Raw genomic sequence first — 57,671 nt, forward strand, 5'->3', positions numbered from 1 at the left:
CTAGTTTAAGAGCTTGTGGTAAAATTACTAATAAATGAAGTCTCCAGTACCCCATACCTAAAGATTTTGCTGCATCATACTGTCCTCTAGGTAGTGCTTGTAAACCACCTCTAATAACCTCAGCTGTATAAGCAGCTTCAAATAAAGTAATAGCGACAATAACTCTAATTAATTTATCAACATATGTTCCGTCAGGTAAAAACATAGGAAACATCACTGCAGACATAAATAATACTGTAATTAACGGTACACCTCTCCAAAACTCAATAAATGAAAGCGACGAATACTTAACAACAGTTAAATCAGATCTTCTTCCAAGTGCCAACATCATCCCTATGGGGAAACAGAAGATTAATGAAAAGAAAGAAACAATAAATGTTAAGGATAAACCACCCCACGCACCTGTTTCTACCCATTCTAAACCAAATTCACCACCTGAAATTAAATAGTAAATTAAAAGAAATGAGATTATTGGTAAAAAGATAACATAATAAAATGTTAAATATTTTTTAAATTTTAATGGAAAAAAATATCCAGCTCCCATTAACCCTAAAACAATAATAAATGTTGCATTAACTCTCCATTGCTCAGCATTAGGATACATTCCATACATAAATCTATTAAACCAAGTTTTTATATAAACCCAACATGCACCACCTCCTGTACAAGCTTCTTTGCTATCACCAACAAATGTAGCATCAAGAACAAACCAATTGAGTAATGGAGCAACACTGAAAATTATCAATATGATTATACTTATACTTAAAGCTGCATTAAAATTACTAGTGTTAATATTTTTGTTAAGCTCATCTAGGATTTTAATGCCAGAAAATTCTATTCTTATTAAATGTAATCCAATCATTCCAAATATTAGAGGAGTAAAAAAACTGACAAAAGTAGGTAAAAATCCAGTAATGTTAGTCTCATAAAAATTATTTAGACAAAAATCAATTAACCCTAGTGCAAAAAATAAAGAACCTAAGATTAAAAATAAATTTAAATTTTTTCTATTGGGTTTTAAAAAATTTATATTACTCATTACTATTTTTCCTGTATCGCAATTCTTTTATTATACCAGTTCATAAATAGTGAGATTACTAAACTGATTGTTAAATAAGTAGCCATTGTAATTCCCACAATTTCAATAGCTCTACCTGTTTGCATCATCGCAGTACCTGCAAAAACTAATACTAAATCTGGGTAAGCAATAGCTGCAGCCAAAGATGAATTTTTTGTTAAGTTTAAATATTGGTTTGTAGTAGGTGGTATTATAATTCTTAATGCCTGAGGTAAAATTACTAATTTTAAAACTTGGCTAGGTGTTAAACCAATCGATGCAGCTGCTTCTTTTTGACCTTTCCCTATACCTTGTATTCCGGCTCTTACATTTTCGGCAATAAAAGTTGCTGTATATAAAGTTAAAGCTAATGTCAGCGCTATAAGTTCAGGAGGTATTCCAACACCACCTTCATACGTGAAAGAAGTTTGAGCTAGTTGTTTCAATACTGGAAAGCTCCAAGAAAGATCAACACCGCCTATTATAAAAGTTAATGCTGGTAATATAATAAAAATTCCTAGTGAAATTAAAAATTTAGGATACTGTTTTCCCTCTTCTTCTTGTTTTCTTTTTGCAAATTTATTGAAAGAATAAATTGCCACCATTGCAACAATCAAAGCAATCATAAATACATCAAAATTGTTCCAAATTGGAGCTGGTGTATATAGCCCCTTGATAGTCATAAAAGAAGATCCAAAAATTAATGGGGCATCCTCTGGCATTGGTAGTGCTCTTAAAGCTGCAAAATACCAAAAAAAGATCTGTAACAACAAAGGTATGTTTCTAAAGAATTCAACATAAAAACTGGCTGTTTTATTAATTAGATAGTTAGGTGACAATCTGGCAACACCAATCACAGCACCTAATAGAGTACTTAAAATAATACCAATGAATGAAACTAACAATGTATTTAATAGTCCAACTAGATAAGCACGTCCATATGACATGGAGCCATCATAATCAATTAACGAAAATTGAATATCAAATGAAGCTTCTTTTGATAAAAAACCAAAACCAAACTCGATACCTCGAGTATCCATGTTCTCTTGGGCATTCATTGTAAAGAAACCAAAGATTAAAACTATAAATAATAGAGTTAAAAATTGAGGTAAGATTTTTTTAAATTTCATTTGATAAGATACTATAAAAAAAGGGCTAGATAAATCTAGCCCTTTTTATCAATTTATTACTTTTAATTATCTTGATGGTGGAACGTATAAAATACCACCTTTAGTCCATAATTCATTTGGACCTCTGTCTGGTAAGATACCAGTGTCAGCTATATTTCTCTTATAACTTTCACCATAGTTTCCAACTTGTTTGATAATTCTCAAGTTCCACTCGTTATCTAAACCGAATGCAGCACCCATTTCACCTTCAGCACCAACTAATCTTTTGATTTGTGGGTTTTCTGAAGTTTTCATTGAGTCAGCATTAGCAGAAGTAACACCGTACTCCTCAGCTTCGATCATAGTATTTAAAGACCATCTTACGATATCTTCCCATACTGCATCACCTTGTCTAACAACAGGGCCTAATGGCTCTTTTGAAATAGTTTCAGGTAATACGATGTGATCATCAGGGTTTGACATTTTAGTTCTTTGAGCAGCAAGACCTGATTTGTCAGTAGTGTAAGTATCACATCTACCAGCATCATAAGCAGCTACAACTTCGTCAGCTTTTTCAAAAGCAACTGGAGTATAAGAAATTCCTTTAGAGTTAAAGAAATCTCTCATGTTTAACTCAGTTGTTGTACCAATGTTAGTACAAGCTGAGATTCCATTTTTGAATTGGCTTGTTGAAGTAATTCCAGAGTTTTTTCTAACCATGAAACCTTGACCATCGTAGAAGTTTACTCCAACGAAAGTTAGTCCAATGTCAGCATCTCTAGAAAGAGTCCAAGTTGTGTTTCTTGATAAGATATCAATCTCACCAGAAGTTAAAGCTGTAAATCTTTCTTTAGCACTTAATGGTGTGAACTTAACTTTGTTCGCATCACCTAGTACTGCAGCAGCTACCGCTCTACATACATCAACGTCAACACCAGTCCAATTTCCTGCAGCGTCAGCATTAGAAAATCCTGGTAGACCTTGAGATACTCCACATCTTACAAAACCCTTCTTCTGAGTGTTTTTAAGTGTCTTAGATTTTTTAGCAGCGAAAGTTTCAGTTGTAAAAGTAAACAACACAGCAACCATTGCTACTAAAGAAGTTAATTGTTTTACGTATTTAAACATTATTCTTCCTTTTAGTTATTTTTATTTGTTAACAAATAATTCAAAATAAATTTGAATTAGGTTATTCTTTTATCATTATCTAAAGTTGATCAAAGTAAATTGATTAATTTAGAATGCTTTTAACTATATGTTGTGTGGGCAAAAGTAAAGAGGATATATATTGATAATGGTGCGCCCTGCACGACTCGAACGTGCGACCCTCGGTTTAGAAAACCGATGCTCTATCCAGCTGAGCTAAGGGCGCAATAAATAAATACAGATACATATATAATACTTAATTAGTATTTAAAAAGAAATTTTTTAGCTATTAAAAGTAAAGATAAAAGCTCAACTCTACCTATAATCATAAAAAAAATCAGAAAGTATTTAGTTAAAAAATGAAGATTATTAAAGTCAAAATCACTTAGACCATAAGCAGATGAATTGGCTGTATTCATTAAAGTCAAAATTGCTAATTTAAATGAACTTTCAAAGCTAATATTACTTAAACTTAATAAAGAAGTTAAAATAAATAATGAAATAATAAAGATTATTATTGTTAAAAAATATTTATTAATTTCTTTGACTTCGAAATTTATTTTAGAAAACATTAATTTATTCATAAAAACATTTTTAGGTTTACTAAAAGATAAAATTTGATTTAACGAATATTTAGTTAATGAATATATTTTTAGAAACCTTAAACCAGAACTTGTGGAAAAAAAAGATCCACCAATTATTACTAAAATTAAATAAATAAAACTCAATTTTGATTGGTCATATTCTAGTGAGATACCAATATTGGATATACTACTAACAAGAGATAAGAAACTATAAGTAAAATTATTATCAAAACTAAAGAAAATAAAAAAAATTGTAACAGCAAATAAAAGATACAAAAATAAATGAATATCCTCATAAAAAAAATTAAGATTTTTATCTCTTAAAAAAATCAAATTATAAATGCAAAAAATACTAAAAAAGGAAACTAACATTAATAATGAAAAAATAACTATTTGAGACTGGTTAATTAAAATTGACGAAAGATTATTGGATGGCAAAAAACCACCTGATGAAATTATAGTCATTGATAAATTAAGAGAATTAAAAGATCTAATATCAAAAAAATTTAAGATTAAAAAAATAGATAAAGTTATACTTGAATATAAAATAAAAATTTTAATTGTTTGCTTTAATACTTCGGCACTATTAAATGATAAAAAGTTTGTAAGTGATTTTTTTAAACTATCATCATAAATATCTATTAAAAAAATAATTGAAAAAAGAAAATATAAACCCCCTATCCATTGTATAGAGGATCTCCATAAAATTAAACCTTGATCAATGTGTTTTATATTATCAAAAATTGTGAACCCGGTAGAGGTAAATCCAGAAACAGACTCGAATATTGAGTTTAAAAAAGTCAGGTTATAAATACTGAAGTAAAAAGGTAGTGACAATATAATCGGTAATAAAATATAGCCTAAAAAGACAGTCAAAATCTTTTCAAATATTGATGGTTTTCTATTAGCCTCTTTCATCTTATAGAATAATAAACCAACAATTAATGAAGAAAATAAACTAAAATAGTATGTATTAAGATTTAAATATAAATTGAAGTAATAAGAATAGATAATATTTAAAAAAGAAAAGACTGACACTAAGATTAAAAAAAAACTTAGATATTTTACCCTAAATAGAGACATTTATAATTATATAGAACTTATTCTAAATATATTTTCTACTACTGAAATTGAGTCTTTTTTAGCCAAAAATACAACTCTATCATCTTTTTGAAATATAAAATTTGATCTAGGAATGACCACCTTATCATCACGCAAAACAGCGCCTATTCTTATCTCTTCAGGTAAGTTTGAATTTTTTAATTCTTTGTTAATTAATTCTGAAGTTTCAATAATTTCAGCTTCAATAACTTCATATTCACCATTAAGAATAGTGTAGGCTGTTTCGATTGTACCCTTGTGGATATGTTTTAAAATACTGGAAACTGTATTCATCCTAGGATCAATTAAATCATCTATCTTCAAAGAGTTTTGTAATAATGAATAATTTGGCTTGTTTATTAGGGCCATTGTTCTCTTATCATCAATTTTCTTGTCATCTTTTGCAAATTTTTCAACAAGAACACTCACCATTAAATTATCTTCATCATCATTTGTAAGTGCAAGCACCGTCTCTACTTCCTCTAAATTTGCTTCAATTAAAACCTCTTCATCAAGAGCATCCCCATTTATAATAATAGTATTATTTAATTCGTTTGCTAAGAATTCTGAACGATCTTTATCTTTTTCAACAATCTTTACCCTTGCTGAATCTAAGCTTTCTTCAAGATTTTTTGCAAGATTAAATCCAATGTTTCCACCACCTACAATCAATATCTTTTTTGATACCTTTTCATTATGTCCGAAAGCTTCAAGCGTTTGAGACATTTGGGTAGAGTTGATAATGACATAAATTTTATCATCTTTTTGAATATCATCATTCTTTTTAGGGATTAAAAATTTATCCCCCCTAATAATACCAATTATATTTGCATCAAGGTTTGGATGTTTTTTTGTTAGCTCATTAAGTTTAATATTAATTAAATTACAATTTTCATTTATCAAAATTTCTAATAATCTGATTCTATTATCAGCAAAAGGTACACTGTCCAAAGCGCCAGGTGCTTCCAACTTTCTTTGAATTGATTTTGCTATTTCTAATTCAGGTGAAATAATTACATCAATTGGTAAATTCTCCTTATTATAAACAGTTGTAAATTTAGGATTTAAATAATCTTGCGATCTAATTCTTGCAATTTTTTTTGGGATATTAAAGATAGAAAAAGCTATTTGACAAATAACCATATTAATTTCATCGTTACGTGTAACTGCAATAATCATGTCAGCTTCAGAAGCGTTTGCTTTCTCTAAAATAGTTGGATACGTGGCTTTTCCAACTATAGCTTTAACATCCAAGGAGTCATCTATCTTTTGGATATCCTCGCTGGACTGATCTATAACAGTTATAGAATGACCTTGTTCACTTAGCTGTTTGGCTATAGTAAAGCCTACTCTACCTGCACCACATATGATTATATTCATTTTAATTAAATTCTTTTATTCCTAAACCTTTTAATTTTCTATGTAAGGCACTTCTCTCCATTCCAACAAAATTTGCAGTTTTTGAAATATTGCCATTAAATTTTTTTAGTTGGATAGTTAAATACTCTTTTTCAAACTTTTCTCTAGCTTCTTTTAATGGCACAGATAGGCTATTTTCTTCAATTTGATGATTAAAATTTTCTTTTTTTAGTGACTCTTTAATTATATTTGAAATTTTTTCTTTTGTATCTGGCTGTAAGATTGCAATTCTTTCAATTAAATTTCTTAATTCTCTAACATTACCTTTCCAATTGTGATTTAAAATATAGCTATTATTCTCATCAATTTCTAATTCTTTAATATTGTAATTTTCTGATATCTTTTTGGAGAAATATTTAATTAATAAAGGAATATCTGAAATTCTTTGGCTTAATGGTTCAATATTAATTTCAAATACATTTATTCTATGAAATAAATCTTCTCTAAAGTTTCCTATTTGAATTTCTTTTTTTAAATCTTTGCTTGAAGAACAAATTAATCTAACATCTACACTTACATCACTATTTCCATTAACTCTCTTAAATTTTTGATCAATTAATACTCTTAAGATTTTTGACTGAATATCCAATGGTATTTCTGAAATTTGGTCAATAAGTAAGGTTCCCCTGTTTGCTTTTTCTAGTGAACCATATGATATTGATCCATTTTCCTTCTCCTCACCAAACAATTCAAGTTCATATTTATTTGAGTCTAATAATGCACCATTTAAAACAATGAATGGATTTTTACTTCTTAAAGAATTTTTATGTATCTTTCTTGCAACTAATTCTTTACCTGAACCTGACGGTCCATGTATAAAAATTCTACTTTCTGTTAAAGAAATTTTTTTTATTTGATCAATTATATTAATTGTGTTCTTGCTGTCTCCAATTAAATCATATGATGAAAATAATTTACTTTCATATTCTTTATTCTGTTTTTTTAGATTGAAATTTTCAACTGCACGACTTACAAAATTTAGTAATCTTTCTTGATCAAATGGTTTTTCAATAAATTCGAAGGCTCCATGATGCAAAGATTTGATAGCCATTTCAATATTAGCATGACCAGAAATTATGATTACAGGAACATCCTTGTTCTTAGTTTTAATGTGAGATAAAAGTTCGATACCATCATTATCCCCTTTATCTAATTTTACATCAAGTATGGCAACATCAGGTAATTTTTTATCTATTTCTGCTAAAGCTTGATTGTAATTAGCTGCAATTCTTGTTTTATAGCCAGCATCTATTATTAGCTCATTAATAATATTTCTTATATCGGCATTATCATCAACTATTAAAATTTCAGCACTCATTATTTTATAAAAGTAATTTTTATTGTGGCCCCATCATCTTTTGATTTAAATTCAATGTTACCGTTGTGATCATTAATTATTTTATTTACAATAGATAGACCAAGTCCTGTTCCTTGTTTTTTGGTTGTAAAGTATGGATTTAAGATTTCTTTAATGTCTTTATTCAAACTTTTAAAACCGATTCCATTATCATCAATTATTAAACTTATATGATCATCAAAATCATTTAATTCAATAGTGATGTTTTTATTAAAATTACCCATATTTTCTGTTTTTTGCTCAATACTTTCAATCGAATTCTTAATTAAGTTAAGAAAAACTCTACTTAATTGCTCTTTATCACTATTAAAAATTATTCTTTTTATATTATGATCAAAATTAATCTTTATTGAATCGTCTAATTCTTGGAGCAATTTAATATTATCCGCCATTAAGATAACTAAATCATTATTTTGAAATATGGGTTTAGGCATTCTAGCAAAATCAGAAAATTCATTTACCAATTTTTCAATTTGTTTAATTTGATTGTTAATAATCTTAAGATTTTCTTTAAAATCATTCGTATTTTTTTCAGTTAACTCTGAAGAATATTTATTTTTTAATCTATCAATAGTTAATTGAATTGGTGTTAGAGGATTTTTAATTTCATGAGCTAGCTTTCTAGCTAAACTACCCCAAGCTTCATGTCTTTCATTTATAACCAATTTATTTTGTTGATCTTTTAATCTTTCAATCATTTGATTAAAATTTTTATTTAATGTTTCTAGATCTTTATCAGTTTTTACTTCGGGAACTTTGATATCTAAATTTCCATTACCAATTGAAGTTGAGGCTAAAATTAAATTATTAATTGACCTAAAAAATCTTGAAGAAAATCTAATAGCTATAGATATAGATACAAACAATAAAAGTGAAACGACAACAATATAAATTATTGCAAACGAAACTTTTATACCTGTGCTTTTTTCTTCGACTGTATAATAAAAGTTAATAGCCTCTTCTGTCTCTGTTAAATATTTGGAAATATCTTTGTCAAGATATTTAACAACATAAATAAATCTATCTTTAAAATTTTGTAATCGCATAATAGCTGATGATCTGTTTTCAAATGCATTTATAATTTTTAAAGGACGATCGTCGTCCAAAACTAGATTTAAAGCTTTATCAACGGGTGGTATATAAGGATCATTATCTTCAATAGTTGAAAATAATAATTTTTTTTCTAAATTTATTATATGTATTTCATCAACACCACGAATTAATTTTTGTGTTTGCAAAAACCTTTTGTATTCTTTTTCACTATCATTTAAAAATTTTTTACTTTTGTTTACATCAAAAGCAATAAGAACTATTTCTGATTGAATTTTATTTCTAACTTCGTCAACATAATCTCTGGCTAGTTCATAAGAATTATTGACAACTGTCGTTACTTTTTTGTCAAAATATTTTTCAAGTGCAAAAGAAAAAAGAAATAAAGAAAAAACAGATATCAGTAATGAAGGTATAAAAGTAAAAAGTGCAAAATATGTTATGTATTTTTTGTTTGATTTTAAACCATCTTTATCAATGTCATTTTTAATTGCTTTTTTTATTTCTAAAAAAATAAAAACAAAAAGAAGTCCAAGCAAAAAGAAATTTAGTATTAGTAAAAATTGTAAATTTTGACTTGATAGTTCTATGAGACTTTTATCAATAAAAGTTAAAAAGGTTAAAAAACCAACAAATAATGTGATAATAAATAGGAATATTAAATATATGTTTTTTTTGATAAAATCGTACATTCTTAAAAAATAATCACTATAAATGATGAACAATTATTTTATAATACTTGCCTCAGGACAAAGCAAAAGATTTAATTCGAATAAACCAAAGCAATATATTACTTATAGAAATAAAGCTCTTTTTGAACATTCTTTGGATAAAGCCATAGAATCAAAACTTTTTAAAAAAATTATTTTAGTTGTTAACAATAAAAAACAAATCAAAAAAAAATACTCTAAAGATATTGCAATTATTAAAGGTGGCAAAGAAAGATCGGACTCCTCTCTAATTGCCTTAAAATATATTAAAAAATTTAGTCCTAATAATGTTTTAATTCATGATGCAGCAAGACCCAATTTTACTATTGGCCTTTTAAATAAATTAATTAATTCTCTAAAAAAGAATAAAGCATCTGTTCCTGTTATTTTTTCTAAAGACTCAATCAAATATAAAGTTAAAAATCAATTGTTTAATCTTAATAGAAAAAATTCTTATTTAACGCAAACTCCTCAAGCATTTAAATTCAAAGACATTTATGATTTGTCTATAAAACAAAAAAATATAATTCAAGATGAGGCAACACTATTTATCGATAATAATTTGAAAATTAATTTTATTAAGGGTGAAGCTTTAAATAATAAGATTACTTTTAAAGAAGATATCATTAATACAAAAACTTATTTTGGTATTGGATTTGATATTCATAGATTGATAAAAGATAAAAAACTTTATTTAGGTGGGGTTAAAATCCCCTTTCATTCAGGTTTAAAAGGTCATTCAGATGGAGATGTAATTTTACATTCAATAATTGATGCACTATTGGGTGCGATGAGAAAAAAAGATATAGGAACTTTTTTTCCAGATAATAAAAATAAATTTAAAGATATTAGATCGCCAAAAATGCTAAAACCTATTGTTGATATCTTAAATAGAAGTAATTTCTATATTAATAATTTAGATATCAATTTGATATGTGAGCAACCTAAAGTTTCCAAATATAGAAATAAAATAATCAGCTCTTTATCAAATCTATTAAATTTAGATAAAGATTTAATTAATTTAAAAGGTAAAACAGTTGAAAAATTAGGATTAATTGGAAAGGAAAAAGCAATAGCTTGTGAAGTTATTTGCTCAATATCACAATGAAAAAAATCAATGTGCTAATATCAACTTTTTTTGGTTATGGCTATTTAACCAAAATACCAGGAACTGTTACATCGTTAGTTACGACTTTATTTATTTATATTGCATATGAATATCTTGGATACACAGATCTTAAATTTTCAATTATTTTTTTTACTCTTTTATTTTTCTATTCTTTTTATGCGGTTAAAGATGCAGAAAGTGAGTTTAAGAATAAAGATCCTAGACAAATAGTTATTGATGAAGTTTTAGGTCAAGCTATGCCTTTAATATTGTTGTTATATTTAAACCAAACTAATCAACTAAATATGCAAATTGAAATATATTATGTTTTGTCATTCGTATTCTTTAGGTTTTTTGATATTTTGAAACCATTTCCAGTAAGTTATTTTGATAAAAATTTTAAAAATTACTTTGGAATAATCATGGACGATATTATGGCTGGATTGTATTCAATGTTATTAATTTACCTAATAAGTCTTAAATTTTAATGAGCATACAATTACTTCACAAAAAACTGTTAAAAAAGAAATTATCTATATCTGTTGCAGAGTCTTGTACTGGTGGTTTATTGGCTCATAATTTAACTAAATTAGCCAACTCATCAAAATATTTTCAAATGGGGCTAACCACCTACTCCAATCTAGCTAAAATTAAAATTTTAAAAGTAAATAAAAATATAATTAAAAAATATGGAGCTGTAAGTAAAGAGTGCTGTAAATCTATGGTCCAGAATTTATCTAAAATTTCAAAAAGTAAAATAAACGTTTCTATTACTGGAATAGCAGGACCTGGTGGAGCTTCAAAGAATAAACCAATAGGTTTGGTTTATATTGGTATTAAAAAAGGTAAAACCTTAATTGTTAAAGAAAATAGATTTAAATCAAATAACCGTAATTCTATTCAAAAATTAACAGTTAGAGAAGTAATTAAGATAGTTTTAAATTTAATTTAATTACTTTTCTATTGGTCTATAAAGATCTTCTGCTCTTTTTTGAAAAGCATCTGCTATCTTATTCAAACCAAACTCGAAAGACTTAGACATCAAAACATTTAAGAATTTATTCTCGATTTCAAAATCAATATCAAAAGAAATTTCGGTGCCCCCTTTTGTTTCATTAAAATTCCAATTATTTTCTAAGTGATTTAATGGGCCGCCAATATTGGTTACATTTATAGTACTGTTCTCTTTGTCAAATTTTACATCACTTTTGTATGTATCTTTAAATGGTCCTTTACCAATGGTAAGATCAGCAATAATTAAAATTTGATTACCTTCTTTATTTCTTTCATAAACATGTGAGTCCAAACAAAAAGGAACAAACTCTGGATATTTTTCAATATCAAGAACTAAATCAACAAGTTGATTTTTTTTACATTCAATTAATCTCTTAACTGATGCTTTAGGCATTAATGTTTGTTTAATCTATTTTGCTGAAGTTGAGCAAAATCTTCATCAGCATGATACGAAGATCTTGTTAATGGTGATGAAGAAACTAGTAAAAATCCTTTTGCTTTAGCTATTGTTCCTAAATCATCAAATTCTTTTGGAGTATAATATCTATCAAGTGGATGGTGTTTTGTTGATGGCTGAAGATATTGACCAATAGTTAAAAAATCTACATCTGCAGCTTTCAAGTCATCCATAACTTGTAAGATTTCATCTCTACTTTCACCTAGTCCAACCATAATTCCAGATTTGGTAAAAACATTTTTATTAACTTGTTTGGCATTTTTTAAAAGTTCTAAAGATGAAAAGTATCTTGAGCCAGGTCTTACTTTTAAATAAAGACTTGGTACAGTTTCGATATTATGATTAAAAACATCTGGGTTTGCATCTAAAACTCTTTTATAAGAGTCTCCTTTTCTCAAAAAATCAGGTGTTAATACTTCAATTGTAGTATTTGGATTTTGTTTTCTTGTTTGATTTATTGTTTCAAAAAAATGTTCTGAACCACCATCATCTAGATCATCTCTATCAACAGATGTTATCACAACATGTTTTAAATTTAATTTTTTAACAGCTTCTGCAATTTTAATTGGCTCTAATTGATCTAGTTTTCGAGGTAAACCAGTTTTAACATCACAAAATGCACATGCTCTAGTACAAGTATCTCCCATTATCATAAATGTTGCATGTCTTTTACTCCAACACTCGGTAATGTTTGGGCAATTAGCTTCCTGGCAAACAGTTACTAAATTATTATTATTTACAATTGTTTTTGTTAAGAAAAACTCTTTACTATTTACAAGCTTAGACCTTATCCAATCTGGTTTTTTCTTGATCGGATTAATCGGTTTGTTTTGTTTTTCTGGATGTCTAGTTTTCATCGTTTTTAATTATATAAATCGTCTCTCCTTCTTTTCCAAACAAAAATCTTTCTCTTATTAATGTTTCAATATAATCAAGATCTAAATTGGTGCTTAGTAAAGTATTTTTATGATCTAAATCATTTATTTTATTAACTAAGGATAATTCTTCACTTTTCAAGTTGGACAAAAGTTCTTTTTTTTCAATAAATGAAAAAAGACCCCTTTCACCTGATACAAGATTAAAAGCAAAGTAAAAGATTAAAAAAATAGATACTAATAAAAAATAATTCCTTTTTATTAATCTTAGCATTAATTGATTTTATTCATCCTCGCCTTTTTTCCAAGTTCTTCTTCAATACGAATTAATTGATTATATTTAGCTACTCTCTCGGATCTTGCTAATGATCCAGTTTTAATTTGATTAGAGTTTGTCCCAACTGCCAAATCTGCAATAAATGTGTCCTCACTCTCTCCTGATCGATGAGATATGATTGTTTTATATCCTATAGTTTGAGCAAATTTTATCACATCTAAGGTTTCAGATACTGTGCCAATTTGATTGAGTTTAATTAAAATTGAATTTGATGAAATATTTAAAAAACCTTTTTTAAGTCTTTCAAGGTTTGTTACATACAAATCATCTCCAACGATTTGAACATCTTTTACTGATTTCATTAATTTATTCCAAGCCAGCCAATCATTTTCTGCAAAAGGGTCTTCGATTGATTTTATCTTATATTTGTTAATAATTTTTTGATATTCTTTGATCGATTTTTCAACTGAAATATAACTTTTAGAATGAATGGAGTATTTATTCTTTTTAAATAATTCATTGGCTGCAACATCAAGACATATGGAAACATCTTTGCCGTTTTTAAAACCTGCTTTTTTAATTGCAGAAACAATTAAATCTAGTACCTGATTATTACTACTGATCATTGGAGCAAAACCACCTTCATCACCAACAGATGTCGATAACCCATTATCTTTAATTAGCTTACTTAGACTTTTAATAACTAAAAAACAAACTCTCATTGCTTCAGAGAAACTTTTTGCACGATCAGGTCTGATCATAAATTCTTGAATTCTAAGACCGTTGTTAGCGTGTGCCCCACCATTAATTATATTCATTAAAGGATATGGTAATTGAAAATTTTTCTTTACTGAAAATGTTTTATATAAAGGTAATTTTTTAACTTTAGCTGAAAGTTTTTTAACAGCCATAGAAACAGCCAACATTGCATTTGCCCCAAGATTTGTTTTTTGTCTTGTGCCATCAAGGTTAATTAAAAGGGTGTCAATTCGTTCTTGGTTATGAATATTTTGACCTTTTAATTTTTTTGAAATTTTTGTATTAACTAAATTTACAACACTAAAAACACTTTTTCCTAAATATCTTTTATTGTTTTTGTCTCTTTTTTCATAAGCCTCATAACTTCCAGTAGATGCGCCAGAGGGACAGATGGCTGATGCGCTATTATTCTTTACATGCACTTCAGCTTCAACAGTTGGATTACCTCTACTATCAAAAACTTGTCTTGCTTTTACTTTTAAGATTTTGCTCACTACTTTTTAATTAAGTTATCAATATCAGTTAATTGTTTAAGTAAGTTTTCTAACTTATCTAAAGGAACCATGTTTGGGCCATCTGAAGGAGCATTATCAGGATCTTGATGAGTTTCAATAAACACTCCTGCAACTCCTACTGCAACTGCAGCTCTTGCTAAATATTCAACAAACTCTCTTTGCCCACCAGAAGATTCACCCTGACCACCTGGTTGTTGTACTGAATGTGTTGCATCAAAAATTACTGGATAACCATTCTTTGCCATGATCGGTAATGATCTCATATCTGATACTAAAGTATTGTATCCAAAGCTAGCTCCTCTTTCTGTAACTAAAATATTTTCATTTCCAGAGTCTGCTATTTTTTTAGTAACATTAACCATGTCCCATGGAGCTAAAAACTGTCCCTTTTTAACATTTATAATTTTATTAGTTTTTGCAGCAGCAATTAGAAGATCTGTCTGTCTGCATAAAAATGCTGGTATTTGTAAAATATCAACATAATCTTTTAATAACGAACATTGCTCTGCGTTATGAATGTCGGTTAAAATTGGAACATTCAATTCTTTTTTAATTTTATCAAACACTGGAAGGGATGCTTCTAAACCAGCTCCTCTTTGACCTTTAAGACTAGTTCTATTAGCTTTATCGAAAGAAGTTTTATAAATAAATCCAAGATCAAATTTTTTTGTAATTTCTTGAATTTTACCTGCCATGTCCATTGCATGCTGTTCTGTTTCAAGCTGACATGGTCCGGCAATAATACAAATTTTATTATTATTTGAAATTTCTATATTTCCACAATTTACTTTTTTATTACTCATTTATGATTTTTTGCTGCCTTGATAAATGATGAGAATAAAGGATGAGGGGCTAAAGGTCTAGATTTAAATTCTGGGTGAAATTGAACTCCTATAAACCATGGGTGATTTTTTAACTCTATAATCTCAGGTAACTTATTATCAGGCGATAAACCAGAAAAAATCATCCCTTTTTTTTCAAACTTATCTTTATAAGCAATGTTCACTTCATATCTATGTCTGTGTCTCTCTTTAATCAATTTTGATTTATAAATTTTTCTGATTTGTGAATTATCCCTAAGCTTGGCATCGTAGGAACCTAATCTCATTGTCCCACCTAAATCTTTATCAGTTCCTTTAATCATCTTTCCATCTTTGGTCCATTCATTAATTAATCCAATTATAGGTAAGCCTTTTTTATCAAATTCACTTGATGTAGCATTTTTTAAATTTAATTGATTCCTTGCAAATTCAATAATTGCCATTTGCATTCCATAACAAATACCTAAGAAAGGTATCTTATTTAATCTAGCATATTTGATTGCTTCAATTTTTCCATCAGTTCCTCTTTTTCCAAATCCACCAGGAATTAATATTCCTGAAATATTTTTGAGTTTTTTCTTAATTTCTGAAACTTTTAATTTTTCAGAGTCTATTCTAACTAGATTGACCTTTACTTTATTATCTATTCCGCCATGAGTTAATGCTTCATCCAATGATTTATAAGCATCTTTCAGCTCCACATATTTTCCTATAATTGCAATGTTTACTTGCTTTTTATTTTGTAAAATTATTTTAGTAATTTTTTTCCAAGGATTTAGGTTTGCAGGTTTTTTAGATTTTAATTTAAAATAATTCAATACTTGAAGATCTAATTTTTCTCTAAAAAAACTCATTGGAGCTTCATAAATAGTTCTTACATCCACAGTCTCAATCACATTCTTAATATCAACATTACAAAATAACGAGATTTTTTTTCTATGATCTAAAGGGATTGGTCTTTCAGATCTACAAATTATTATATCAGGCTGAATACCTATGCTTCTTAATTCTTTTACAGAGTGTTGAGTAGGCTTTGTTTTTATTTCATCGGAAGCTTTTAAATATGGAACTAATGTTAAGTGAATAAATAATGCATTTTTTTTTCCAACATCATTTGCAAATTGTCTAATAGCTTCAACAAAAGGTAAGCTTTCGATATCCCCTACTATTCCTCCGATTTCACAAATTACAAAATCTTCTTTTGATGAATCGTGCTTGATAAATTGTTTAATACGATCTGTGATATGGGGAATTACCTGAACAGTTTTACCAAGATACTCTCCTTTTCTTTCTTTTCTTAAAACATCACTATAAATTTTACCTGTTGTTATATTGTCTGATTTTTTCGCAGATACTCCAGAAAACCTCTCATAATGTCCAAGATCTAAATCTGTTTCAGCTCCATCATCTGTTACATAAACCTCTCCATGCTGAAACGGACTCATTGTTCCTGGATCTACATTCAAATATGGATCTAATTTTCTAATTCTGACTTTGTAACCTCTTGATTGAAGTAAGTAAGCTAAAGAAGCTGAAGAAAGACCTTTTCCTAAGGAAGAAACCACACCGCCAGTGACAAATATATATCGCGCCATGGAACTATCTTATAGCGAATAAAAAATGAATTGAAAAGTAATAATTATTTATCTTCAGGAATTGAAGGAGTGTCCTCAGTTTTTTCCTCAATAGTATCTAAAACTGAATTTGTAGGGGTTAATTCCGCTCTTGAAATAATTGTAAGCGCCAGACTGCACACAATAAACAAAGTTGCAATCACAGCAGTTGCTTTGGTCATGAAGCCACCAGCAGATCTTGAAAGCATGAAGTTTTCTTGAGAAACACCAATACCAAGAGCCCCACCTTCAGATTTCTGCAAAAGTATTAATGACACCAAAATTAATGCAAGAATGATGTTAATGACTAACAATATATTTTCCATGCGGACTAATTAAAGGTTTTTTTGATTATATCAATAAATTTTTTTGAGCTTTGAGAGGCTCCACCAATTAAAAAACCGTCTATAACGTTAATATTTTTTAATTGAGCAATGTTATTGCTGTTAACTGAACCGCCATACAAAATTTTTGGAGATTTTTTACTAAATCTATTTTTAATAAACGAGACAGATTTTAGTAAATCTTCAGATGCAGGTATCAATCCTGTTCCAATTGACCAGACAGGCTCATACGCTACAATTATATTAGATTTGTTTTTAATAGATTTTAAACCGTTGTTAATTTGTTTTGCTAATACTTGATTGGTTTTTTTGTTTTTTCTTTCTTTATAAGTTTCACCAATACAAAATATAATTTTTAAACCAGCTTTAATTGCACTTTTAATTTTTAAGTTGATTAACTGATCAGTTTCACCAGATTGTCTATTTTCTGAATGCCCCAATATTATATATTTAGCCCCAACATTTTTTAACATTTTTGCATTTACGTTACCTGTGAAAGCACCAAAGTTTTCACTTTCATGACAATTCTGTGCACCAACCTCTAACTTGGTTTGTTTTAATCTTTTTGACAATGGTCTGATAAGTGTATTTGGAGGGCAATAAACTATTTTAAATTTATTTTTCTTATTAGTATTTGAAAATTTTATAACACTATCAAGGGAATTTAATGTTCTTAAATCACCAAACATTTTCCAATTAGCCACAAAATACATATATTTATTTGTCATTATTGAATTTTTAATCTATAGATTTGTTTTTTGCAGATCAATATATTTATAGCTTAATGATAAAAACTTTGAAAAATTTTGGTGGAAAAAAATTGGGTGGTGTAATCCTAATTGCAGTAATTGTAATAGCGTTTGGATTTGGAGGTTTTGGTGGTGGATTTAGCACCAACAACCAGAATAATATTGCAAAAATAAACAAGACCAATGTAACGACACAAGATTTTATGGACTATCTAAATGGTAGTAACATTTCACAACAAGCAATTAGAGAAAACCTTGATCAAAATATAATTGAAGAATTATTGTCAGGACTGATTTCAACTACTTTAATTGATTTAGAGGTTGAAGATTTTGATCTTTCAATAACAGAATTGACTGTTTTAAAAAAAATAAAAGAAAATAAAAATTTTCAAGATGAAAACGATGTATTTCAAAGAATTAAATATGAAAAATTTCTTCTTTCAAACAATATGTCGGCTCCGATGTTTGAACTTCAATTAAAAAATCGTGAACTTCAAAAACATTTATTTGATCTAATTGGAGCTGGAACAATAACGCCAGATTTTTTAATTAAAAAAAAATTTGAGGAACAAAATAAAACTCTAGATATTGAATATTTAGCAATGTCTAAGCAATATAGAGAAAAAGATAGCTACACTAGTGAAGAGATTAAGAAATTTGTTGAGGAAAATAAAGATCAATTAAAAAGAGAATATATTGACTTTAAATATGCAGTTTTAAATCCTAAAAATTTAATTGGATTAGAAGAGTTTAATCAGGATTTTTTTGACGAAATAGATAAAATTGAAAACAAAATTTCTCAAGGGGGTACGTTTGAAACAATACTCGAAAATATTAAAGTAGATGTAATAGAAATTAGCAAATACACAACTTCTTCCACTAAAAAGATTAATGAAGACAGAATTTATTCTAAAAGATCTTCAAATTTAGATATTATTGAAAATGGAGATAATTTTTTATTATTTTCAATAGTTGACAAATATGATCTTGGGCCTGACTTAGGAGATCTCACTACAAAGGATGAAATAACTGAATTAGTTTTTCAAAAAGGTAAATTTGATCTCAATAGAAATATTTTAGAAAAAATACAAAAAAATGAATTCGATAATAATGAATTTAATAAAATTTCAGCTAACAGTCTTGAGTATGTGTCGCTTAATTCAATTAATGATGCCAATACTTTTGAAACGAATTCAGTTAAAATGCTATACAGTCTTCCAGTTGGTGCTTTTACACTTGTAAATGATAAAGATAATAAAATTTATTTGGTAAAGATAGTTAATGCAAAAGATAATTCTTACAATACAGCTGATAAAAATTATTTAAAATTTGTCCAAGAACTAAACACGGACAATAGAAAAAGTATTCTTCAATCATATGATCAATTACTTAATAATAAATATAAAGTTCAATTAAATCAGAAAACTATTGATAGAGTTAAAAATTATTTCAAATGATAATTAATCGAAACTTCAAAGATTTTAAGTTTCGACACAGAAGCAAAAAAAATCAAATAATATATACTTCAAAAAAAGTAAAAAATGACGACAATGTTTTAAATCTAATTGATAATTTCCTCACAGAAAAGAATAGCTTTATATTTGAGTCAGTTGAAAAAGGGAAAATCAAGGGTAGATATACTATTTTTGGCAAAAATCCTGACAAAATTTGGGAATTTAATAATGATAATTCATTCTTAATTAAAAACAAAAAAAAGATTAAATTAAAAGAAAAACCTGATCAATTAATTGAAAAAATTATTGAAGATTTTAAATTTGAAACCCCAAAGAAACTGCCTAAAATTTGCTCTTTAATATCAGGCTATTTTTCATATGACTCAATTCGATATATTGAGAAAATTCCAAACAAATGTAAAAATGATCTTAATTTACCAGATGTTAGACTTTTGAGACCTAGAACTCTAGTTATTTACGATAATTTAAAAAAAGAAATTTTTTATATAATTAATATTTTTGGTGATGAAAAAATTAAAAACTATGCAAAAAAATATGAAGAAATTAAAATAGAATTATCTAAAATATTAATTCAATCTTCTTTAAAAATTTCAAATTATCTAACTAAAAAAACAATTAAAGACATTAAAGTTAAATCTAATACTCCCAAAAACAAATTTATTAAAATGGTGCATAAAGCTAAAGATTACATCAAACGAGGTGATATTTTTCAGGTTGTTTTAAGTCAACGATTTGAAGCAAAATTAACAAAAAAACCCTTAGATATTTACAAAAAACTTAGAATTACAAATCCATCCCCTTTTATGTTTTTCTTTAATTTTAATGATTTCCAAATCATTGGAGCCAGCCCAGAAATATTAGTTAGGTTGAGAGATAATAAGATTACAGTCAGGCCAATAGCAGGTACAAGACCTAGGGGCAAAACTATCAAAGAAGATATTTTTTATGAAAAAGATTTACTTAAAGATAAAAAAGAACTTTCTGAACATTTAATGCTTTTAGATCTTGGTAGAAATGATGCTGGAAAAGTTTCTAAAATCAATTCAGTCAAAGTTACTGAAAGCTTCATTATAGAAAGATATTCTCATGTAATGCACATAGTTTCTAATGTAGTTGGTGAATACAATAAAAAATTTTCAAAATTTAAATCTATGCTTGCAGGATTTCCTGCTGGAACTGTATCTGGAGCACCAAAAATTAGAGCAATGGAGATTATTGATGAATTAGAATCAACAAAAAGAAAAGTTTATGCAGGAAGTATTGGATATTTTTCAGCTAATGGAGAATTTGATACTTGCATAGCTTTAAGAACTGCTGTTGCTAAAAACAAAAAATTCTATGTACAAGCAGGTGCTGGAATTGTTGCAGACAGTAAACCAATTAATGAATATGAGGAAACAGTTAATAAAGCTAAAGCTTTAATTAATGCTTTAAGATAATGAAAATATTATTAATAGATAATTATGATAGTTTTACATTTAATCTTTATCATTATCTTTCTTCGTTAAAAACTAAAGTTGACGTTATAAGAAACGATCAAATTACATCTAAAGAAATTATTAAAAAAAAATATGATAAAATTGTAATTTCACCGGGACCTGGTAACCCTAACCAATCTGGAAATTGTTTGAATATTTTAAAGACACTTCATAAAGATCTACCTTTTCTTGGTGTATGTCTAGGCCATCAAATAATAGGTCAAGTTTTTGGTTCAAAAATTGTTCAAGCAAAAAAATTAATGCATGGAAAAACAAGTAAAATCAAATCAAAAAAAATTGGAATTTTAAAAAATCTTCCAAAAGCCTTTGAAGCAACTAGATATCATAGTTTAATTATTGATAAGAAATCTTTATCTGCAGACTTAGAAATTACAGCAGAAACTAGTGATGGTCTAATTATGGGTGTTCAACACAAAAAGTATAATATTCACGGTGTGCAATTCCATCCTGAAAGTATAAAGACTATATTGGGAATTAAAATATTAAAAAATTTTATAAATCATTAATCTAATGCAACAATTTTTAGAAAAACTTAGAAAAAAACAAAACTTAACTTTTGAGGATAGTAAATTAGCTTTTGAATTGTTGATGACCGGAAAAGCAAGTGAAGATCAGATCTATGATTTTTTAACATTACTATCAGCAAAAGGTGAGGTTTCAGATGAAATTGCTGGCGGTGTTTATGTTTTAAGAGATAAATCTAAAAGAGTAAATGTTGATAATTGTGTTGATACTTGCGGTACTGGAGGAGATGGTATGAATACACTGAATATATCAACTGCTTCTGCCCTACTTTTAGCAAGTATGGGTACAAAAGTAGCAAAACACGGAAATAAGGCTGTCTCATCAAAATGTGGGTCTGGGGATGTGCTTGAAGCATTAAATATTAAGATTGATCTTGAACCATCTAATGTAGAGAAAGAAATTAACAATAATAACTTTGGATTTATGTTTGCTCCAAATTATCATAGTGCAATGAAATTTGTTGGTCCTATTAGAAAAAAAATAGGTAAAAGAACAATCTTCAATATGATTGGACCCTTAAGTAATCCAGCTTTAGTTAAGAGGCAGGTTGTGGGTGTTTTTGATAAAAAGTTATTAAAAATATTTGCTGAAGGTCTTAAAAATTTAAATATTAAATTTGCATGGATTGTTAATAGTGAAGATGGATTAGATGAAATATCACCTTATGAAAAAACAAATGTAATTCAATTAAAAGATGGTCAAATAACTGAATTTATAATTGATCCAAAAATATTAAATGTTAATGCTGAAAGATTTGAAAATCTTGTAGGTGATGATGCAAAATATAATGCAAATAAAATGATAGAAATATTTAAAGGTAAAGATAATGATTTTTCAAAAGCAGTTTGTTTAAATGCTGCAGCCGGTTTAATTGTTAGTGAAAAATTTAAAGAATTTTTTGACGCCTATAACTTCGCTAGAGAATTTATACTATCTGGTAAAACCTTTTCACATTTAAAAAAGATACAAAATGTCTGAAAATATTCTTGAAAAAATAATAAAAAGAAAAATTGAAAGAATAGATGTTTTAAAAAAATCTATAAATCTAAATTCTTTAAATGAAATTATTAATAAAAATATGTCTTTTATTGATTTTAAAAATAAGATTCAAAATAATTTAAATAAAAATAAGAGTTCAATCATTGCAGAGATTAAAAAAGCAAGTCCTTCTGCTGGTGTTATTATTGATGATTATAATCCTGTTGAAATTGCTAAAATATACAATGATAATAATGTAACTTGTTTATCTGTTCTTACAGAAGAAGATTTTTTCTTAGGTAGCTTAATTCATGTTAGTAAAATAAAAGATAAGATTAAATTACCAATTTTATGTAAAGATTTTTTTATTGATAAATTTCAAGTTCCTTTAGCTAAAAGTTATGGCGCTGATGCGATCTTAATTATTTTAGCTGGAGTATCAGATGATTTAGCTAATGAATTATACGAAGAAGCTTTAAAGTTTAATATGTCAGTTATTGTCGAAGTTCATACTGTTGAAGAAGCAAAGAAAGCTTTGAACTTTAAGGAAGCTTTAATTGGAATTAATAATAGAAACTTAAAAACTCTAAAAACTGATATAAATACAACCTATGATATTCATAATGTGTTAATTGACCACAAGGGACCGCTAATTTCAGAGAGTGGAATTAAGACTAAAGATGAGCTCTTAGGTCTAAAAAATAAAACATCTATAAATACTTTTTTAATTGGTGAATCACTTTTAAAAAATTTAGAAAAAAATTCAATTTTTTCAGTTTTATAGGTAAATAAACCTCTATTTTACTAGTATTTTTTACTATTGTTAAATTAGAAGAACTTTTATAGAACATTATTTGTACGATATTTGTTCTTATGCTTACAAAAAAACAAAAAAACTTACTTTTATTTATCAACAAGAAGTTGAGAAGTTCCGGTGTATCTCCATCTTATGAGGAAATGAAGCAATCTCTAAATTTAAAATCTAAATCTGGAATTCATAGATTAATTAGTGCTTTAGAGGAAAGAGGGTTTATTAAGAGATTGGCACATAAAGCGAGAGCATTAGAAGTAATAAAATTACCAGAAACAGCCTCTGCAAATGATATTTACAATAGCTTTTCACCAAGCGTAATTAAAGGTGGTTTGGACGAGGTAAACATTAATTCTGACGAAATGGAAGTTCCAGTACTTGGAAAAATAGCTGCGGGTACCCCTGTTGAAGCAATTCAAAATGAAGTATCAAGAATTCCTTTACCTAGTAACTTAGAAAAGAATGGTGACTATTTTGGATTAAAAGTTCAGGGAGACTCAATGATTGAAGCTGGCATCAACGAAGGTGATACAGTGATCATTAGAAGAACAGATAGTGCAGATAATGGTAAAATAGTTGTAGCTTTGATAGATGAACATGAGGCTATGCTAAAAAGAATTCGAAAAAAAGGCAAGGTTGTTGCTCTTGAAAGTGCTAATAGAAACTACGAAACTAAGATTTTTGGTCCAGACAGAGTAAAAGTCCAAGGTGTACTGGTATCTTTATATAGAAACTTCTAAAAAAATAGTCTAAATAACACGAATGTCTAAAGTTGCAACACGTTTTGCACCCTCACCTACTGGAGCGCTTCATATTGGTGGAGTAAGAACTGCTCTGTTTAATTGGCTTTATTCAAAAAATCAAAAAGGAACATTTCATCTTAGAATTGAGGATACAGATAAAGAAAGATCTAAAGATGAACATAAAGTTCAAATCATTAAGTCTTTAAAGTGGATTGGTATAGAACATGATGGTGAAGAATATATACAATCAACTAAAATTAAAGATCATATAGATATTGCTAACGAATTACTAAAAAATGGTAATGCCTATAAGTGCTATTGTTCTAATGAAGAAATTGAAGATCAAAAAAAGAGAGCTAGACAAAAAAAACTTCCTTATATCTATAATAGAAAATGGAGAGATATTTCAGAAGAAGAAGCTCCAAAAGATATAAAGCCTGTAATAAGATTTAAAAGTAAAATTGAAGGATCAACTGTACTAAAAGATTTAGTACAAGGCGATGTTGAAATCGATAATAACACAATTGAAGATTTTATAATTTTAAGAAATGATGGAACACCAACATACAATTTGTCTGCAACTGTAGATGATCATCAAATGAACATGACTCATATTATTAGAGGAGATGATCATAAGATAAATACATTCAAACAAATGCAAATTTATTTAGCTATGAAATGGAAGTTACCTCAGTTTGCACACATACCTCTTATTCACACAATAGACGGTAAAAAATTATCAAAAAGAGATAATGCTTCAACATTAGATGACTATTCAAAAATAGGCATAATGCCCAATGCATTAAGGAATTACTTACTTAGATTGGGTTGGTCTTTTGAAGACAAGGAAATATTCACCCTAGATGAGAGTATTAAACATTTTAATTTGGAGGGTATAGGTAAATCTCCATCAAAACTAGATATGAGCAGAATTTTATCAATGAATGAACATTATATAAAAAACATAGACGTAAATGAACTCTACAAACATCTAGTAGAGTATTGTGGAATTTATAAAGAGAAAATAAACGCTGAAAAAGAAATAAAAATTAAATCATCGTTATCATTTCTTAAAAATAAAGCCAAAACGCTGGAAGATATTTATAATAACGCAAAATATATAATATTTGATGAAGTAAAATTTGGAGATGAAGATTTAAAGCTAATAGATGAAAAAGCCAAAAAAATAATAGCAGAATTTAAAAGCAAAATTACACCGATAAATAATTTAAATAAGGAAATTCTTGAACCTATAATTAATGAGTTAATTAAGAAATATGAAACAAATTTCAAAGGAGTTGGTCAACCGATTAGAATTGCTTTAACGGGATCAAAATTTGGGCCAGGTTTATACGATATAATAATTTCTTTGGGAAAAGATGAGATTGAAAAAAGATTAAGTAATAAGATAATTGTTTAAAATTTTTGCTGCCTCATTCGAAGAAGATGTTTTGGATTTAATTCCTTCTAAAGTTTTACTACAAACATCCAATTGTTTTCTAATTAATTCAGGATTTTTTAAAAAATAAATAACCGTTTTATATATTTCTTCAGCATTACAATCTTTTTGTAATAATTCAGGAATTATTTCTTTATCATTAATGATATTAATAATATTTGCAAATTTAACATTAACCAGCATTTTAAAAATCATAAAATTAATAAAACTAAGTTTGTAGATAATTATTGATGGTATATTAGAGTTTGAAATTTGAAGTGAAACAGTGCCTGATTTAGAAACAGCAAATATTGAATTAGATAAAATTTGTAATTTAATATTTTCATCAGAGATAACATCAATATTAGACAAATCAGTTTTTTTAATATGATTTTTGATAAATTCTTTATTTTCATTTGTAGCATGAAAAACATAAGAATAAGTATTATCTTTTTTATTCATCAAATTAATAAAATCGAGTAAAATTGGTATTAGCACATTGGTTTCTGATTTTCGACTGCCTGGAAAAATTGATATGATTTTCTTATCTTTAGATATTAGTTCATTTAAAGTTGTTTTAACACTTTCATCTTTTTCGATTAATGGATGACCTACAAATGTATTTTTAATATTCTCTTCATCAAAGTATTTTTTTTCAAAGTTAAAAAGTAAAAGCATGTGGTCTATAAAATTTTTAATCTTTTTAACTCTACTTTTTCTCCAAACCCAAACTTGAGGAGCTACATAATGGATTGTCTTTATGTTACTATTAATCCTTTTAACTTTTTCAGCAACTCTTAATGTAAAATCAGGACTATCAACACTGAATAAAATGTCAGGGTTAAATTTTATGATTTCATCTACAGTTGTATTAATCTTTCTTCTTATTTTAAAAATATTAAGCAATACACTTGTGAACCCAAGATAAGTAATGTCTTTAAGATCAAAGATAGATTGTATTCCCAATTTTTTAATATGTGTTCCTCCAACTGACAAATATTCAATATTAGGATTATGCGTTTTGAGTTTTGAAATAACTTTTGATGCTAATTTATCACCAGAAGGTTCACCTGTTAAAATAAAAATTTTTTTCATATGACATTAATGAATATCTTATTTTTATTAGCAAAAGTTATACATTTAGACTTATCTAAAAATATATTCTTTTTAGATTTTAAAACTATTCCTTTTAGACCGTATTTTTTACAATCTCTTAAAGTATTAAGACCAATAGTTGGTAAATCCATTCTTAAATCTTGTTTTTTCTTAGGTAATTTAATCAAAATTCCTCTAGATTTTTTTTTCAATTTTGACAACATTTTCTTTGTTCCATGTCGATCTTCTGAAGCTAAAATAGTATTTTCTTTAACAATAACAGCTTGAACATGATCTAAACTATTTAATTTATTAAAATATACAATCCCCTTTTGAATTGAGCTTATATCATCTAAATTTGGTTTTAATTTGGTGTAATTTCCAGTTTTTACAGCTAGTTCAGGGTTAAAAAAAATGGAACTGATAACTTTTATATTCTCATTGTCTAAAATTTTTATTATAGCTTTTATAATTGCAGCGTCACCTAATTTTGCAGCCTTAATAACACTTGGCATATAATAAAAACCTTTTAAGTCCAATTTTAATGAAGCAAATTTTGGTTTAGCAATCTTTCCTGCAAACAAAACTTTTTTTGATTTTTTTTCTTTAATTAAATTTATTATTTCTCCAAATCTTCCAATACTTATTCGGTGAGAATTTTTATCTTTATTAAATTTATTATTTTTTGAAAAATCAATAATAAAGTACTTTATATTTAATTTTTTTATTTTCTTTAAAACGATTTCTGAAAAATCAGTATCTCCTAAAAACAATCCAATCATCTTATTTTGAAAATGGGGTACAAATAGGTCTTTTTTTATCTTTCTCTAAAAAGTTAACTACTTCTAATACAAGTTCATTTTTCTTATAATCTTCACTTAAATTAGATAAATTTTGAGTTAAGTTTTCATTTTTAAATATTTCTTTATAAGCATCATTTAAAGTCAATATTTCTTTATTTGGAATATTTTTTCTTCTAAGGCCAATTAGATTTAGACCTTGTAATACACTTCTATTACCATGTGCAATTCCATATGGGATTATGTCTCTCACAACACCGCACATACCACCAATCATTGCAAATCTACCCACTCTAGTAAATTGTTGCACTGCAGAATTGCCACCAATAATTACGTTATCTTCAATTTCAGCATGTCCACCCAATGGAACATTATTTGCTAAAATAACATTATTGCCAACTATACAATCATGAGCAATGTGAGAAGAGACCATAAATAAACAGTTATTACCAATCTTTGTTAGTTCGCCACCTCCTTTTGTGCCAGGATTAATGGTAACATACTCTCTAATCTTATTATTGTCTCCAATTTCAAGCCTTGTTTCTTCGCCAGCAAATTTTAAATCTTGTGGATCGTTTCCAATAGATGAAAAGGGATATATTTTATTATTTTTACCAATTCTAGTATTACCAATAATACTTACATGAGATTGTATTTCTGAATTTTCATCAATTTCAACATTAGGACCAACTATTGAAAAAGCTCCTATTTTTACATTAGATGAAATTTTTGCTTTAGGATCTATAATTGCAGTTTTATGTATCATCTATTTTCTCTCAAAAAATCTTTGATATTTTTTGCGGGATAACCCATCACCTTTGTATTATCAGGAATATCTTTTATAACCCCTGATCCACCGGCTATTTCAACATTATTGCCAATTTTTAAATGTCCTGAAATGCCTGCTTGACCACCAATTTTAACATTATTGCCAATTATTGAGCTGCCAGCAATTCCTACTTGACCAGCAATGATTGCATTTTCTCCAATTCTGACATTGTGAGCAATATGAATTTGATTATCTAAATATGTATTTTTTCCTATAGTCGTATTTGACATTGACCCTCTATCTATAGTTGAACTACAACCAATTTCACAATTATCTTCAATTATAACAATTCCCATGTGGGGATATCTTAAATTTTTATTATGAGTTGGAAAAAAACCAAATCCATGTTTGCCTATAATGCAGTTATCTAAAATTTTAACATTGTTTTTAATTAAACTATTTCTAACTATAGTGTTTGAACCAATTGTACAATTATCTCCAATAGAAACATTTTTTTCAATGATGGTGTTATGACCAATTAAACAATTAGAACCTATTGATACGTTTTGACCAATTAATACATTTCTACCATATTTAACTTTAGCATTTAATTTAGTGTTTGTAATTTCCTCAACTGTAGTATCAAAATCATCATTTATAGAATCTGGATAAAATTTAGCAGTAATAATGGAAGTAGAAACCAAAACATTATCAACAATTATTGGTATACAACTTTTAGGTAATTCATTTTGTAAATTCTCATTTGTTATGCAAAAAGAAGCTTTTGTATTATTAGCAGCTAATTTGTATTTTTTTGAATGAAAAAAAGTAATTTCATTTGCTTTTGAATTATGCAAATCTTTAATATCAATAACTTTTAAATTGTTATTACTCTCTTTGGTTTTAAGATTTAATTTAATTAGTATTTCACTAAATTTGAAAGGGCCATGATTTTTAAAAAATGGATTAACCATGATTGCTTTTAACAAAGCAAAATGAAATAAGTTATCAATATTTATTGCTGTTTATTTCTTGTCTACAATTGTAGCAGACCAAATGGCATCTGCCATTTTCTTATCATCAACAAAAGCTTCACCTTTGTATTTCCAAACTCTACCATGAGATCTTATGGCCTCAATTTTAAGTAAAAGTTTACAATCTGGTACAACAGGATTTCGAAATCGTGCTTTTTCAACACCCATTAAAAAAACAAGTTTATTTTCATACGTGGCTTTATCTATTCCATTAGCTGTAAGAGCAGCAGCTGTTTGACCGAAAGCTTCAACGATGAGCACACCTGGCATAACTGGTTGTCCAGGAAAATGACCCTGAACAAAAAAACTATCTTTTTTTACGTTAACTACTCCAGTTGCTGATGTTAATTTTTTAATATCATAAAGTTCATCGATTAATAACATAGGATGTCTATGTGGTAGCAAACTTTCAATATCTTTTTTATTTAGGCTAATCATTTATTTTATATCAACTGTTTTAATTTGATTATCAATAAGTTCAATTAATTTTTTAGTTATGTCGTAATTTTTACTTGCAATAAAAACATTTTTTTTATCTATTAACATGTAAATAGAATTTTCGGCCATGTATTTTTCAATAATTGGATTTATCAAGTTAAAAAAATTTACAATATTTCTTTTTCTTTTAATCTTAAATTTATCAACTTCTACAACTTTATTTGCTCTATAAGTTTGAAATTTTACTTGTAGTGATTTTAAATCATTGGTTATCTCTTCTTTAGAAATCAAATTTTTTTTTGATAAAATTTTTTTTTCTTCATTTTTAAAATTTTCATCACTTAATTTAAATTTATTAATTATTGAATTTTCCTCTTTTTTAAGAGTATTTAAAAGTGAATTTCCTGCAAGAGTATTATTCAGAATATAATCAATATCCAAATAAGAAACTTTTTCATCAGCTTTCAACACATTAGCTGATAAAAATAAAATAATTAATAGAATAAAAATTTTTTTAAACATATTCATTAAAAAGTTGTTCCTAAATTAAACCTAAAAGTTTCTTCCTTATCAGAACTTTCTTTTGTTATTGGGTAAGCTAAAGAAAAATTTAAAGGACCTATTGGACTATACCAATCTAGTGCTATTCCAGTTGAACTTCTAATTTTACCATTTTCTTTTAAAGATTTATCATAATCAATACCCCAAAGATTTGCTGCATCTATAAAAAATAAAAAATCAACATTTTGTGACTCTTCTAATATCTTTGGTATTGTGGATGAAAAATTTATTGCATATGCATAATTACCACCAATATAATCATCTCCATCTTTAGGTCCAATTTTGCCGCTCTCAAAACCTCTTAACTTATTGCTTGGAATATTTAACCTTTCTGACAATTTAATATCTTTGTTAGCTAAAGAAGTTGCTGATTTAAGCATTAATGATAATGAAGAAATATTTTCATCATATAAATCAAAATAATGAGAATAATTATAATAGTTTACTATTGTTTTTCTTTCACTTATTACTGGCAAGTCTAAAGAATAAAATGAATTATAGCCAGATGATGTTTGAAATTTTTGATTTCTTTTATCATAATTAAAATCTAAATTTAAAAATGTATCCCAGTAATTACCTTCTTGATCTTGTTGTGATTTTGAGGCAGTGCTATTAGTTTTTATCACTTCATAAAAATTTGATGTACCTACACCCAATCTTAGATCATCCAAATACTCAAAATTGGTTCCAAAATTTATTCCAGTTTTAGTTGACTTATAACCAAATGTTTTAAAGTTGTCATTTTCAATAGCTTCAGCATTTATATAAATAGATTTGTCGGTATTGTTAAAATTTGGGTTTGTTAAACCAAATTTACCTTTTATAGTTTCTGAGGAAACTTGAATGTTGCTATCTAAAGATACTCCCTTACCCATAAAATTATTTTCATTGATACCAAATCCAATAGAGCCACCTCCAGTACCTATACCAGCTGAAGCAGAAATTTCACCAGTAGGCTTCTCTGCTATACTAATATTCAATATCTTGGTATTTGGCTTAGTGCCAGACAGTGATTCATTTTTTACTGTTTTAAAAAAATTTAGGCTTTTTATATTATTTATTGATTTATTTAGTAAAATTTCATTGAAAGGATCACCTTCATCTAACTCAAGCTGATTGCGGATAACATTTTCTTGAGTTACTGTATTACCAAAAATATTTATTTTTTCGACGTAATATTTTTCAGACTCTTCTATCTTAAAAATTAAATTTATTTTGTTATCAATTAATTCATCAGTAACTGTAGCTTTTATAAATTGATACTGTTCTTGAGCAGTAATTATATCAATTTCACTTAAGATATCATCTATAGTATTTATTGAATAAGGTTGACCATTTATCTTGTCAAAAAGATTATTTAATTTTTTAAAGTTATTTATATCAAAATCTGATGGAATTTTTAGTTCAATATCACCAAAAAATATTTTTCTTTTCGCATCTATATTAAATATTAATTCAAATTCATTGTTATTAATTAATTTAGCAAATGAAGAATTTATAACAACTTCGTAATAACCATTATTTAAATAATAATTTTTTAATAATCTTTTATCTAAATTAACTAAATTTTCATTTAAAAATTTTCTCCCAGATAAAAATTTCCAAAATTTGTACTCAGAACTTGCTATCAATCTTCTTAGTTTTCTATCTTTAAAAATTTTATTACCGACGAAGGTAATCTTATTAATCTTAGCTTTTTTTCCTAATTGTATATCAAAATTGATTGAAACTAAATTATCATCAAGTTCTATCAAATTAGTATCTATAGAGGCATTATAATATCCTAAATCTTTTATTACATTTAATATTCTATTTTGCTCAGTAATTAGAGAAAACTTATTATAGGAAGATTTTTCTTTAATTAACTTATTATAGGTAACATTTTCCAATATCTTGCTTGATTTAATGCCATTATAATTAATAGTTTGTATTAACGGGTATTCTTTAACAAAAATAACTAATGTATTGTTTTTTAATTGAATCTTCACATCTTCAAAAAAACTTGTCTTATAAAGATCTTTTAAAATTAAATTAATATCAATTTGATTTATATTTTCTCCAATCTCAACTTTTGAAAATAGCTGAACAGTTTCTGCAGAAATTCTTTGATTACCTTTTATTTCAATTTTATTTACAATATCTGAAAATGAATCAGTATTAAAAACAATAATTAAAAAAAACACTTTTAAATAAAATAATAAAAATTTCACGATAATTTATATACTTAACTTATTAATTTTAAAACGAACATATTTATTTAAATTCTCTATACTTACTATACTCAATGGTCTGATTTTTTTATATTTAGCAAATTCTCTTAGATTAACAATTTTATCTAATTTTTTAGAAATATCAGTGAAGTTAATTTTTTTATTTAAAAAAAGGTTCACTAATTCATCATTGGCAGCAACAATTACAGTTTCAAACAAGGTGTCTTTGTTTGTTAGTTTTGAAATTATTTTAACAAGAGGGAATTTTTTCAAATTTATTTGGCTAAAATTTAAATCATTTAATTTTTCTATGTTTATTTCTTTTGTTTTTAAATATTTAGATTTTTCTGAATAAATAGAATTGTGTATTGGTATTATCATGTTTGTGTCATGAGCAACAATTTTAATCATTCCATCATTAAATTTTATTATAGCATGAACATATGAATTTGGATGAACTAAAATGTTAAGTTTTTTATATGATATGTCAAATATCTTATGAGCTTCAATAATCTCAAAAACTTTATTCATCATAGTAGCAGAGTCAATGGTAATTTTTTTTCCCATAGACCAATTAGGATGTTTTAATGCATCAGAAATTTTTATTTTTTTGAATTTAGATAATGGTAATGTCCTTAAAGGACCTCCAGATGCAGTTAAATATATGTTTTCAATATTATCCGATGAGTAACTATTTAAAGCGTAATTAATAGAAAAATGTTCTGAGTCAACGGGTATAAACTGAGTATTATTTTTTTTTAATTCATTTTTTAATAAATTCCATCCACATATTATGGCTTCTTTATTTGCTATAGCTATTTTATGTGTATACTTAATAATATTTATTGTAGGTTTTAAACCTTCCAATCCAGATATCGCACACATAACATAATCAATTTTTTTTTTTAAAATAATATTTAAGGAATCAAAAGTGTTAAAAATTCTAATATTTTTAATTTTTTTTTCTTTAATTTTAGAAATGATTTTTGATCAGTTATAATTAAATTTCTTACATTAAGAGCCTTTGCTTGATAAAGAATTTCTTCATAATTTCTATTGGCAGTTAAGAGCTCAATCTTAAAATTTTTTTTATCTTTTTTAATTACTTCAATTAAAGTTTTACCGATTGATCCTGTAGAACCAAGTATTACTATTTTCTTTTTCATTTAAATTAATTTTAGTAAAAAATATGAAAATGGAACAGCAAATAAAATTCCATCAACCCTATCAAGAAGTCCTCCATGACCCGGTAATATTTTGCCCGTATCTTTGATTTTAGCTTTTCTTTTGAGATATGATACAAACAAGTCTCCTAATTGGCTTGTGGTTGAAATTAATAAACAGAACACAATATTATTTTGATTAATTTCTAAATCCAAATAACCTAGATTAGAAAATAAAATTAGAGGAATTATGGAAAATATAAATGAACCTATGGAACCTGATATAGTTTTGTTTGGGCTAATTTTTGTTAATTTCTTGCCACCAATAACCTTACCAAACATATAGCCACCAATATCAGTAAAAAAACATACAAAAACGACATATAAAAAAAAAGGAGGACTTTTAAGTCTATATATTTCGTATGAAAAATTACAGAATATAAAAAAAACATAAAAAAAAGTAATCAAATTTAAAATAAAAAAATTTAAATTAAATTTTTTTAAAATAGCAATTTTTTTTAGCGTGTGAGGATAAAGAATCCTTGAATATATGTTGTTCACCTCATAACAAACAAATATGCTGAGTATTAAAATTGAGAAAATAAAAATAAATTTATTACTAAAAGTAACCATTAGTAATATAGATAATAAAATAATTGATGTTATAAATCTTTTTAATAAATTTTTTGACATTATATCTTACCAAAATTTCTTTTTATTGATTTAAATTTTTTAATTATTTTAATATAGTCTTTTTCATTAAAATCTGGCCATAATTTTTTTTCGAAGAAAATTTCTGCGTAAGCCAACTGCCATAACAAAAAATTACTTAATCTTTTCGTATTACCAGTTCTAATTAATATTTCTGGGTCAGGAATGTCTTTTGTTTGTAAATATTTTTTAAAATTTTTTTCATTAATTGTATCATTATTTTGATTCATTTTTTTTAATGCATTTACAATTTCAAATTTTGATCCATAATTTAAAGCAAGATTAATTTGAAGTATTTCATTTTTAGAGGTTTTTTTTTCAGATAAATATAGAAGTTTGTTTAGTTTTTTTGAAAAATTTTTAACTCCAATTATATTAAGTTTGATATTTTTTTTATGAAGATCTTCTAACTTATTTGAAAGAAAATTTTCTAGTAATTTAAATAAATAATTTATTTCAATTTTTGGTCTTTTCCAATTTTCTGTAGAAAATGCATATAATGTTAAGTACTTAATTTTTTGTCTGATAGTTTCTTTAATGATTTTTTCTACTGTATGCAGACCAGCTTTGTGTCCTTCATTTCTAGAATTTCTATGTTTTAAACCCCACCTCCCATTACCATCCATTATGATGGCCACATGATTAAGCGGATTCATTCTAGATAGTCATTATTTCTTTTTCTTTTAAAGAAACCTTTTCGTCAACAACTTTGATGTGATCATCAGTAATTGTTTGGACATTTTTTTCAGATGATTTTTCTTCATCTTCACCAATTTTTTTTGACTTTAAAAGTTTTTTTAATTCCTCATTGGCTTCCCTTCGAATATTTCGAATAGAAACTTTACATCTTTCACCAATTGATTTAATTAATTTTTTAATTTCTGTTCTTCGCTCTTCATTAAGTTCTGGTACAGGAAGCCTAATTAATTGACCATCTATTTGTGGATTTAGACCTAAGTCAGACTTTTTGATTGCTGCATCTATTAATGGCACATTACTAGCATCCCAAACTTGAATATTTATCATTCTAGGTTCTGGTGTAGTTATGCTTCCAACTTGATTTATAGGCATTTGTTGACCATAAACATCAACTTTAACTAAATCTAACATCGCAGCATTTGCCCTGCCTGTTCTTAAAGAAGATAGTTCTTTTGAGAATACCTCAATGGCTTTATCCATTTTGATATTGTAAGACTTTTCGTCAAACATTTATTCTCCAATCTTTATTCTATAAAACTCTTTTATTCTTAAATCAGCAATTGAAAGTTCTTTTACTATATCTTGCACTTTCTTTTTAGGTTCCATAACCCATGCTTGAGATAGAAGAGAATTTTCCTCTTTAAACTTGTTCATCTTACCTAAGCTTATTTTTTTTGCAATATCTTCAGGTTTTCCAGAATTTTTTAATTCCTCAGTTACAAGTTCTTGCTCTTTATCAATAACTGATTGGTCAATTTGGTCAGATGTGAGTGCTAATGGGTTAGAAGCAGCAATATGCATTGATAATTGTTTACCAAAATTTTTAATTGTATCTGAATTATCATTTGTTTCTAATGAAACAATCACTGCCAACTTTGAAATATTATCTTTCACAACTGTATGTAAATAATGATTATTTACAGTGCCAGCGTTCTCTATTGTTTTTGCCTTGCCAATTGTAATTTTTTCACCAATTTTAGCAATTAAAGATACCACATTATTTTCTACAGTTTCACCATTTTGCATTTTAGAACCTTTAAGAGCATCTAAATTAGAGTTATTTTCGTTATTTAAATCACTAAGTTCTTTAACAAAATTTGTAAAATCTTCATTCTTAGCAACAAAGTCTGTTTCACAATTAACCTCAATAACTGATGTTTTGATATCGTTACCACTCACAGCAACAACTCCTTCTTTAGCATCTCTAGACATTTTTTTTGAGGCTTTTGAAATTCCTTTTACTCGTAAAATTTCTATTGCTTTATCAATATCACCACCCGATTCTTTTATTGCAAGGTTGCAATCTTTAAATCCAGCACCAGTTGCTTCTCTTAATTTCTTAACATTTTCAATATCACTCATATTAATTTAAAGTCTCCTTTTTATCTTTAGAAAATTTTTGTTCTAGTTTTTCTCTATCAATTTCTTGAACTGTTTTCCCTTGAGTTGTTTCTTTAGTTTCCTGAGAAGTTTCCTTTTTAGGTTCAGGAGCTGGAATTGAACTCTTAGCATTATTAATAGTTTCCTTAATTAAATTGCAATAAAGATCTATAGATCTTCGAGCATCATCATTCCCTGGTATTGGAAAATCAATATTATCTGGATTAGAATTACTATCAAGAATAGCAATTATAGGTATTCCTAATTTGACCGACTCTGCAATCGCTAGTGACTCATAATTTGTATCAATTATAAAAACCAAATCAGGAGTTTTTTTCATTTCAGCAATACCACCTAATGATCTTTCAAGCTTATCTTTTTTGACACTCATTTTAAGAAGCTCTTTTTTTGTGAACCCTCTATTTTCAGCAACCAGATCAGATTCATATTTTTTCATTTTTTTAATTGAGCCAGATATAGTTCCCCAGTTAGTAAGCATACCACCAAGCCATCTATAATTTACAAAATACTGATCTGTTTCTTTTGCAACTTCAGCAATAGCTTCTGATGCTTGTTTTTTTGTTGAAACAAATAAAATTTTGCCGTTATTCGCAATTGTTGAATAAATTTTCTCTAAAGCTACTTTAGTTAGTTCTAATGTTTGGGTTAAATCCATTATATGGATTGAGTCTCTTTTTCCAAAAATGTATTTTTTCATTTTTGGATTCCATCTTAAAGTTTTGTGACCAAGATGTACGCCTGCTTCTAATAATTGTTGTATTGTTATGTTAGGTATTTTCATATTTATTCCCGGTTAAGCCACCACAGTAATTTCCAATTAAGGACCGGAGGTATAAAACCAACAACTGTGTGCGTGTTAATTTAAATTAGGCACTATTTACTAATAATTGATGAAATTAACAAGTTTTATTTAGCTTATAGAGCTAGATATTTCCCTTTTTCTCAAAAGATTTAAGGATTTTCGATCAAGATTCCTAGTGTTTTTAAGTTTAAATTTCAAGATTTTGTCATCAACACACATATTAATATTTACCTCTGTTTTACCGTCTTCTGTCAGAATTGTTGAAATTGTCTTAAGATTTTCTTCAGAATTAACTTCTAATGACACTTCGTTAATTGGACTATTAAACAGATCCATCATGGATCCTATTTTTTGGACATTAATTCTTTTAAATCTATTTTCATCATTTGATATGCTTTTAATTAAAGTTAGTAGTAAAGAATTACCTTCTTTTAAAATTTCACGATTTAATTCTAAAATATCAGAAAAAATAAATATTTCAAAAACACTGGTTAAATCAGTTAATTTTAAAACAGCATAGGAATTACCTTTGGCAGTTTTTCTTTCTTGAACTTTTAATAAAGTGGCAGCAATATTTGCATCTTTAATTTCATCGCTAGAATTAAAATTTGAATAATCGATAATCTTATAATCATCAAAAATTTCTGTAAATTGATTTAAAGGATGATCTGAAATAAAAAAACCTACTGCCTCAAATTCTTTAGATAATCTTTCTTCAAACTTCCAATCGTCTATTTCGTTAATAATATTATTTTGTGATGTTTCATCCTCAGAAAATAAATCTATTTGATTTGCTGATTTATTTTCAAATATATTTTTGGTCTTTAGAATAAAATTTGGAATAGAGTCAAAAAGCGATTGTCGGTTGTTATTAATATTATCGAAAGCACCAGCTTTAACTAAACCCTCTAACTGTAATTTATTCATATCTTTTGGGTTAACTCTGTTTAAAAAGTCATTTATAGATTGAAATTTACCATTTTCAGTTCTTTCCTTAACAACATTTGATATAGCTTCAAATCCTACAGCTTTGATACCTCCTAAAGCGTAATAAAATTTATCATCAATTGTTTTAAAATCTGCAAAACATTCATTAATATCAGGTCTTGTAATTTCAATATTTAATCTTTTTAATTCTTCATAAAATTCACTTAATTTATTTTGATTAGAAATATCCATTGTCATTGATGCAGCAATGAACTCTTTAGGATAATAAGTTTTTAAGAAAGCTGTTTGATAAGAAATAATTGCATAAGCAGCAGCATGACTTTTATTAAAACCATACTCAGCAAAAGGTTCTATCTTCAAAAAAATTCCTGCCGCAACATCTTTTGCTATTCCATTTTTCAATGCACCAGCAATAAAACCTTGTTTTTGTTTTTCTAATTCTGATCTTTTCTTTTTTCCCATTGCTCTTCTAAGAAGATCGGCTTGACCTGCTGTAAATCCAGATAATGTTTGGGCAATTTGCATTACTTGTTCTTGGTATATAATTACACCATAAGTTGGTTTTAAAATATCCTCTAATAAAGGATGTAAGTAATCTGGGGTTTGTCTTCCATGCTTACAATCATTATAAGTAGGAATATTGCTCATAGGACCAGGCCTATAAAGAGCAACTAGGGCAATAATATCCTCTATATGATTGGGTTTCATTTGAATTAAAGCCTCTCTCATTCCAGCACTCTCAACTTGAAATAAACCAACAGTATTACCGCTAGACAATAGATCAAAAACTTTTTGATCCTCGTAACTAATATTTTCTATGTCGAAATCTTTATCAATTTTTTTTACTAATTTTTGAGTGTTATTAATAACTGTTAATGTTTTTAATCCTAAAAAATCAAATTTTACTAAACCAGCATTTTCAGCAGAATACATGTCGAATTGCGTAGACGGTAATAATAAATTAGCTGAAACATCTTTATATAATGGAACTATATCTGTAAGTTTTTTATCTGCAATAACAACACCAGCGGCATGTGTTGCAACATTACGGTTTAATCCCTCAAGTTTTAATGAAAGATCTGTTAATTTTTTTACCCTAGGGTCTTCATTTACAAGTTTTTGCAACCTTGGTTCACCAGCAATACACTGTGATAAACTTTGAGGTCTAGATGGATCGAAAGGTATCATTTTCGATATACTATCAACAAAACCGTAAGGCAAACCTAAAACTCTACCTACGTCTCTAATTACCATTCTTGCTTTTAACTTACCAAAAGTAATAATGTGAGCAACACTATCTTGATATTTTTTTGTTAAATATTCAAAAACTAAATCTCTTTTTTCCTCACAAAAATCTATGTCAAAGTCAGGCATAGAAATACGATCAGGATTTAAAAATCTTTCAAAAATTAAATTAAATTTGATAGGATCAACATCTGTAATAGAAAGACACCAAGCTACCAATGACCCAGCACCTGAACCTCTGCCTGGTCCTACAGGAATATCATTATTTTTAGCCCATTTAATATAATCTGATACAATAAGAAAATAACTAGAATATTTCATTTCAATTATAATTGACAACTCATGTTCTAATCTATCTTTATAATCTAAGTATTTTTTATTAGTCTCAAGGTCATTAGCTTTAATTCTAAAAGTTTTATCAAATTTTACTCTTAGTCCATGTAAAGAGTCTTTCTTTAAAACATCATCTGCATTTCCTCCTTTATCAGAACTAATATTTGGTAAAATTGGATTTGAAAATAAAGGCCTAAAATTACATCTTAGTGGAAAATTATAGTTATTTTCTAATGCTTCTGGTAAATCAGCAAATAATTCTGTCATTTCAGAATTGTTTTTAAAATAGTGTTGATTACTTAATTTTATTCTTGATTTTTCATTAACATAAGTTTTGTTTCCAATACATATCAATGCATCATGTGCTTCATGCATATCTTTATCTAAATAAAAAACTTCATTTGTTGCGATTATTGGGATTTCTAATTCTAAAGATTTAGTTAAGTTAAATTTTTCAAAACCTAGTTCATTCTGATCATTATGTCTTTGTATCTCTATATAAAAACGATCACCAAAGTTTAATTTTAATTTTTTATATAATTCAATGATTTCACTGAATTTTCCTTTATTAAATAGTTCGCCAAATAATCCAAAAACAGTACCTGAAAAAATAGCAACACCAATGTTGTCATCTAATAATTCGTTAAAATCAACATGCGGATCAGATAGCTCATCATTTTCAAGGAATGAGTTTGAAGATAGCTTGATTATTCTTTTATAACCCTCTTCATTTAGGGCAAATAATGGTAATAAACCAACATTGTCACCATATTTAAAATTAATTTGAGTGCCAATTATTGGTTGTGTTCCAACTTTTGAAATTTTTTCAGCAAATTCTAATGCTCCACATAAATTTGATGTATCACAAAGAGCTAACGATTTAATTTTATTTAATTTTGAGAAATCTTTTAAATCATCTATTTTTACAGCACCCTCACAGATTGAATATTGCGAATGCATTTTTAAATGGTTAAAATTTTGACTAGAAGACTCAGGCATTAATAGTTTTTACACTACCATCTACAATCTCCAAAAGGCAATCTGCTTTATTAGCAAAAAATCTATTATGAGTTGCAAATATAATAAGTCTATTGGGTTTTTTTTGGTTTTTTAAAAGTTGGAATATTTCTTTTGCGGTATTTAAATCTAAACTTCCAGTAGGTTCATCTGCAAGAATTATTTCAGGATCATTAATAATTGCTCTTACAATAGCTACACGTTGACACTCTCCACCAGATAGTTGAGATGGAAAATGATGTAACCTGTTTGATAAACCTATTTTTCTCAACAAATCTTTTGCTTTTATCAAGGCAGAGTTTTTATCATTATTTATAGATAAGTTGGCTAAGTAAACATTTTCTATTGCTGTAAAATCAGGAAGCAAATTATTTTGTTGATAAACAATGCCAATATTTTTGGCTCTAAAAATATCATTTTTTTTATTATTTGTGAAATTAACTAAGTCGTCATTAAACTTAATAGATCCAAGGGTAGGTCTATCTATTAAAGATATCAAATTAAGTAATGTTGATTTTCCTGATCCAGATGGACCCATTAATGCATACATTTTCCCTCTATCAAAATTGTATGACAGATTATTTAAAACTTTTATTTTCTTTTTAGTATTAAAATATTTAGAAATATTATTTAATTTTAAAAAATTATTCATATTTTAAAGCTTGAATTGGATCTAAATTAGCAGCTTTAAATGCTGGAAATATCGAAACAATAATTGTTATCAATATTGAGCAAATTGCTATCAATAGGATTGATGAGGGATTAATTTCTGATGGCATAGTACTTAAAAAATATATTTCCTCAGGAAATAGACTGATATTAAAAGTTGAACTTAAAAATTGTCTAAAATTTTCTATATATAACGAGAATGTTACACCTAAAAAAATTCCAAAAATTGTTGCTGAGGTACCAATTATTAAACCAATTAAAAAAAATATTTTAACAATTGATTTATTTAAGACACCAATTGATTTTAAAATTGCAATATCTCTTGTTTTATTCTTAACTAAAATTGTTAATCCAGAGATAATATTGAATGCAGCAACAATAATTATTAAAGACAATATTATAAACATTACATTTCTTTCTACCTTTAATGCTGAGAATAAAGAGCTATTCATATCTGCCCATGTGTAAATAAATTCTTGATCAAAAATTTTTTGAACTATTTGTTTTTGTGACTCTATATTTTTGGGATCTTTTAAATAAATTTCTAAGTTTCTATCTTTTTTTTCAAACCCAAAAAAATCATCTAAAGTATCTAAATTAATAATAGCTATATTGTTATCAAAATCTGCTAATCCACTATTAAAAATTGAAGTTATTTCAAAAGTTTTTTGTTTGGGCATACTTCCAATGATGGTTTCAACTCCTGATGGCGACATAAGAGTTATTTTATCTCCTATTTTAAGATCCAAACTAAAACTTAATTCATGTCCTATAGATATAGAGGCTTTATTTAATCTAGATTTATCACCTTTAAATTTTTCATTTTTAATTATCGTTAAATTAGAAAATTCTTTAGATTGATAACCTCTTAAAACTATTCCTTTTGAGGTATTATTTTTTAAGATAATGGCTTCACCTGAGTTACTGAAAATTAGATTTTTAGTGATAAATTTTAAATTATTATTATTTAATTTGTTATGATCAATTCCATTATTATCATAAGATTTTACTGTTATATGTGAATTAAATCCTACTATTTTATTTATTAACTCTGTCCTAAATCCATTCATAACAGACATAACAATTATAAGGACCGCAACACCAAGACTAATTCCTATGAAGGAAAAAATAGATATAACATTTAAAAAGCCATCTTTTTTTCTAGCTTTTAAAAATCTAAAAGTAATTTCTTTTTCTAACGTAGAAATCAATTTGAAACTTTTTGTTTTGTTATAATTTCAATTATTTTTTCTAAATTTAAATTTTGAGTTTCACCACCAGTTTCTTTAAATTCCAGAAGATCGCCCTCAGATTTTTTTCCAATAACAATTTGATATGGAGCACCAATTAAATTCATTTTTTTAATTTTTGATGAATAATTTTCATCAGTATCGTCAATAATTGCGTCAATATTATTTTTTATTAGTTCAGAATTTATATTATTAGCTTTTTCAAGAGCAGTGTTATCATTTTTATTTATCATAGGAATAAGCGCAATGTCATAAGGTGCAACAGACAATGGCCATTTCATGATTTCATTTTTATCATCGTATTTAGCCTCTATAATAGCCCCTACCAGCCTTGATACACCAATTCCATAAGAGCCCATCTTAACAAAATCTTTTTTACCACCAGGAAGGTCAACAGCTGCACTCATTGCTTTTGAATATTTGTCACCAAAATAAAATATATGGCCTACCTCTATCCCTTTTGTTATCAATCTATTTTCTTCTGAAACAATCTTTTCAAATTCTTCTTTATTGAATTTCTCATCCGTAACTGAATAAAACTGTTCATATTTTTTACGCATTTGTTCCAAGGAAGATTTTTCTAAATTAGTACCTTCGCTAGTTAAGTCAAAAACTCTTTTATCAGTAAAAATTTTACTTTCACCTGTGTCAGCTAAAATTATAAACTCATGTGATAAATTTCCTCCTATAGGACCAGTGTCAGCAGCCATAGGTATAGCTGTTAATGATAATTTTTTAAAAGTTCTCAAATAAGATAAGAAAAATTTATTATAAGAGTAAAATGCATCTTCATCTGTAACATCAAATGAATATGCATCTTTCATATAAAATTCCCTACCTCTCATAATTCCAAATCGAGGCCTTATCTCATCTCTAAATTTCCATTGTATGTGATACAGAAGCTGAGGTAATGATTTATATGATTTAAGTGAAGATCTAAAAATCTCAGTTACTTGCTCTTCGTTAGTTGGTCCGTAAAGCATTTCTCTATTCTGACGATCTGTAATTCTGAGCATTTCTTCTCCATAATCATCATATCTTCCACTTTCTTTCCAAATTTCGCTCGATTGAATTGTTGGCATTAAAATTTCTTGCGCACCAATCTTATTTTGTTCCTGCCTTACAATGGCTTCTATTTTCTTCATCACCTTAAACCCAAGTGGAAGCCAAGAGTAAATACCAGCTGAAGCTTGTTTAATCATTCCTACTCTCAACATTAATTGATGAGATTTTATTTTGGCTTCAGAAGGATTATTTTTTAATATTGGAATAAAAGATTTTGATAAAAGCATCTTAATTAATAATATTTCTTAAATTTAAATATTCAAATTTAATTAATAAATAAATTATAATAAAAATAATAGTTGTAATTCCAGTACAATATAGGAATTTTTTCAGCATTTTAGGATTTTCTGGAGATCCAGGGTCTTCACCCTCAATTTTAACAGATTTTGATCTATTTACATCAATTGGTAATATAGCAAAAAATACAATCCACCATATAATTATGTAGATTATAGCTAATCCTGTAATACTCATTAAATTCTTACTAGATTAATATTTGTAAAAGGTTTTTTTCCAGTTTTTTCTTTTGAAAATTTTCTACAAGCAATTTTAAGAGCGTCAATTAAATTATGTTCTTGTTGTTTGCTTCCTAGTCTAAAGGTTCTGGTAATTTTTTCGATCTCATCTTCTAAGCCATAAATGAATTCCTCAGTATCATCAACTGGAATGCCTCTAAAAGTTAAAACTGGTCTTTTATGAATATTACCTTTTGGAGTAATTAATATGGTGGCTTCAATATATCCATTTGCACTTAAATTTTTTCTATCTTTGATTGATTGTGCGTCCTCCACTACACTTATGTTTCCATCAACATAAAGTCTACCGCTAGGAGCTTTATCATATACAGCAGGTTTTCCTGGATAAAGCTTAACAATATCACCATTTTCAACTTGAACAGGGTTTGGTACATTCATTTCTTTTGCAAATTTCATGTGTTCAATCATATGCCTGTGTTCACCATGAACAGGGATAGCACACTGTGGTTTTACCCATTCATACATCTCTCTTAAATCGTCTCTATTTGGGTGACCTGAAACGTGAACAAATTCATTTTCTTCAGATATAACTTCAATGCCATCTTTAACTAATTGATTTTGTAAATTGTATAATTTTTTTTCATTACCAGGAATAATTTTAGATGAAAATATAACAGTATCATCTTTTTCAATAAATACATCTGGATGAGTGTATTTGGCAATTCTCATCAATGCTGCCATGGGTTCACCTTGACTACCTGTACAAAGATAAACTATCTTTTCTCTTGAAATATTTTTCGCCTCTCGTGGATCAATTGGTTCAATAACATCTTTTAAATAGCCACATTGTTTGGCTGCTTTAAATATTCTGTGCATTGATCTTCCAACTAGAGATATTTGTCTGCCAGTTTTTTCCGCACAATAAAAAGCTGTTTCTAGTCTAGCAACATTGGAGGCAAAAGAAGCAATAATAATTCTTTTTTTTAAACTGCTCATAATGTTTAGCATGCTTTTTCTAACATCTAATTCTGAACCTGCTTTACCCAAACTAAAAACATTTGTTGAGTCACATATCATTGCAAGAACACCTTCGTTACCTATTTCTTTCAATCTATTAGAATTAATGTTTCCGCCAATCAAAGGTTCTGGATCAATTTTCCAATCACCAGTATGTAAAATTACACCTGCTGGTGTTTCTATTCTTAAACCATTTGGTTCTAAAATTGAGTGAGTTAGTGTTATGTATTCAATTTTAAATGGATTTAAATCAATTGTTCCATTTAATTGTACTATTTTTAGATATCTGGTTATATCAATATGTTTTTCTTTGAATTTTTCCTTAATTAAAACAGCAGTGAATGGAGTTGCAAATATATTGCATTCAAGTTGTGGCCAAAGATGAGCTATAGCGCCAATATGATCTTCATGGGCATGTGTTAAAACAATTCCCAAAAGATCTTCCTTTTTATCAACAATAAATCCTGGGTCAGGATATATTAAATCAATGCCTGGAAGTGTGTCGTCAGCGAAAGTAACACCTATGTCAACCATAATCCATTTGTGCTCTCCTGGTTTACCATAAGCAAACAAATTCATGTTCATGCCTATTTCTCCAGATCCACCTAGTGGACAAAATAATAATTCGTCTTTCATGTTATTTAATTAATTTTGAAATCCTAATTAGACCGTTAATTGTAATCTCTTTATTTTGATAAACTTTCGTTTTTATTGATTTTTTAAATAAGTTAGAAAATCCTCCAGTAATTATTACTTTAAATGACTTTCCAGTCTCTTTCTTAATTAAATAAATGATATTGTCAATTAAACCTGCATACCCCCAAAAAAAACCAGATCTGACTGCTGAGATTGTGTCATTACCTATGACATTTTTTATCTTTTTCAAATCAATTTTAGGGATTAGCGTAGCTCGATCTGACAGTGTATTTAAAGAAAGTTTCACACCAGGCGCAATAATACCACCAGAATATGTATTTTTTATCAAAACATCAAAAGTAGTAGCTGTTCCAAAATCTAAAATAATAAAGTTATTCTGACTATTTGTTAAACTAATTGCATTTGTTAACCTGTCAGAACCAACCTGTTTATAATTTGCTTTAATTTTTATTAAAGATTTTAAGTTTAAATCCTTTACTTCAAAACATCTAATTTTTATTTTTTTGGATAAAAATTTCTTAATCATATTAAATGATTTGGGCACAACACTACAAAATAGTACTTTATTTATTTTTTTATAATCAATCTTAAAATTAATGAATAATTTTTCTAATTTTATTTGATTTATATCTTTGGTTGAAAAAGTTAATTTCTTTGTAATCTTATTATTAAGTGAGACTAAAAAAATTTTAGTTTCAGTGTTACCTATGTCTCCAAGAATATACATTATTTAATTATTAATTTATTTTATACATTTTTAATAAATTTTTTTCAAAAATTACTTTAAGTTTGTTCTCTATTTCTCTTTTATTAATAGATTTATCGATCAATTCATACAAGCTAGTAGTTGGATAATTTTTAATTCTAGGACTTTTCTTAATATTTATGCCAATGCCTATAATCAAAAAATTTTTATCAAAAATAGAAATTGTTTCTTGTAATATTCCACATATCTTTTTTTTTTGAATTAATAAATCGTTAGGTTTTTTAAATGTAATATCTTTTTTATAATAGTTTTTTAATAATTTTTTTATTAATAAACAATTAATTTTTGTTAATCTTGATATGGTTATGTTAATATTCTCTAATTCATAAAAAAAACTAACAAATAAATTGCCTTTATGTGAAATCCATTTTTTTCCATATTGACCCCTACCCATTGTTTGTGCATCAGATATCACCATCCCATATTTATAATTTGAGTTTTTAATAATTCGAATTGCTGTGTTATTTGTGCTTTTAACTTTTTTGAATTTAAATTTTTTAAATTTCATTAAATAATATTAATTCTTGATACTACATCAATCAGTTGATTTGGAAAAATGAAGTATAGGAGAATTAATATTGTTGAAAGAGTAAGTGAAAATTTTAACCATAAACTATGGTCATCATCATATTTTTCTTTCTCTTTATCAAAGTATATTATTTTAATAATTCTTAAATAGTAAAATGCTGCAACAACAGTTGATAGCAAACCTACAATCGCTAAAAAATACATTGATTGTTCTATAACAGCTTTAAAAATATAAAATTTTGCAAAAAAACCAGCTAATGGAGGAATTCCTGCTAAAGAAAATAATATAACTAGTAAAGATAGAGATAATAGAGGGTGATTTTTTGATAAGCCTGAAAGATCATCAATTTCTTCGTAATATTGATTGTTTCTTTTTAGCATCAATAAACATGAAAATAGAGCTAAGTTCATAACAACATAAATTGATATGTACACAATTGAGCTTTGAATACCTTCGTTAGACCCTGTTGCTAAGCCTGCTAATGTATATCCTATATGACCAATTGAACTGTAGGCTACAAGCCTTTTTATATTTGTTTGACCAATAGCTGCTATTGCACCAAAAAGCATCGAAGCTATAGATAAAAATATTATAATTATTTGCCATTGATCGATTAAATTTAAAAAAGGTACATACAAAAACCTTATAAATACTGTTAAAGCAGCAATTTTAGGTACCATCGTAAAGAATAAAGTAACAGATGTTGGTGAACCTTCATAAACATCAGGGGCCCACATATGAAAAGGTACCGCTGAAATTTTGAATGCAAGTCCAACTAAGATAAATACAATACCAAAAGTTAACACATATTCGTTTGAATTTAGTTGATTTGAAATTACATTAAAGTTTGTTGAGCCTGAAAATCCATAAATTAATGAGCAACCATATAGAAGTAAACCAGATGATAAGGCGCTTAAAACAAAATATTTCAAGCCTGCCTCTGATGATTTTAATTGATCTCTATTAAAAGTAGCTAACACATAAAGAGCTAAAGATTGAAGCTCAAGACCCATGTAAAATACCATTAAGTCATTTGAGCTAATCATTACCATCATACCCAAAACCGAACTTAATATTAGAACCGGATACTCAATCTTATAAATTTTAAATGTTTTAAGGTATGAAGATGAAATTACTAAAACTAAAAAAGCCCCAAGTAATGTAATAATTTTCATTACTGAAGACATGTAATCAATGACAACACTATTGTTAAACAAAGTTATACGATCGATACTAAAGGTTTCGTTAAGAGTAATTATTGCAGTTATTAAAAGAACTATAAATGAGATATTAAAAGTAAGTTTTGAACTATCTTTTTTAAAAACACCTAAAACTAATAAAAACATAATTGAAAGCGAAATAAATATTTCAGGTAGTACTAAATTTAAGTTTTCCATTTTATTTATTAATTAAATTTGAATTATACATATTAATTAGATCACTAACCGAAACTTCAATTGTGTTTATTAATGGGTCAGGGTAAAAACCAAAAAACAATGTTGGTATAGCTAAACATGCTAAAATAAAATACTCAGATTTATTTAGATCTATCATTGATTTAAGATCCTCATTGATTAATTTTCCAAAAACAACTCTTTTGTATAGCCATAACATATAAGCAGCCCCAAGAATTACACCTAAACTAGCTAAGACAGCGACTAAAAAATTATCTTTAAACACCCCCATTAAAATCAAAAACTCTCCAACAAAACCACTCGTTCCAGGTAAACCAAGTGCAGCAAGAGTAAATAACATGAACAAAATTGAGTATTTTGGAATGATAGACACTATTCCACCATACGAGCTGATTAATCTTGAATGCATCCTATCATAAACAACTCCAACACATAAAAATAAAGCAGCAGATACTAAGCCATGACTTATCATTTGAATGATACTTCCTTCTATACCTTGTTGTTGAATAGTAAATATTCCTAAAGTTACAAAGCCCATATGTGCTACAGAGGAGTATGCAATGAGTTTTTTCATGTCTTCTTGCATTAAAGCTATTAGAGATGTGAGAATTATTGCAATTACACTTAAAGTGTAAATTAAAGGTGTAAAAATTTCTGACGCAACAGGAAAAAGACCTAATGAAAATCTTATAAATCCATATCCAGCCATTTTTAGTAAAATCGCTGCTAACAAAACTGATCCAGCGGTAGGAGCCTCTACGTGTGCATCTGGCAGCCAAGTGTGCACAGGCCACATAGGTGTTTTTACAGCAAATGAGCTAAAAAATGCTAGCCATAATAAATTTTGATATTTTGGATCTATACTAAGTTCGTAAAGTTTAATTACATCTGTAGTGCCTGAAATCCAATAAATTGAAATAATAGCAACTAACATTAATACAGAGCCAAGAAGTGTATATAAAAAGAATTTAAAAGCTGAATATACTCTTTTTGGACCACCCCAAATACCAATGATTAAAAACATTGGAATTAAACCTGCTTCAAAAAATAAATAAAAAACAACTAGATCAAGAGCGCAAAAAACTCCAATCATGAAGCTTTCCATAATCAGTATTGCAATTAAAAAATCTCTTAATTTAGTTTTGATCGAACTGTTTACCGATATGATACATAAAGGTGTAATAAATGTGGTTAAGATAATAAATAAGATTGAAATTCCATCTACACCAACTTTATAATTTATAAAATTCTCAATCCAAATTCTTTCTTCTATAAATTGAAAGTTAGATGAAGACTGATCAAAAGAGGCCCATAGATAAATAGAAATTACAAAATTAACCACTGATGTAAATAAAGCAACATATTTAACAGTTGAGTTGTTACCTTCTTTATCTTTGGTAAAAAATAAAAAAAGTGCACCAACAGTTGGTAATAAAATCAAAGATGAAAGAATTGGAAAGTTCATTATTTAACAATCAAAAAGGTTAATAAAGCTGAAAAGCCCAAAAGCATTACAAAAGCATATTGATATATGAAGCCACTTTGAAATTTGTTTGCCTTTATTGAACATTTTTTTATAAAAGATGAGATGCCGTCTGGTCCAAAACCATCAATTAATTTTCCATCACAAAATTTCCAGAAAAATAAACCTAATTTTTTTGATGGATTGATAAAAATGACTTCGTATAATTCATCAAAATACCATTTATTAATTAAAAATTTATATAAGGGCTTATTCATATTTGCTATTTGATTTGGTAATTCTTTGTTTTTAACAAATAAATAATAAGCTATTGGAATTGACAGCAATACTAAACAAGGAGTCATCAACAAAAACCAGGTTGGAGGATGCTCTAAGCTTAATGGTTCTAAAAATTTAATCGACTCAGCCCAGAAATGATTTTCTCCACCATGACCAACAAATAAGTCTTTGAATAAAAAACCTGCAAATATAGCTCCAATAGATAATATCACTAAAGGTATCAACATTATTAAAGGGGACTCATGTGTTTCCTCAATATTTACTTTTTTATTATTATAATTTCCGTGGAATGTTTTAAAAATTAATCTCCATGAATATATTGAAGTTAAAAATGCTGTAAAAATTCCAATTCCTGCAGCATAATATCCAGTAGTATTTCCCTTCAAATATGCAAATTCAATAATGGCATCTTTTGAATAGAAACCTGATAGAAATGGAAAACCGGTAAGAGCAAGTGTTCCAATAATCATTAATGCATATGTATAAGGCAATTTTTTCCAGACGCCTCCCATATTGTTGATATCTTGTTCATCTTTAAATGCATGAATTACAGAACCTGAGCCTAAAAATAGTAAAGCTTTAAAAAATGCATGAGTAAATAAATGAAACATCGCCACGTTATAAGCTCCCACCCCGGCTGCAAAAAACATATAACCTAGTTGACTACAAGTTGAGTAAGCAATAATTTTTTTTATATCGGTTTGAACTAATGCAACTGTGGCTGCAAAAAAAGCAGTCGTCATTCCAACAATTGTTATCAAGTTCAATATTAATGGGGAGTATTCATAAATTGGTGAACATCTTACAACCAGAAAAACTCCCGCTGTAACCATTGTTGCAGCATGAATTAATGCAGAAACGGGTGTTGGACCCTCCATTGCATCAGGTAGCCATGTATGAAGTAAAATTTGTGCTGATTTACCCATCGCTCCAATAAATAAAAGCAAACAAATCAAGTCTATTGCTTTAATTTCGAAACCTAAAAAAGATAAATTTTTATCAATAACAGTTGGAATTTGTTGAAAAACTTCTGAGTAATTGACTGTTCCAAATAAATAAAAAATTAAAAATATTCCAAGAGCAAAGCCAAAATCTCCCACTCTATTAACAACAAAAGCTTTAATTGCTGCAGCATTTGCACTTTCTTTTTTAAACCAAAAACCAATTAAAAAATATGAACATAAACCAACTCCCTCCCAACCAAAAAATAATTGAATAAAATTATCTGAAGTCACCAACATCAACATTGCAAATGTAAACAATGAAAGATAAGCCATAAATCTTGGTTTATGTGGATCATGTGACATATAACCAATTGAATAAATATGAACTAAAGATGAAACAGAAGTAACAACAACTAACATTACTGCTGATAATGGGTCAATCAACATGGACCAATTAACATCTAGCGATCCGGAATTTATCCAAGTTGCTATAACAATATTTTCTTCATATTGATTAACTATAACTTGATATAAGACAAAGATTGATAAAAACGCAGATATTGAAACGAAAACACTTGTAATAATTTCAGAGTTTCGATCACCTATATATCTTCCAAAAAAACCAGAAATGATTGAAGCAATTAGGGGAAGAAATAAAATAGAAATTTCCATAATTATCCTTTCAACTTATCTATTTCTTCAACACGAATTGTTCCCGAATTTCGATAGTACACTACAATTATTGCAAGTCCAATTGCAGCTTCTGCAGCTGCCACAGTTAAAATAAATAAAGTAAACACTTGTCCAGCAAGGTCACCTAAGAAAATTGAAAACGCCACTAAATTTATATTAACAGCAAGCAATATCAACTCTATGCTCATTAATATAACGATAATGTTTTTTCTGTTTAAAAAAATACCAATAATACCAATTGAGAATATAACTGCTCCTAATGTTAAATAATGTCCTAAACCAATCTCAGTCATCGATTTTCACTCCTTTATTGGTTTCAACATCTAAAACCTGAACACCTTCAGATCTTTCTCTTGAAATTTGTTTTAAGTAACTTTGCTTTTTAACTCCTTCTCTTTTTCTAAAAGTTAAAACAATAGCACCAATCATTGCTACTAATAAAATCATTCCACTTAATTGAAATACATGAATATAGTCAGTGTATAAAATCTGTCCAAGCGCATGAGTATTACTCACATTAAAAGTATTTAATGAATTATTTATATCAAATAAATCAGGCTTATATTTCCAACCACCAATAACAATTATTAATTCAAAAAATATGATCGTACTAATGATCAAACCTACTGGAATGTGCCCTGAGCTTTCTTGTGAGGCAAACCACTGGTTTTTTTGTTGAGCAACGTTTAACATCATCACTACAAATAAAAACAACACTGCTACAGCACCTACATAAACAATTAACATTATCATTCCTAAGAATTCAGCACCTATCATTATAAAAAGACATGAGATACTTATAAAATCTAAGATAAGAAAAAAAACAGAATGGACAGTATTTTTAGAGACTGTAACCATAATTGCTGAAATTACAGCTATAATTGAAAAAGTATAAAAGAAAATTGAGTGAGCTATCATAGATTTATCTGTATGGATTATCAGCTTTGATATTTGCAGCTAAAACATTCTCCCATCTATCTCCGTTATCTAATAGTTTATCTTTAGTATAATAAAGCTCTTCTCTTGTTTCTGTAGAAAATTCAAAATTTGGACCTTGAACAATCGCATCAACTGGACATGCTTCTTCACATAAACCACAATAAATGCATTTCATCATATCAATATCGTATCTTGTAGTTTTTCGGCTTCCATCATCTCTAGCGGCTGACTCTATTGTTATAGCTTGAGCAGGACACACAGCTTCACATAATTTACAAGCAATACATCTTTCCTCACCATTAGGGTACCTTCTTAACGCATGCTCTCCTCTAAAACGTGGACTTATTTTTCCTTTTTCAAATGGGTAATTAATAGTTTTCTTTGGTTTGAAAAGTTCTTTAATTGCAATAATTAAACCTCCAACAAAGTCCGTCATAAATATTGTTTTAAAAAATCTTGAAATTTTCATAATTAATTTGTTGGTAGTAAGTTAAAGTAAAATAAATAACTAGCAGTCAGCACAACCCAAGTTAAAGATAAAGGTAAAAAAACTTTCCAACCAAGTCTCATTAATTGATCATATCTATATCTAGGAACAATAGCTTTAACCAAAGCAAATAGAACAAATAACAATAAAATTTTTAATATAAGCCAAATCGCTCCAGGCACCAATGTAAATGGATAAATTTCAATTGGGGACATCCAGCCACCTAAAAACAAAATAGCACCCATAGCACACATTAATAAAATATTTGCATATTCACCTAGCCAAAACATTGCATACATCATTCCAGAATATTCTGTTTGATAACCAGCAACTAATTCTGCTTCTGCTTCCGGTAAATCAAAGGGAGGTCTATTTGTTTCAGCTAGAGCTGAAATAAAAAAAATAACAAACATGGGAAATAATGGAATAACGAACCATAAATTTTTTTGAGCTTCAACAATATCATTTAAATTTAATGATCCCACACATAATAGAACGTTAATGATTATAACACCTATAGAAACTTCATAAGAAACCATTTGAGCAGCAGATCTTATAGCTCCAAGAAAAGGATATTTTGAATTTGATGCCCAACCTCCCATTATAATTCCATAAACACCCAAAGAAGAAACCGCAAATAAATATAAAATACCCACATTAATATCTGCTAAAACTTGTGTTGCACTAAATGGTATTACAGCCCAAGCAACTAAAGCTAGGGTCATAGTAACAATTGGTGCTAAAATAAAAATTACTTTATTTGAGCTAGATGGAATAATAATTTCTTTAAATATGTACTTAAGAGCATCTGCTAACGATTGAAGTAAACCAAATGGTCCAACCACATTTGGACCTTGTCTTTTTTGAACAAAAGCCCAAACTCTTCTATCAAGCCAGACTATCATAGCAACAGATACAAGAACTGGTACTAACAAAAAGAGTATTTTGTAAATTTCTTGAAAAACAATATTTAAATATTCCATCCTAACCCTCTGTGCCTGTAGATTGATAATTTAATTTTGAATTATTGCATTCAACCATAGTTTTTGAAGATCTAGCTATAACGTTTGAAAAATAATAATCTTTTACATTAATTTTTAGAGTTTCATTTGTGAATTTATTTTCATCAAACTCAGTATTGTTATCACCTGTGTTTTTTTGTTTTTCTTTTTGTAAATTGAGATAATTAAACATGCTGCTTTCTAATTCATCTTTATCATTAAATAATTTTCTATTATTCATTAACTCAGCAAGCTCATTAATAATTTGCCAATCTTCTTTTGCATCTCCTGGAGGATATGATGCCTTATAAGCTTTTTGAAGCTTGCCTTCTAAATTTGTAAAATATCCATCTTGCTCGGTGTATGCAGAACCAGGTAAGATAATATCGGCTATTTCAGCACCTTTATCACCATGACTACCTTGATAAATAATAAATTCATTTTTCTTATCAAAGTTTAAATTGTCTTGCCCAACTAAATAAATGACATCAAATTTGTGGTTTTGTAAATCTTCTAATAGATTGTTCTCTTCATTTACTAAACCCAGATCATAATTGCCAACTGTTGCTGCGTCACGAGATAAAATATTAAACGGATTCCAATCCTCACTAACTTTTTTATTTTTAACAAGAAAATCTTTAATTTTATTAAAGAAATACATTGATGAATTTAAGTTAAGTAATGATTCACCTAATATTACCATTGGTTTATTTGCGCTTATAATTTGTTTAGATAGATCATGTTTTCCATCAAAAATATCTTTCAGTGTTTGAGTTTGCCCATCTAAACTTTCATAAGGAAAAGTTAAGTCACCTAAATCATTTAATGAAATAATTTTAGTATTATTGTTTAAATAAGATTTTCTAATTCTTGCATTTAATATTGTTGCTTCATATCTTGGATTTGTTCCAATTAAAAAAATAAAATCAGATTCCTCTATGCCATTTATTGTTGAATTAAACAGATAATTTTCTCTTTTGCTTGTATTTACAAATCGATTATCTGATCTAGATTCATAATTTTGTGTGTCAAGAGTACGATCAAAAAACTCTTTAAAGATATATCCTGTCTCCATGTTAGATAAATCACCTACAAAGCCACAAACTTTTTCTTTTGTAGTATTTTCAATTTTTGATTTAATAATTTTGTAAACTTCGTCCCAAGAAGCTTTTTCAAACTTGCCATTATATTTTATAAAAGGTGTGTCTAGTCTTTGACTTAATAAGCCGTCACAAGCATATCTTGTTTTATCAGAAATCCATTCTTCATTGATATCTTCGTTTATAATTGGCAACACCCTTTTTACTTCCCAATCATAAGTATCAACTCTTATATTTGATCCAATTGCATCCATAACATCTATGGACTCTGTTTTTTTAAGTTCCCAAGGTCTTGCTTCAAACACGTAAGGTTTTGAAGTTAGGGCGCCAACTGGACATAAATCTACTACATTAGCTGAAAGCTCAGATTGCATCGATTGTTCTAGATACGTTGTAATTTGCATATCTTCACCTCTTCCAATTGCACCAATTTCTGGAACCCCAGCTATTTCAGTTGCAAACCTTACACATCGTGTACAGTGAATACATCTTGTCATTTGAGTTTTAATTAAAGGACCCATATTTTTTTCAGGGACTGATCTTTTGTTTTCTTTAAATCTTGATTTATCTACCCCATAAAACATAGATTGATCTTGAAGATCACATTCTCCACCTTGATCGCAAACTGGACAGTCTAGTGGATGGTTAGCAAGTAAAAACTCCATTACACCTTTTCTTGCTTTTTCAACAAAGGCTGTGTTTGTCTTTATATTCATTCCTTCTGCTGCAGGCATTGCACAAGATGCTACTGGTTTAGGAGATTTTTCTATTTCAACTAAACACATTCGACAATTTCCTGCTATTGAAAGTTTCTCATGATAACAAAATCTTGGAATTTCAACTCCAGCTATTTCACATGCCTGAAGAACTGTTAAACCCTCTTCAACTTCTACATCAATATTGTTTACTTTTAGTTTAAGCATCTTTTTTATATAATAAGTGTTGATCCACTAAGTAAGGAATTGTGTTCTTTTTCTCTACAATTAGATCTAAATTATTTCTTTCTTCTATTTCTTTTTTAAAATGTCTCAAAAGTCCTTGTACAGGCCATGAAGAACCCTCACCAAATGCACAAATTGTATGACCTGCAATTTGATTTGTAACATCACCTAGCATATCAACTTCATCTCTACTAGCTTCTCCTTTTGCCATACGCTCAAGCATTCTCCACATCCAACCAGAACCTTCTCTGCATGGTGTACATTGTCCACAACTTTCGTGTTTATAAAATCTTGCAATCCTTGCCATACATTTAATGATGTCCTGATCTTTGTTAATAACGACGATACCAGCGGTACCTAATCCACTTTTTTCAGCCATCAAAGAATCAAAATCCATAGTCAATGTTTCACATTTTTTTTTGGGTATAAGTGGCATTGATGAACCACCAGGTATTACAGCTTGTAAGTTTTCCCAGCCACCAACAACGCCACCTGCATGAACTTCAATTAGCTCTTTTAGAGGAATGTTCATTTCTTCTTCAACATTACAAGGGTTATTTACATTACCTGAAATACAAAAAATTTTAGTACCTGTGTTTTTTTCTCTACCAAGTGACGCAAACCATTTGCCACCTCTTCTAAGAATAGTTGGCACAACAGCTATAGTTTCAACATTATTAATAATTGTAGGACACCCGTATAGACCTATTAAGGCTGGAAAAGGTGGTTTTAATCTCGGTTGACCTTTTTTGCCTTCAATACTTTCAAGCAAGGCTGTTTCTTCACCACAAATGTATGCTCCTGCACCATAATGAATATAGATATCTAAATCCCACCCCGTACCAGCTGCATTTCTACCTATTAATTTTTTTTCATAAGCTTCATCTATTGCTGCTTGAAGTTTTTCACCATCAACAAAATATTCACCTCTAATATAAATATAGCAAACATGTGCTTGGACTGCATAAGCTGCAATCAAGCAACCTTCTATTAATTTATGAGGTTCAAATCTTAATATATCTCTATCCTTACATGTGCCAGGTTCAGACTCGTCACCATTAATTACTAAATAATGTGGTCTTGATCCAACTTCCTTAGGGGCAAAAGACCATTTTAATCCTGTAGGAAATCCTGCTCCACCTCTTCCTCTTAATTGAGAACTTTTAACTTCATTGATTATCCAGTCTCTTCCTTTGTCAA

At 27.7% G+C, this 57,671-nt stretch carries 55 protein-coding genes, 1 tRNA gene and 1 pseudogene (2 of these 57 only partly in view); 10 read left to right on the forward strand and 47 right to left on the reverse strand.

Annotated elements, in window-relative coordinates; all coding sequences use genetic code 11:
* The 8 genes from ACIJYG_RS03550 to ACIJYG_RS03585 all read right to left on the reverse strand — a co-directional run.
* On the reverse strand, positions 1-1,039 hold the 5' portion of the coding sequence (locus ACIJYG_RS03550; protein ID WP_435098714.1) for an amino acid ABC transporter permease. Its footprint begins 233 nt before the window's first position; the window shows 1,039 of its 1,272 coding nt (coding positions 1-1,039); the start codon lies at positions 1,037-1,039; the stop codon falls past the left edge of the window.
* 2 nt (positions 1,040-1,041) lie between these two features.
* Positions 1,042-2,187 carry an amino acid ABC transporter permease gene (locus ACIJYG_RS03555; RefSeq protein ID WP_435098717.1) on the reverse strand — a complete coding sequence of 382 codons (1,146 nt, stop codon included), beginning with the start codon at positions 2,185-2,187 and terminating at the stop codon, positions 1,042-1,044.
* 66 nt (positions 2,188-2,253) lie between these two features.
* Positions 2,254-3,294, reverse strand: coding sequence for an amino acid ABC transporter substrate-binding protein (locus tag ACIJYG_RS03560; RefSeq protein WP_435098720.1), 1,041 nt, complete (start codon positions 3,292-3,294; stop codon positions 2,254-2,256).
* Positions 3,295-3,461: 167 nt separating this feature from the next.
* Positions 3,462-3,538 (reverse strand) — tRNA-Arg (locus tag ACIJYG_RS03565).
* A gap of 34 nt (positions 3,539-3,572) precedes the next feature.
* Entirely contained in the window at positions 3,573-4,814 is a 1,242-nt protein-coding gene (locus ACIJYG_RS03570) for a TrkH family potassium uptake protein (RefSeq protein WP_435098723.1), read from the reverse strand.
* Positions 4,815-4,985: 171 nt separating this feature from the next.
* A complete protein-coding gene (trkA, locus tag ACIJYG_RS03575; protein ID WP_435098726.1) occupies positions 4,986-6,377 on the reverse strand; it encodes a Trk system potassium transporter TrkA in 1,392 nt (463 codons plus the stop codon).
* A gap of 1 nt (position 6,378) precedes the next feature.
* Positions 6,379-7,734 carry a sigma-54-dependent transcriptional regulator gene (locus ACIJYG_RS03580; RefSeq protein ID WP_435098729.1) on the reverse strand — a complete coding sequence of 452 codons (1,356 nt, stop codon included), beginning with the start codon at positions 7,732-7,734 and terminating at the stop codon, positions 6,379-6,381.
* Positions 7,734-9,515 (reverse strand): ATP-binding protein, encoded by a 1,782-nt coding sequence (locus ACIJYG_RS03585; RefSeq protein WP_435098847.1) that lies wholly within the window; start codon positions 9,513-9,515, stop codon positions 7,734-7,736. The genes ACIJYG_RS03580 and ACIJYG_RS03585 overlap by 1 nt, the downstream gene beginning before the upstream one ends.
* A gap of 22 nt (positions 9,516-9,537) precedes the next feature.
* On the opposite strand from ACIJYG_RS03585, the gene ispF reads away from it, so the two are divergent.
* Genes ispF through ACIJYG_RS03600 form a run of 3 tightly spaced genes read left to right on the forward strand, consistent with a single transcriptional unit; the run spans position 9,538 to position 11,593 of the window.
* Positions 9,538-10,641: a 2-C-methyl-D-erythritol 2,4-cyclodiphosphate synthase gene (gene ispF, locus ACIJYG_RS03590; protein WP_435098732.1), complete on the forward strand. Its 1,104-nt coding sequence runs from the start codon at positions 9,538-9,540 to the stop codon at positions 10,639-10,641.
* Positions 10,638-11,129, forward strand: coding sequence for a phosphatidylglycerophosphatase A family protein (locus ACIJYG_RS03595; RefSeq protein WP_435098735.1), 492 nt, complete (start codon positions 10,638-10,640; stop codon positions 11,127-11,129). The genes ispF and ACIJYG_RS03595 overlap by 4 nt, the downstream gene beginning before the upstream one ends.
* Positions 11,129-11,593 carry a CinA family protein gene (locus ACIJYG_RS03600; RefSeq protein ID WP_435098738.1) on the forward strand — a complete coding sequence of 155 codons (465 nt, stop codon included), beginning with the start codon at positions 11,129-11,131 and terminating at the stop codon, positions 11,591-11,593. Before ACIJYG_RS03595 ends, ACIJYG_RS03600 begins: the two co-directional genes overlap by 1 nt.
* On the opposite strand, the gene ACIJYG_RS03605 is transcribed toward ACIJYG_RS03600, so the two are convergent.
* The 8 genes from ACIJYG_RS03605 to tpiA are packed head-to-tail and all read right to left on the reverse strand — an operon-like array spanning position 11,594 to position 18,044.
* Positions 11,594-12,049, reverse strand: coding sequence for a type II toxin-antitoxin system RatA family toxin (locus tag ACIJYG_RS03605; protein ID WP_435098741.1), 456 nt, complete (start codon positions 12,047-12,049; stop codon positions 11,594-11,596).
* Positions 12,049-12,969: a lipoyl synthase gene (gene lipA / locus ACIJYG_RS03610; RefSeq protein WP_435098744.1), complete on the reverse strand. Its 921-nt coding sequence runs from the start codon at positions 12,967-12,969 to the stop codon at positions 12,049-12,051. Before lipA ends, ACIJYG_RS03605 begins: the two co-directional genes overlap by 1 nt.
* Positions 12,959-13,261: an FtsB family cell division protein gene (locus tag ACIJYG_RS03615; RefSeq protein WP_435098747.1), complete on the reverse strand. Its 303-nt coding sequence runs from the start codon at positions 13,259-13,261 to the stop codon at positions 12,959-12,961. The genes lipA and ACIJYG_RS03615 overlap by 11 nt, the downstream gene beginning before the upstream one ends.
* Entirely contained in the window at positions 13,261-14,517 is a 1,257-nt protein-coding gene (eno, locus tag ACIJYG_RS03620; RefSeq protein ID WP_435098752.1) for a phosphopyruvate hydratase, read from the reverse strand. The genes ACIJYG_RS03615 and eno overlap by 1 nt, the downstream gene beginning before the upstream one ends.
* Positions 14,517-15,341, reverse strand: a complete 825-nt coding sequence (gene kdsA, locus ACIJYG_RS03625; RefSeq protein ID WP_435098755.1) for a 3-deoxy-8-phosphooctulonate synthase — start codon at positions 15,339-15,341, stop codon at positions 14,517-14,519. Before kdsA ends, eno begins: the two co-directional genes overlap by 1 nt.
* Positions 15,338-16,954 carry a CTP synthase gene (locus tag ACIJYG_RS03630; protein ID WP_435098758.1) on the reverse strand — a complete coding sequence of 539 codons (1,617 nt, stop codon included), beginning with the start codon at positions 16,952-16,954 and terminating at the stop codon, positions 15,338-15,340. The genes kdsA and ACIJYG_RS03630 overlap by 4 nt, the downstream gene beginning before the upstream one ends.
* A 44-nt stretch (positions 16,955-16,998) precedes the next feature.
* The gene (gene secG, locus ACIJYG_RS03635) at positions 16,999-17,298 is read right to left on the reverse strand and encodes a preprotein translocase subunit SecG (RefSeq protein ID WP_435098761.1); all 300 of its coding nucleotides are present in this window, start codon (positions 17,296-17,298) and stop codon (positions 16,999-17,001) included.
* A gap of 5 nt (positions 17,299-17,303) precedes the next feature.
* Positions 17,304-18,044, reverse strand: coding sequence for a triose-phosphate isomerase (gene tpiA, locus ACIJYG_RS03640; protein ID WP_435098764.1), 741 nt, complete (start codon positions 18,042-18,044; stop codon positions 17,304-17,306).
* Between the two features lie 56 nt (positions 18,045-18,100).
* Between tpiA and ACIJYG_RS03645 the strand changes: the two genes are divergently transcribed.
* From ACIJYG_RS03645 to gltX, 7 genes are all read left to right on the forward strand, one after another.
* The gene (locus ACIJYG_RS03645) at positions 18,101-19,522 is read left to right on the forward strand and encodes a SurA N-terminal domain-containing protein (RefSeq protein ID WP_435098768.1); all 1,422 of its coding nucleotides are present in this window, start codon (positions 18,101-18,103) and stop codon (positions 19,520-19,522) included.
* Positions 19,522-20,979: an anthranilate synthase component I gene (gene trpE, locus ACIJYG_RS03650; protein WP_435098850.1), complete on the forward strand. Its 1,458-nt coding sequence runs from the start codon at positions 19,522-19,524 to the stop codon at positions 20,977-20,979. The genes ACIJYG_RS03645 and trpE overlap by 1 nt, the downstream gene beginning before the upstream one ends.
* Positions 20,979-21,545 carry an anthranilate synthase component II gene (locus tag ACIJYG_RS03655; protein ID WP_435098771.1) on the forward strand — a complete coding sequence of 189 codons (567 nt, stop codon included), beginning with the start codon at positions 20,979-20,981 and terminating at the stop codon, positions 21,543-21,545. The genes trpE and ACIJYG_RS03655 overlap by 1 nt, the downstream gene beginning before the upstream one ends.
* Before the next feature lie 4 nt (positions 21,546-21,549).
* Complete coding sequence (trpD, locus tag ACIJYG_RS03660; RefSeq protein ID WP_435098774.1) at positions 21,550-22,542, forward strand: anthranilate phosphoribosyltransferase; 993 nt, start codon at positions 21,550-21,552, stop codon at positions 22,540-22,542.
* Entirely contained in the window at positions 22,535-23,326 is a 792-nt protein-coding gene (locus tag ACIJYG_RS03665) for an indole-3-glycerol phosphate synthase TrpC (RefSeq protein ID WP_435098777.1), read from the forward strand. Before trpD ends, ACIJYG_RS03665 begins: the two co-directional genes overlap by 8 nt.
* An 89-nt stretch (positions 23,327-23,415) precedes the next feature.
* Positions 23,416-24,093 (forward strand): transcriptional repressor LexA, encoded by a 678-nt coding sequence (gene lexA, locus ACIJYG_RS03670; protein ID WP_435089383.1) that lies wholly within the window; start codon positions 23,416-23,418, stop codon positions 24,091-24,093.
* A gap of 22 nt (positions 24,094-24,115) precedes the next feature.
* On the forward strand, positions 24,116-25,516 hold the full coding sequence (gltX, locus tag ACIJYG_RS03675) for a glutamate--tRNA ligase (RefSeq protein WP_435098780.1): 1,401 nt from the start codon (positions 24,116-24,118) through the stop codon (positions 25,514-25,516).
* Here gltX and lpxB read toward each other — a convergent pair.
* The 31 genes and pseudogenes from lpxB to nuoF all read right to left on the reverse strand — a co-directional run.
* Positions 25,493-26,629 (reverse strand): lipid-A-disaccharide synthase, encoded by a 1,137-nt coding sequence (gene lpxB / locus ACIJYG_RS03680; protein ID WP_435098783.1) that lies wholly within the window; start codon positions 26,627-26,629, stop codon positions 25,493-25,495. The genes gltX and lpxB overlap by 24 nt on opposite strands.
* Positions 26,626-27,411, reverse strand: a complete 786-nt coding sequence (gene lpxI, locus ACIJYG_RS03685) for a UDP-2,3-diacylglucosamine diphosphatase LpxI domain-containing protein (protein WP_435098786.1) — start codon at positions 27,409-27,411, stop codon at positions 26,626-26,628. Before lpxI ends, lpxB begins: the two co-directional genes overlap by 4 nt.
* Position 27,412: 1 nt before the next feature.
* On the reverse strand, positions 27,413-28,195 hold the full coding sequence (gene lpxA / locus ACIJYG_RS03690; RefSeq protein ID WP_435087290.1) for an acyl-ACP--UDP-N-acetylglucosamine O-acyltransferase: 783 nt from the start codon (positions 28,193-28,195) through the stop codon (positions 27,413-27,415).
* Entirely contained in the window at positions 28,192-29,172 is a 981-nt protein-coding gene (gene lpxD, locus ACIJYG_RS03695; protein ID WP_435098789.1) for a UDP-3-O-(3-hydroxymyristoyl)glucosamine N-acyltransferase, read from the reverse strand. The genes lpxA and lpxD overlap by 4 nt, the downstream gene beginning before the upstream one ends.
* Before the next feature lie 51 nt (positions 29,173-29,223).
* Positions 29,224-29,670 (reverse strand): 3-hydroxyacyl-ACP dehydratase FabZ, encoded by a 447-nt coding sequence (gene fabZ, locus ACIJYG_RS03700; RefSeq protein WP_435098792.1) that lies wholly within the window; start codon positions 29,668-29,670, stop codon positions 29,224-29,226.
* Positions 29,671-30,192 (reverse strand): OmpH family outer membrane protein, encoded by a 522-nt coding sequence (locus tag ACIJYG_RS03705; RefSeq protein ID WP_435098795.1) that lies wholly within the window; start codon positions 30,190-30,192, stop codon positions 29,671-29,673.
* 5 nt (positions 30,193-30,197) lie between these two features.
* Positions 30,198-32,414, reverse strand: a complete 2,217-nt coding sequence (gene bamA / locus ACIJYG_RS03710) for an outer membrane protein assembly factor BamA (RefSeq protein WP_435098798.1) — start codon at positions 32,412-32,414, stop codon at positions 30,198-30,200.
* A gap of 33 nt (positions 32,415-32,447) precedes the next feature.
* On the reverse strand, positions 32,448-33,008 hold the full coding sequence (locus ACIJYG_RS03715; protein ID WP_435098853.1) for a hypothetical protein: 561 nt from the start codon (positions 33,006-33,008) through the stop codon (positions 32,448-32,450).
* Positions 32,991-33,607 (reverse strand): annotated as a pseudogene (locus ACIJYG_RS03720) (1-deoxy-D-xylulose-5-phosphate reductoisomerase); the annotation flags it as partial. The pseudogene ACIJYG_RS03720 and the gene ACIJYG_RS03715, both read right to left, overlap by 18 nt.
* Positions 33,608-34,297: a phosphatidate cytidylyltransferase gene (locus ACIJYG_RS03725; RefSeq protein WP_435095255.1), complete on the reverse strand. Its 690-nt coding sequence runs from the start codon at positions 34,295-34,297 to the stop codon at positions 33,608-33,610.
* Entirely contained in the window at positions 34,297-34,971 is a 675-nt protein-coding gene (uppS, locus tag ACIJYG_RS03730; protein ID WP_435095258.1) for a polyprenyl diphosphate synthase, read from the reverse strand. The genes ACIJYG_RS03725 and uppS overlap by 1 nt, the downstream gene beginning before the upstream one ends.
* 1 nt (position 34,972) lies before the next feature.
* Positions 34,973-35,524, reverse strand: coding sequence for a ribosome recycling factor (gene frr / locus ACIJYG_RS03735; RefSeq protein ID WP_435095261.1), 552 nt, complete (start codon positions 35,522-35,524; stop codon positions 34,973-34,975).
* Positions 35,525-36,376 carry a translation elongation factor Ts gene (gene tsf, locus ACIJYG_RS03740; protein ID WP_435095264.1) on the reverse strand — a complete coding sequence of 284 codons (852 nt, stop codon included), beginning with the start codon at positions 36,374-36,376 and terminating at the stop codon, positions 35,525-35,527. It abuts the gene before it with no gap.
* Position 36,377: 1 nt separating this feature from the next.
* Positions 36,378-37,196, reverse strand: a complete 819-nt coding sequence (gene rpsB, locus ACIJYG_RS03745) for a 30S ribosomal protein S2 (protein WP_435095267.1) — start codon at positions 37,194-37,196, stop codon at positions 36,378-36,380.
* 129 nt (positions 37,197-37,325) lie between these two features.
* A complete protein-coding gene (gene dnaE, locus ACIJYG_RS03750; RefSeq protein WP_435095270.1) occupies positions 37,326-40,742 on the reverse strand; it encodes a DNA polymerase III subunit alpha in 3,417 nt (1,138 codons plus the stop codon).
* Positions 40,735-41,412 carry an ABC transporter ATP-binding protein gene (locus tag ACIJYG_RS03755; protein ID WP_435095273.1) on the reverse strand — a complete coding sequence of 226 codons (678 nt, stop codon included), beginning with the start codon at positions 41,410-41,412 and terminating at the stop codon, positions 40,735-40,737. The genes dnaE and ACIJYG_RS03755 overlap by 8 nt, the downstream gene beginning before the upstream one ends.
* Positions 41,405-42,640, reverse strand: a complete 1,236-nt coding sequence (locus ACIJYG_RS03760) for a lipoprotein-releasing ABC transporter permease subunit (RefSeq protein WP_435095276.1) — start codon at positions 42,638-42,640, stop codon at positions 41,405-41,407. The genes ACIJYG_RS03755 and ACIJYG_RS03760 overlap by 8 nt, the downstream gene beginning before the upstream one ends.
* Complete coding sequence (gene proS, locus ACIJYG_RS03765; RefSeq protein ID WP_435095279.1) at positions 42,637-43,971, reverse strand: proline--tRNA ligase; 1,335 nt, start codon at positions 43,969-43,971, stop codon at positions 42,637-42,639. The genes ACIJYG_RS03760 and proS overlap by 4 nt, the downstream gene beginning before the upstream one ends.
* Position 43,972: 1 nt before the next feature.
* Positions 43,973-44,218: a DUF1467 family protein gene (locus ACIJYG_RS03770; RefSeq protein ID WP_435087319.1), complete on the reverse strand. Its 246-nt coding sequence runs from the start codon at positions 44,216-44,218 to the stop codon at positions 43,973-43,975.
* Positions 44,218-45,873: a ribonuclease J gene (locus ACIJYG_RS03775; protein ID WP_435095281.1), complete on the reverse strand. Its 1,656-nt coding sequence runs from the start codon at positions 45,871-45,873 to the stop codon at positions 44,218-44,220. The genes ACIJYG_RS03770 and ACIJYG_RS03775 overlap by 1 nt, the downstream gene beginning before the upstream one ends.
* A gap of 1 nt (position 45,874) precedes the next feature.
* Positions 45,875-46,621, reverse strand: coding sequence for a type III pantothenate kinase (locus ACIJYG_RS03780; protein WP_435095284.1), 747 nt, complete (start codon positions 46,619-46,621; stop codon positions 45,875-45,877).
* A gap of 10 nt (positions 46,622-46,631) precedes the next feature.
* The gene (locus ACIJYG_RS03785) at positions 46,632-47,168 is read right to left on the reverse strand and encodes a biotin--[acetyl-CoA-carboxylase] ligase (RefSeq protein WP_435087324.1); all 537 of its coding nucleotides are present in this window, start codon (positions 47,166-47,168) and stop codon (positions 46,632-46,634) included.
* Positions 47,168-48,586 carry an NADH-quinone oxidoreductase subunit NuoN gene (gene nuoN / locus ACIJYG_RS03790; RefSeq protein WP_435095287.1) on the reverse strand — a complete coding sequence of 473 codons (1,419 nt, stop codon included), beginning with the start codon at positions 48,584-48,586 and terminating at the stop codon, positions 47,168-47,170. The genes ACIJYG_RS03785 and nuoN overlap by 1 nt, the downstream gene beginning before the upstream one ends.
* A gap of 1 nt (position 48,587) precedes the next feature.
* On the reverse strand, positions 48,588-50,069 hold the full coding sequence (locus tag ACIJYG_RS03795; protein ID WP_435095290.1) for an NADH-quinone oxidoreductase subunit M: 1,482 nt from the start codon (positions 50,067-50,069) through the stop codon (positions 48,588-48,590).
* Positions 50,069-51,982 (reverse strand): NADH-quinone oxidoreductase subunit L, encoded by a 1,914-nt coding sequence (gene nuoL / locus ACIJYG_RS03800; protein WP_435087329.1) that lies wholly within the window; start codon positions 51,980-51,982, stop codon positions 50,069-50,071. The genes ACIJYG_RS03795 and nuoL overlap by 1 nt, the downstream gene beginning before the upstream one ends.
* A gap of 2 nt (positions 51,983-51,984) precedes the next feature.
* Positions 51,985-52,296, reverse strand: a complete 312-nt coding sequence (gene nuoK, locus ACIJYG_RS03805) for an NADH-quinone oxidoreductase subunit NuoK (RefSeq protein ID WP_271491689.1) — start codon at positions 52,294-52,296, stop codon at positions 51,985-51,987.
* The gene (locus ACIJYG_RS03810; RefSeq protein WP_435087331.1) at positions 52,289-52,921 is read right to left on the reverse strand and encodes an NADH-quinone oxidoreductase subunit J; all 633 of its coding nucleotides are present in this window, start codon (positions 52,919-52,921) and stop codon (positions 52,289-52,291) included. The genes nuoK and ACIJYG_RS03810 overlap by 8 nt, the downstream gene beginning before the upstream one ends.
* 4 nt (positions 52,922-52,925) lie before the next feature.
* Positions 52,926-53,411, reverse strand: coding sequence for an NADH-quinone oxidoreductase subunit NuoI (nuoI, locus tag ACIJYG_RS03815; protein ID WP_435087333.1), 486 nt, complete (start codon positions 53,409-53,411; stop codon positions 52,926-52,928).
* 2 nt (positions 53,412-53,413) lie between these two features.
* Entirely contained in the window at positions 53,414-54,412 is a 999-nt protein-coding gene (nuoH, locus tag ACIJYG_RS03820; RefSeq protein WP_435087334.1) for an NADH-quinone oxidoreductase subunit NuoH, read from the reverse strand.
* A 1-nt stretch (position 54,413) separates the two neighbouring features.
* Complete coding sequence (nuoG, locus tag ACIJYG_RS03825) at positions 54,414-56,453, reverse strand: NADH-quinone oxidoreductase subunit NuoG (RefSeq protein ID WP_435095293.1); 2,040 nt, start codon at positions 56,451-56,453, stop codon at positions 54,414-54,416.
* Positions 56,446-57,671, reverse strand: the 3' portion of a protein-coding gene (nuoF, locus tag ACIJYG_RS03830) for an NADH-quinone oxidoreductase subunit NuoF (RefSeq protein WP_435095296.1). It continues 106 nt past the right edge of the window; 1,226 of the gene's 1,332 nt are visible here — the last part of the coding sequence; the start codon falls outside the window, past its right edge; it ends in the stop codon at positions 56,446-56,448. Before nuoF ends, nuoG begins: the two co-directional genes overlap by 8 nt.

Source organism: Candidatus Pelagibacter bacterium nBUS_27, from assembly GCF_051200985.1.
Taxonomy (GTDB): domain Bacteria; phylum Pseudomonadota; class Alphaproteobacteria; order Pelagibacterales; family Pelagibacteraceae; genus Pelagibacter.

Bases quoted from the DNA above. Each gene is read 5' to 3' on its own strand.
- ACIJYG_RS03645 (WP_435098768.1), top strand. From the start codon at position 18,101: ATGATAAAAACTTTGAAAAATTTTGGTGGAAAAAAATTGGGTGGTGTA.
- ACIJYG_RS03795 (WP_435095290.1), bottom strand. From the start codon at position 50,069: ATGAACTTTCCAATTCTTTCATCTTTGATTTTATTACCAACTGTTGGT.
- lpxI (WP_435098786.1), bottom strand. From the start codon at position 27,411: ATGATTGGATTGTTTTTAGGAGATACTGATTTTTCAGAAATCGTTTTA.
- trkA (WP_435098726.1), bottom strand. From the start codon at position 6,377: ATGAATATAATCATATGTGGTGCAGGTAGAGTAGGCTTTACTATAGCC.
- lexA (WP_435089383.1), top strand. From the start codon at position 23,416: ATGCTTACAAAAAAACAAAAAAACTTACTTTTATTTATCAACAAGAAG.
- uppS (WP_435095258.1), bottom strand. From the start codon at position 34,971: ATGAATCCGCTTAATCATGTGGCCATCATAATGGATGGTAATGGGAGG.
- tsf (WP_435095264.1), bottom strand. From the start codon at position 36,376: ATGAGTGATATTGAAAATGTTAAGAAATTAAGAGAAGCAACTGGTGCT.
- nuoK (WP_271491689.1), bottom strand. From the start codon at position 52,296: ATGACTGAGATTGGTTTAGGACATTATTTAACATTAGGAGCAGTTATA.
- nuoI (WP_435087333.1), bottom strand. From the start codon at position 53,411: ATGAAAATTTCAAGATTTTTTAAAACAATATTTATGACGGACTTTGTT.
- ACIJYG_RS03715 (WP_435098853.1), bottom strand. From the start codon at position 33,008: ATGGGAAAAAAAATTACCATTGACTCTGCTACTATGATGAATAAAGTT.
- ACIJYG_RS03785 (WP_435087324.1), bottom strand. From the start codon at position 47,168: ATGAAATTTAAAAAATTTAAATTCAAAAAAGTTAAAAGCACAAATAAC.
- tpiA (WP_435098764.1), bottom strand. From the start codon at position 18,044: ATGACAAATAAATATATGTATTTTGTGGCTAATTGGAAAATGTTTGGT.
- ACIJYG_RS03600 (WP_435098738.1), top strand. From the start codon at position 11,129: ATGAGCATACAATTACTTCACAAAAAACTGTTAAAAAAGAAATTATCT.
- ACIJYG_RS03555 (WP_435098717.1), bottom strand. From the start codon at position 2,187: ATGAAATTTAAAAAAATCTTACCTCAATTTTTAACTCTATTATTTATA.
- ACIJYG_RS03770 (WP_435087319.1), bottom strand. From the start codon at position 44,218: ATGAGTATTACAGGATTAGCTATAATCTACATAATTATATGGTGGATT.
- nuoH (WP_435087334.1), bottom strand. From the start codon at position 54,412: ATGGAATATTTAAATATTGTTTTTCAAGAAATTTACAAAATACTCTTT.
- lpxB (WP_435098783.1), bottom strand. From the start codon at position 26,629: ATGAAAAAAATTTTTATTTTAACAGGTGAACCTTCTGGTGATAAATTA.
- rpsB (WP_435095267.1), bottom strand. From the start codon at position 37,196: ATGAAAATACCTAACATAACAATACAACAATTATTAGAAGCAGGCGTA.
- fabZ (WP_435098792.1), bottom strand. From the start codon at position 29,670: ATGATTAGCCTAAATAAAAAAGATATTGAAAGTTTGCTACCACATAGA.
- kdsA (WP_435098755.1), bottom strand. From the start codon at position 15,341: ATGAGTAATAAAAAAGTAAATTGTGGAAATATAGAAATTTCAAATAAT.
- ACIJYG_RS03595 (WP_435098735.1), top strand. From the start codon at position 10,638: ATGAAAAAAATCAATGTGCTAATATCAACTTTTTTTGGTTATGGCTAT.
- ACIJYG_RS03560 (WP_435098720.1), bottom strand. From the start codon at position 3,294: ATGTTTAAATACGTAAAACAATTAACTTCTTTAGTAGCAATGGTTGCT.
- ACIJYG_RS03810 (WP_435087331.1), bottom strand. From the start codon at position 52,921: ATGATAGCTCACTCAATTTTCTTTTATACTTTTTCAATTATAGCTGTA.
- ACIJYG_RS03605 (WP_435098741.1), bottom strand. From the start codon at position 12,049: ATGCCTAAAGCATCAGTTAAGAGATTAATTGAATGTAAAAAAAATCAA.
- ACIJYG_RS03665 (WP_435098777.1), top strand. From the start codon at position 22,535: ATGTCTGAAAATATTCTTGAAAAAATAATAAAAAGAAAAATTGAAAGA.
- nuoN (WP_435095287.1), bottom strand. From the start codon at position 48,586: ATGGAAAACTTAAATTTAGTACTACCTGAAATATTTATTTCGCTTTCA.
- ACIJYG_RS03630 (WP_435098758.1), bottom strand. From the start codon at position 16,954: ATGGCGCGATATATATTTGTCACTGGCGGTGTGGTTTCTTCCTTAGGA.
- dnaE (WP_435095270.1), bottom strand. From the start codon at position 40,742: ATGCCTGAGTCTTCTAGTCAAAATTTTAACCATTTAAAAATGCATTCG.
- ACIJYG_RS03705 (WP_435098795.1), bottom strand. From the start codon at position 30,192: ATGTTTAAAAAAATTTTTATTCTATTAATTATTTTATTTTTATCAGCT.
- trpD (WP_435098774.1), top strand. From the start codon at position 21,550: ATGCAACAATTTTTAGAAAAACTTAGAAAAAAACAAAACTTAACTTTT.
- gltX (WP_435098780.1), top strand. From the start codon at position 24,116: ATGTCTAAAGTTGCAACACGTTTTGCACCCTCACCTACTGGAGCGCTT.
- proS (WP_435095279.1), bottom strand. From the start codon at position 43,971: ATGCTTTTATCAAAATCTTTTATTCCAATATTAAAAAATAATCCTTCT.
- lpxD (WP_435098789.1), bottom strand. From the start codon at position 29,172: ATGGTTAATCCATTTTTTAAAAATCATGGCCCTTTCAAATTTAGTGAA.
- secG (WP_435098761.1), bottom strand. From the start codon at position 17,298: ATGGAAAATATATTGTTAGTCATTAACATCATTCTTGCATTAATTTTG.
- lipA (WP_435098744.1), bottom strand. From the start codon at position 12,969: ATGAAAACTAGACATCCAGAAAAACAAAACAAACCGATTAATCCGATC.
- ACIJYG_RS03615 (WP_435098747.1), bottom strand. From the start codon at position 13,261: ATGCTAAGATTAATAAAAAGGAATTATTTTTTATTAGTATCTATTTTT.
- lpxA (WP_435087290.1), bottom strand. From the start codon at position 28,195: ATGATACATAAAACTGCAATTATAGATCCTAAAGCAAAAATTTCATCT.
- ispF (WP_435098732.1), top strand. From the start codon at position 9,538: ATGATGAACAATTATTTTATAATACTTGCCTCAGGACAAAGCAAAAGA.
- ACIJYG_RS03725 (WP_435095255.1), bottom strand. From the start codon at position 34,297: ATGTCAAAAAATTTATTAAAAAGATTTATAACATCAATTATTTTATTA.
- nuoL (WP_435087329.1), bottom strand. From the start codon at position 51,982: ATGGAAATTTCTATTTTATTTCTTCCCCTAATTGCTTCAATCATTTCT.
- ACIJYG_RS03780 (WP_435095284.1), bottom strand. From the start codon at position 46,621: ATGTATATTCTTGGAGACATAGGTAACACTGAAACTAAAATTTTTTTA.
- nuoG (WP_435095293.1), bottom strand. From the start codon at position 56,453: ATGCTTAAACTAAAAGTAAACAATATTGATGTAGAAGTTGAAGAGGGT.
- ACIJYG_RS03580 (WP_435098729.1), bottom strand. From the start codon at position 7,734: ATGAGTGCTGAAATTTTAATAGTTGATGATAATGCCGATATAAGAAAT.
- frr (WP_435095261.1), bottom strand. From the start codon at position 35,524: ATGTTTGACGAAAAGTCTTACAATATCAAAATGGATAAAGCCATTGAG.
- ACIJYG_RS03570 (WP_435098723.1), bottom strand. From the start codon at position 4,814: ATGAAAGAGGCTAATAGAAAACCATCAATATTTGAAAAGATTTTGACT.
- ACIJYG_RS03775 (WP_435095281.1), bottom strand. From the start codon at position 45,873: ATGAAAGACGAATTATTATTTTGTCCACTAGGTGGATCTGGAGAAATA.
- ACIJYG_RS03655 (WP_435098771.1), top strand. From the start codon at position 20,979: ATGAAAATATTATTAATAGATAATTATGATAGTTTTACATTTAATCTT.
- ACIJYG_RS03585 (WP_435098847.1), bottom strand. From the start codon at position 9,515: ATGTACGATTTTATCAAAAAAAACATATATTTAATATTCCTATTTATT.
- ACIJYG_RS03755 (WP_435095273.1), bottom strand. From the start codon at position 41,412: ATGAATAATTTTTTAAAATTAAATAATATTTCTAAATATTTTAATACT.